Here is a 57,671-nt window from a genome sequence, read left to right as displayed (position 1 = left end):
GCCATGCCGTCGTGCCGTCGTCGCCGCTGATCCCGGCCAACGACCCCACCTTGCTGTTCACCAATGCGGGCATGGTCCAGTTCAAGGACGTTTTCACGGGCAAGGAGACGCGCCCCTATCAGCGCGCCGTCAGTTCGCAGCGCTGCGTGCGCGCCGGAGGCAAGCACAACGATCTCGAGAACGTGGGCTATACCGCAAGGCACCATACCTTCTTCGAGATGCTGGGCAACTTCAGCTTCGGCGACTACTGCAAGCGCGACGCCATCGCCTATGCCTGGGAGCTTCTCACCGGGGTCTATGGCCTGCCCGCCGAAAAGCTGTGGGTCACCGTCTATCACGAAGACGACGAGGCCCATGACATCTGGCTCAACGAGATCAAGGTGCCCGCCGACCGCATCATCCGCATCGGCGACAACAAGGGCGCGCGATACGCTTCCGACAACTTCTGGCAGATGGCCGACACCGGCCCTTGCGGGCCGTGTTCCGAAATTTTTTACGATCATGGTCCCGATGTCTGGGGCGGCCCGCCGGGCTCGCCCGAAGAAGACGGCGACCGCTACATCGAGATCTGGAATCTGGTGTTCATGCAGTTCGAGCGTGATGCGGCGGGCAATATGCTGCCCCTGCCCAAGCCCTGCGTCGACACCGGCATGGGCCTGGAGCGCATCGCCGCCGTGCTGCAGCATGTGCATTCTAACTACGAGATCGATCTCTTCCAGGCATTGATCGCCGCGGCGGCCCGCGAAACGGACGCCACCGATCTGGCCGACAATTCTCTCAAGGTCATCGCCGATCACATCCGCGCCTGCAGCTTCCTGGTGGTGGACGGCGTCATTCCCAGCAACGAGGGCCGCGGCTACGTGCTGCGGCGCATTGTGCGCCGGGCCCTGCGACACGGCCACAAGCTGGGCCAGCCCAAGCCGTTCTTCCATCGCCTGGTGGGCGACCTGGTGGCGCAGATGGGCGACGCCTACCCCGAGCTAGCGGCCAACCAGGCGCGGGTCGAGCAGGTGCTGCGCCAGGAAGAAGAGCGCTTCAGCGAAACGCTGGAAAACGGCATGAAGATACTCGAGTCCGCGCTGGGCGGACTGGGCAATGGCGGACGCCTGGACGGCCAGACGCTGTTCACGTTGTACGACACCTACGGCTTTCCGGTGGACCTGACCGCCGACATCTGCCGCGAGCGTGGCGTCGAGGTCGACCTCGACGGTTTCGAAGCGGCCATGGCGCGCCAGCGCGACCAGGCGCGCGCGGCCGGCAAGTTCAAGGCGGCCGAAGGGCTCAGCTACCAGGGCGTCGAAACCCGCTTCGAAGGCTACGAGCGCATGCAGGGCCAGGGCACGGTCACAGCCCTGTACGTAGACGGCGTGTCGGTCGATCGCATCGAGGCGGGCGCCCAGGCCGTGGTGGTGCTGGACGCCACGCCCTTCTATGCCGAGTCGGGCGGCCAGGTGGGCGACGCCGGCGTGCTGCAGGCCGGCGAGGCATGCTTCGAAGTGTCCGATACACAAAAAATCCAAAGCAACGTCTTTGGCCATCACGGCACGCTGCAGGCCGGCACACTGGCCGTGGGCCAGGCGGTGCAGGCCTCGGTCGATGCCGGGCGCCGCGCCCGCACGGTGCGCAACCATTCGGCCACCCACCTCATGCACAAGGCGCTGCGCCAGGTGCTGGGCGAGCATGTGCAGCAGCGCGGTTCGCTGGTCGACGCCGAAAAAACCCGTTTCGACTTTGCCCATGACGCGCCCCTCACCGTCGCGCAAATCAGGCAGGTCGAGCAGATCGTCAACGACGAAGTCCTGCAGAACCGCGAAGTCCAGGCGGCCCATATGTCGTACGACGAGGCCGTGGGCGGCGGCGCGGTGGCGCTGTTCGGCGAAAAGTACGGCGACGTCGTGCGCGTGCTCGATATCGGTTTTTCGCGCGAGCTCTGTGGCGGCACCCACGTGGCGCGCACCGGCGACATCGGCCTGTTCAAGATCGTCTCCGAAGGCGGCGTGGCCGCCGGCGTGCGCCGCATCGAGGCCGTCACCGGCGACAACGCCCTGCACTGGGTGCAGGATACCCAGGCAGTGCTGCAGCAGGCGGCAGCCCTGCTCAAGGCGCAGCCCGCCGATCTGGGCGACCGCATCCTGCAATTGCAAGGCCAGCTCAAGGCGCTGGAGCGCGACCTGGAGCAGGCCAAGAGTAAATTGGCCACCTCCGCCGGCAACGACCTGGCGGGCCAGGCAATTACCCTGGCCGGAGACGCCCGTCTTCTGGTGGCCAACATCGCCGGCGCCGACCCCAAAGCCTTGCGCGGCATGGCCGACCAGCTCAAGGCCAAGCTCAAATCGGCGGTGGTGCTGCTGGCCACCGAGGCCGAGGGCAAGATCAGCCTGGTGGCAGGCGTCACGTCCGACCTCACCGGCAAGGTCAAGGCCGGCGATCTGGTCGGCATGGTGGCCGGCCAGGTGGGAGGCAAGGGCGGCGGCCGCCCCGACATGGCCATGGGCGGCGGTTCGGATGCCCAGGCACTGCCGGGCGCCATAGCGCAGGTCCACGACTGGGTGCTTGCGCGCCTTCAGGGTTAGCGATATGTCCGATACGACCGAACGGCCTGAATTCGACCTGGAAGTGGATGCAACGGGCCTGAAATGCCCGCTGCCCATTCTGCGCGCCAAAAAGGCCCTGACGCAATTGCAAAGCGGCCAGGTGCTGAAGGTGATCACCACCGACCCCCACGCCGTGCGCGACTTCCAGGCGTTCTCCAAGCAGACCGGCAACGGCCTGCTGGCGCAGATCCACGGCGAGGGCACCGTCACGCATTTCATGTCGCGCCGCTAAGGGACCGATCGGACGCCGGTCACGAGAGGGCGCCGTATCGCCGGCGCCGCCTTTTACTTTTATTACGGGCCTAGGGGAATTAGATCCAGTTCCGCCAATGAGTCGTCTTCCTCGCGGCATTTTCTTAGAATCCATTCTCTGAACACGGCGATTCGCTGCGGCTCTTGACGGTTGGGCGAAATAAGAAAATAGGTCTTTTCCGCCGGCATGACGTAAGGAAACGGGATAACGAGATCCCCGTTTTGAAGTTCCTTCTGAACCAGGCCCGCCTGCGCAATCGCCACGCCGATTCCTTCTATGGCCGCCTGATACGCCAGGCTTGAATTCTCGAACTTCAGACCACGCGACGGATCCACGGAGCTCGCGCCCAGCGGGGAAAGCCACTTTCGCCAATCGTCGGGGCGCGCATAAGAATGCAAGAGCGTTACTTTAGCCAGATCATCCGGCGACGACAGCGTCTTTGCAACGTCTTTTGAACACACCGCAATAAGCTTGTTGCTTATAAGCCGGTCGGAGCGCATTCCCGGCCAGTCTCCAAAGCCGGTCCGTATGCAGGCATCGGTGAACTCATGCTCGAAATTTACCGGCTTCGACGGAGACAGCGTCATGAGTTGCACTTCAATCTCGGGATGTTCTTCCGCAAAATTACCCAGCCGGGGTATGAGCCAGCGCAGAGCAAAAGTGGAAAACACCTGTAGCTTCAATATGTCGGCGTTCTGGCGTTCTCTGACGCGGTTGGTGGCGTCCTCGAGCAGCGCAAAAGCGTCGGTGATGTCGTCCAGATATTGCTTCCCTTTGGGAGTGAGGGAGATGGATCGCGGTTTGCGCTCGAACAGGCTTACGCCAAGCTGATCCTCCAGCAGGCGCACTTGTCTGCTGATGGCCGATTGCGTTACGTGAAGCTCGTCTGCAGCACGCGAAAAACTCAGATGCCGTCCTGCTGATTCGAATGCGCGCATGGCATTGAGTGGGGCTAGTCTTCTCGTCATTGCGTGTCATACGCCAGTAGCATTGCGCCTCAAGGAGGCGAACGCACCCATCATACTTTATGGCGGCGCGTGGAATCTACGCACAATAAGCATGCAAAAAACTGGGCCTCAAGGCCGAAAAATGTCGTTTGTTAAGCGGCTTGAATGCGGGCAAAGTATCTCTGGCCAGAGCGAACAAGATGGCGTCGGCAGCCGGCGGTCAAGGCGAGCCAATGATAACGAGGAAACAGGATGAAGAGGATAGGCATTGATGTTGGCGGTACGTTCACTGATGTCGTTTTGATCGACGACGAAAGCGGAGACGTATGGTCGGCGAAGGTCCCGACCACGCCGGCAGAGCCGGTACGGGGCACTCTGAACGGCATAGCGAGAATACTGGAGCTCAGCGGCGCTGAGCGAAGCAGTGTCGGGCGCATCGGCCATGGCACCACGATCGCCACAAACCTGATCGTCGAAGGGAAAGGCGCGCGCACAGCCTTGCTAACCACAAAAGGCTTCAAGGATATTCTCGAAATTCGACGCGTGTCGCGCCATGATCGAGCTGATCTCTACGACCTTTTCTTCGATAGCCCAGCTCCTTTGGTTCCGCGAAGACTGCGCCGTGAAGTCGCAGAGCGCATACGTTTCGACGGGTCTGTGCTGCATCCTTTGTCCGACGAAGAAGTCGAGGCGGTCGTGGACAGCATCGCCACCGAAGACATAGAAGCCGTAGCGGTCTGCTTGATTCATGGCTATATCAATGCCGATCACGAAGATCGGCTGGTTCAGGCTCTATCCAAGAAGGCTCCCCATCTGTTTGTATCAGCTTCGTCCCGGGTCAACCCGGAGATGTACGAGTACGAGCGTACAAGCACGACTGTCATGAACGCAATGATCGGGCCGCGCTGCAAGCACTACGTCGAATCGTTCAAGAGCGAAGTCGAAGCAAGCGGCGTGACAGGTGAAGTGCTGTTCATGCAATCCAATGGCGGGTTAGCCGCACCCGCGCTCGTCGCCGAGCGCCCGGTTACTTTGCTGCAATCCGGTCCCGCCGGCGGCGTCACCGCCGCGGCGAAGCTGTGCGAACGTCTTGGTATCGCTAATGCGATCACCGGCGACATGGGCGGCACCTCGTTCGATGTTTCTCTTATTCGAGAAACACATCCGCAGGTGCGCACCAATACCATGCTGAATTCTTTTACCGTTCGTACGCCGACGATAGATATCGAGTCCATCGGAGCCGGAGGCGGGTCGATCGCGTGGATCGACGAGGGGGGCGGCGTGCATATTGGACCAGAAAGCGCCGCGGCGGATCCCGGGCCGGCCTGCTATGGGCGAGGGGGGCAACGTCCGACCGTTACCGACTGCAATCTGATTCTTGGCTATCTCGATCCGCAAAGCTTCATGGGGTCGGAGTTTCCGCTGGACACCGACGCCGCCTACCGCGCGGTTGAAAAACATCTGGCCCTGCCGCTTGGTATTTCGGTGATCGAGGCCGCCAGGGTGGTCCGCTCGGTGGCCAATGCACTCATGGCGCAAGCCATGAGGTTGCTCACGGTCGAGCGCGGTTTCGACCCTCGCGATTTTGCATATATATGCTTTGGCGGCGCGGGGCCTGTTCATGCGATCGATTTGGCCGCGGAGCTGGATATCGATCACGTTGTCGTACCGAACCTGCCTGGCTTGCTGAGCGCCTATGGAATGTTGATAGCGGACCAAGCCTACGACTTCCAAACGCCGGTTACGGTAAACCTCGATGAGCTATCCGAGACGCAACTGCACAAGACTCTCGCGAATCTAGAGCAACAGGCGACCGCATCTCTCGCCAAAGCCGGGCTGGATGCATCACACGTTGCGCTGCGCTACAGCGCCGACTGCCGATACGCGGGCCAGGCAGAAACATTGGCGGTGGAGATCACCAATCAAGATGACGTGCATCCCGATATGCTCGCAAGCGGGTTCGAGGCCGAACATCGCAGACATTGGCACTTCATTCAAGAAGGTACGCCGGTCACCCTGGTGAATGTGCGCTTGCAAATAACAGTCCCCAATTTGTTGCGGGTGCCGACTATGCCAGGCGGCAGGCCCGGCAAGCCTATTCCGTCGCGTCAGCGTACGGTTGTGCTCGGCGACAAGAAAGTGGAGATCCCCGCGTACAGACGTGATGAATTGCCGGTTGGTTGCTTGGTCGCCGGCCCGGCGGTAATGGAAGAGAAGAGTTCCAGCCTCGTATTTCCAGAAGGCTGGAATGCCGAGATGGACAGTGAAGGCAACGTGCATGTAAAGCGGGAGCGTTAAGAATGGACAAAATCACTTACGAGGTAATGCGCAGCGCACTGTATGCCGTGGCGCGGGAAATGAAAGTGGCGATGATGCGGACGGCGGCCAGCCCCATTATTCATGCAGGCGGAGACGCCTCGGCGGCGATCTTCGATGCGAACATGAGCCTTGTCGCCCAAGGCAACGACATCCCGACGATGCTGGGCTCCGCGGTCATCTCCACCAAACAGTCAGTGGAAGCCATTGGTAGAGAGACACTGCGGCCGGGCGATGTCATTCTAAGCAACGATGCCTACTTGGGCGGAGGCAACCACCAACCCGACGTCCAGTTGACGAGACCCGTATTTCTGGGCGATGAGATTATCGCCTTTGTCATGACGCGGGGACATTGGTCTGACATTGGCGGGCAAAGCCCTGGCAGCTTCACCCCCGATACATGGGACATCTTTGCCGAAGGGGTCCGTATACCGCCGGTGTTTGTGTACAGGAACGATGAGCCCGTCAGGGACGTAATCAAACTCATCGTGCACAACACACGCGATCCAGAGGCACGCACGCTCGACATCAATGCCCAGTATGCGGGGACCTATATAGGCGAGAAGCGCATTCTCGAGCTGGTGGCGAAGTATGGCAGCGAGGCGCTGCGCGACACCATGGCACAGTCGCTGACGTATTCAGAGCGTTTAATGCGAGCTCAGATCACGGAAATCCCCGACGGCACATATGTTGGAAGCGATTTTATTGAACCTGTCGGCGATGGGCCGCTGATTCCGCTGAAGGTCGCCATAACGGTAAAGGGAGACGAAATAACTTTCGACTACACCGGCACAGCGGCGCAGGTAACGGGCGGTATCAATTGTCCGCTGGCGGTGACGTGCAACAGTACCTGGTTTGCGGTCAAGGCGATCACCGATCTACGCATTCCAATCAATCAAGGGTGCTATCGGCCGGTCAATATCATTGCTCCCGAAGGCACGCTGGTTAACTGCAGCTATCCAGCTTCGGTGGTCAGCGGTAACACCGAGACGTCGCCGCGGATTATCGATCTCCTACTGCGCACTCTCTCGGACGCTCTGCCGAATCGGGTCATTGCTCAGAGCAATTGCGCGGCATGTTGCGGAATTTTCAGCGGCAATGACCCTGTCCCTGAACGTCGCAAGTCAATGCGTCGCACGTATGTCTCGACTATTGACGTGCACGCGGGGGGAATGGGCGCGCGCCCCGACAAGGACGGCGTGTCCGCGATTCGGGTACTGGTCGGCAATGCGGGTTCGCAACCTGTCGAATTGATAGAACACAACTCGCCGTTGACGATCGAAGAGTGGACTTTGGTCACCGATACGGGCGGCGCCGGCCGCTGGCGCGGTGGATGCGCGGCACGTCGAACCTACCGCATAGGTTTCGACGAGGCGACCTGCACGGTCATCGGCGAACGGGGGCGTGTTGCTCCGAAGGGGCTGTTTGGCGGTTTGCCCGGCTCTGTGTTTCGTGGCGTGATCGAGCGGGACGGAGTTGCGCCTGAAGTACTGGCGGCGAAGAGCAGGCAAGCGCTCGTGCATGCCGGCGATCGCGTCATGATCCAGCCGGCTGGCGGCGGGGGTTACGGAGATCCGTTGGCCAGGCCGGCCGAGTCGGTGCATGGCGACGTGCTGGATGGCTACGTCAGCGAGACGTCGGCGTATGAGCTATACGGCGTTGTCCTGGACGGCGGGGCGCTTGACGTCTCGTCTACTGAACAGCGGCGCCGCCAGTTGCGAGACGCTTCTGCGGCATTGGCCAGTGCCGAGCAGGCCTGAACGCCGCTCATCGAATCCATCGAACAAAAGAGGAATACATGTTATCTGTGCAGCCGCTGAAAGGCGTTACGGTGCTTGAAATGGGCCATAGTGTGGCCGGCCCATATGCCGGATTGATTCTTGCGGAAATGGGCGCCGAAGTAATCAAGCTGGAGAAACCCGGTGATGGTGATTACGCTCGAGGTTGGGGCCCCCCATTCTGGAAAGGCGACTCGGCCATCTTTCATGGCCTGAACCGCAATAAGTCTTCGATTTCGGCCGACCTGTCGGACCCCGAACAGGCGGACGCGATACGCAACCTTATCCATGCAAGAGTGGATGTCTTCGTGCACAACATGCGGTTCGGAGCGCTTGACCGCCTGGGCTTCGGCGCCAGAGACCTTACAGCGGCCAAGCCGGATCTCATTTATTGCAACATAGGCGCCTTTGGCAGCAAGGGCCCCCTGAAAGAGCGTCCCGGTTACGATCCGTTGATGCAGGCGTTCAGCGGCATGATGAGTATTCTCGGCGAGGACGGACGACCTCCGGTACGGGTGGGGGTGTCTATCATCGACATGGCGTCGGGCATGTGGGCCGCGATCGGCATCCTGGCCGCGTTGTATGAACGCCAGCAAACAGGGAAAGGCGGCGTTGTGGACTGCTCGCTGCTGGAAACAGCGTTGGCCTGGATGCTCAACCCCATTACCTCATATCAGTGTTCGGGCGAGCTTCCGAAACGGCGAGGTTCTTCGTCGCCGGACATCGTTCCGTATCAGGCGTTCCCCGTGCAGGACGGCTACATCATGGTCGCGGCAGGCAACGACAAGCTTTTTCGCAAGCTCTGCGAGGCGATCGACCTGCCTGACCTGGCTGATAACCCCAAGTATCGAATCAACAAAGATCGCGTTGTAAACCGTGTCGAGCTGATCGATGTCCTGACCGATGTGTTTCGGCGGGCGCCTTCGGCGCATTGGTTTGCGCGGCTGGACGCCGCGGGCATCCCGAACGGACCCATCCACACGGTCGATCAGGTCGTTACGCATCCCCAAGTAGACGCCCTGGGCATGCTTCAGCAGGTGTCGGGTGAAGACATGCGTTTGCTGGGCCTGCCGATTTCCTTCGATGGCGCTCGAGCACCCTTGACGCATGTCGCCCCGGGTATTGGCAAAGACAATGCTTCGATTCGCTTGCGGGCGGCCTCGGCCAATTAACGGAACTACGGAGAACTTTCATGATATCCAACGAATTTCACATGCTGAAAGTCGAGAGCATTGACGAGCATCTACTTCTCGTGATGTTCAATCGCCCCGAAGTGGCCAACGCGGTAAATACTGAAACAGGACAGGAATTGATTGCCTTGTTTTCCTCGCTGCAGCATGACCCCGGAAACTATCGCGCGGTCGTCCTTACGGGGGCGGGCAGGCGCCATTTTTGCGCCGGTGCCGATTTGAAGCAGCGGCAAGGGATGACAAACGTCGAATGGCGCACGCAACATGCTGTTTTTGAGCGCATGCGTCAATCGTTGCTGAATTGCCCCATTCCTTTGATCGGCGCCATCAACGGCGCGGCTTATGCCGGCGGATGCGAGATGGTGCTTTGCTGTGATTTTGCCTACGCGTCGACCAACGCAAGATTTGCCCTGACTGAAGTAAAGATCGGCATCATGCCGGGCGGCTCGGGCACACAGACGATGCCGCGCGCCGTCGGAGAGCGTCGGGCGAAAGAGTTCATTTTCAGCGCTCAACCCATCGATTCCGAACAGGCCTTGGCATGGGGGTTGGTCAACAAAGTGTTGCCCCCGGAAACTTTGCTGGACGAGACCCTTGCGCAGGCGAAGCGAATTTGCGCCAATGCGCCGTTGTCAGTGCTACAGGCCAAGAAGGCAATCCACTTCGGCATGCAGGCCGATCTTCGTACAGGAATGGCGTTTGAGATCGAGGCGTACAACCGCCTTGTGGACACGGAGGACCGCCTAGAGGGGGTGCGCGCCTTCAATGAAGGACGGGTCCCGGTATTTGCGGGGCGCTAAATGGATAAGTTCCGCGCGTGTCGGACGGCGCGGAGAAGAGGCAGAGGGATCATCGACGGCAATGGTGGATGATCAAAATAACTTATTAACGGAGAGAGACATGACTAAAAGCCTTTTTGCTCTGGTGCTTGCGATGATGGCACTGGTTGGTCCGGCGCACGCGGAGCAAGGCGTGTCCTCGGACACGATCAAAATTGGTGTATTTGCACCGTTGACCGGTAGCGCTTCTATTTTTGGGCGCGCCGCATACGGAGCTGAAGCGGTGTACCGCGAAGTGAACGAGCAGGGCGGTATTCACGGTCGAAAGATCGAAGTGATTCGCGAAGACGATGCTTGCGATCCCGCACGCGCTATCAGCGCGGTACGCAAGATGACCTCGCAGGAGCATGTCTTTCTGATTCACGGGGGCGTATGCAGTGGCACAGTGATGGCCGTTAGGGACGATCTCGAGCGCCAGAATGTACCGTTTGTGATTCTGGGGGCAGCAAGCGCAGGCATTGTCGATCCGTTCAAGAAGAACCTTTTTCAGCCTATCCCGAATTCTGATGTGGTGGCGGTACAGATGGCGGACTTCGCGATGTCCAAGCCAGGCGCAAAGAAGATCGCCATAATCAGTCACACCGACGAATGGGGAAAAACCAATTCAGAGGTGGCAACCAAGCATCTGAAGGAAAAGTACGGCATCGACCTCGTGGCCAACGTTGCAATAGAGCGCGGTTCCGCGGACGCTACACCGCAGGTTCTTCAGTTGCGTCAATCCAAGCCCGACGCGGTTCTGGCCATGTTGTATCCGGCCGAAACGGCGATTCTCGTCCGTGATGCGCACAAATATGCAATGAAGACGCCCATCATCGGCAACTTTGGCGTATCGCTCGAGGACACGCGCGATCGAGTACGAAATATGGACGCGATGAAGAATTTTTATACCTTCTACGCATACACACCCGCATTAGGCAGCCCGGAGATCGAGCCGTGGACGCGGATGATCACGAAGTACTTCCCAGACCATCGTGCTGATAATTTCAGTTATGAGGGCATGGGCGGTTCATTGGCGGTGATTGAAGCACTTCGTCGCGCCGGCCCCGACTTGACCCGCGACAAATTCATCGCGGCGATGGAGTCTATAGAGAACTTCGAGACTGAGATTCTTAATTCCCCCATCACCTTCAGCGCCACCGACCATGCCGGTGTGAAAGGCGGAGCGATGACGACGTACCGTGATGGCAAAGCAGTCGTACTTCGTACGTGGGACGAGAGGTAACACCATGATCGGCCAACTCATAATCAGTGGACTGGCTCAGGGTTCCATTTACGCACTTGTCGCGCTGGGAATGACGATCTTGTTCAGATCGACAGGCGTTGTGAACTTCGGCTATGGGGCGCTCTTCATGGCCGGAGCATTCACGCTGTACGTCTTTACGCAAGTGCTCGGCTTTGGTTTTGGCGCCGGCTTTCTCGCCACTGTCATCGTCATGGCTGTCTTCGGGATGGTCGTGGAACGCTGTCTGATCCGACCCATTATCAATCGCCCCCACGTAACTGTGGCGATGATGACGGTCGCCGTTTCGTATTTTTTAACCGGTGTCGCGCGCTTTTTCTGGGGGCAAGAGGTCCTGCCGATGCCGCCGGTGTTGGATGTTCCCCCGGTCGTCTTCGCCGACTTGGTAATTACCGGTCAGGACCTGATCATTGCGTCAGTCTGCTTGGTGCTCGTGACGGCATTTTTTATCTTCTTTGCAGCAACCCGCCAAGGGAAGCTGATGCAGGCCGCTTCCCAGGTTCCCCGCGGCGCGGCGCTGGTGGGCATCAACGTGCCTGGTTTTCAGTGCACCATGTGGGCCGCCGCGTCGATAGTGGCAGCTATCGCGGGAACTCTGGTTGCCCCGGTGACAATGCTGTATCCCGATATGGGCGCGCACCTTCTTATCAAGGCCTTTGCGGCGATGACGCTCGGTGGATTCGGACACTTTGGAGGCGCGGTGGTCGGTGGAATACTTATCGGCGTGGCCGAACAGCTGGCCGGGGGGTATATCTCGACGGCAATGATCGACATATTCGCCTATTTGGCCATTATTGCCACCTTGCTTATCGTGCCTAGCGGGCTGTTTGGGCGGAAGGAGGTGGTCCGTGTCTGAATTAACTACGACAGGCCGCTCCTCTGTATTTGAGGGCAAGAAAGGATTGGGGCCCCGAGGGATGTTGCTTGGAGCCGGTGTCGCGGCCGCCGTGCTTCCCGCATTCGCGAACGAGTATTGGCAGTTCGTCGCGAACATGGCCCTCGTGTACTGCCTCGTTACGCTGGGATTCAATATCGTTCTGGGTTATCTGGGCCAGCTTGCGTTTGCGAATGTCGCCTTTTTTGGCGTCGGCGCTTACGCAACGGCGATCGCAATGAATGCCGGCTTTCCGCTATTGCTTGCATTGCCGGCAGGCGCCGCGGTAACCGGTTTGGTGGGCTTTCTTTTCGGCTTGCCTGCATTGCGGATCAAAGGTTATCAGTTGGCCATCGTCACATTGGCTGCCGGAGAACTGTTTCGCTGGCTGTATATACACGGCGGCGACATTACCAAAGGCTCCAGCGGGCTGGGCATACCGATGCCTTCTGTATTCGGGATACCGCTAGATAGCGAGATCGCCAAGTACTGGACCTTCTTGGTCATCACTGTCTTGTGCTTCTGGCTGACCCGAAATCTGCTGCGCTCGAGCATAGGGCGAGCGATAGTGGCAGTGCGCAATAACGAATTGGCCGGGATAGGGCTGGGCATGCATGCGGCCGGTTTCAAGGTACTTGCATTTACCTGGAGTGCCCTGCTCGTAGGAATGGCGGGCGGTATGTATGCATGCCTCTTGGGCAGGGTGACGCCCGAAAGCTTTGGCCTGACGCAATTGCTTGTGCAGTTTGCGATGGTTATGGTCGGTGGCCTGGGCAGTTTTGTGGGTTCCGCCTTCGGGGCGCTGCTACTTACCGCGGTGCCTGAAGTGTTGCGCAACTTTCCCGGGCTCGAAGAGATCTTCTTTAGCGTTCTCTTAATGATCGTCCTGCGTTTCGCGCCTCAGGGCATAGGCGGAGTCATAAGCGCACGCGTGCCCGCGCTGCGTGACACTTTTGTGGGAGGCAAGTCATGACGCCTCTGCTGTCCGTGGATAACGTAAGCATCAAGTTCGGCGGGCTGGTGGCAGTTGCCGACGCTTCTTTCAGGCTTCACGCGGGCCAGATATGCGCATTGATTGGTCCGAACGGCGCGGGCAAATCTACGCTATTCAACGCGGTAAACGGCTTTGTCCCCACTGCGGGCGGCACGATCCAATTCGATGGACAGGACGTGGCCGGCATGCGCCCCGACGCCATTGCGCGCATGGGCATGAAACGCACCTTTCAAAACGGCGGCGTTTTCGGTTCGATGACTGTACTGGAGAACGTGTTGACGGGGCTTCATGTGGCGACCCGGCGGCGCATAGTGGGCAACGCGCTTGGCCTCAGAAGCGCGAAGGTCGAGGAGCGCGCGTCGATAGAACGGGCTCGCGAGATTCTTCGTGCCCTGGATATCGAAGAGCTCGCCGACGTCAAAGTAGACGACCTTGCCTCGGGTCAGCAGAGGCTTGTCGAGATAGGCCGGGCGTTGGCACAGAAGGCCAAATTGATTTTGCTCGATGAGCCGGCAGTGGGTTTGTCTGCAAGCGATCGCGTGAACCTCGGTGATTTATTGAGGCGCCTGGCCTTGGACGGCATCGGGATTCTATTGGTGGAGCATGTGCTTGACCTGGTCATGTCGGTATCGGACCGCATCATAGTACTGAATCATGGCGAGATCATCGCGGACGATACACCCGAGCGAATCAAGGCCAACCCTCTCGTGCTGGAGGCCTATCTTGGAAACGAATGATGTGATGCTCGACGTACGCGATCTGGTGGTCCACTACGGCAAGGCCCCTGCCTTGCGCGGCGTATCGCTCGATGTCGGCAAGGGCGAAGTGGTGGCGCTGTTAGGGGCGAATGGCAGCGGTAAGACCACCTTGCTCAATACGATCAGCGGATTTCTCGTCCCGCGAGCCGGACAAGTATCTATCAATGCCCGTGTACTGACCGGCCAGCCTCCGCATGTCGTTTTCCGTGAAGGCGTTGCGCACGTATCACAATACCGCGATCTATTCGGCCAGCTTTCTGTCCGGGACAACCTCATTCTGGGTGCGGCGGTAAAGGGAGATCGGTCCGACACGGCGCTCGAGCTTGTGTATGCCAAGTTTCCGCGCCTTAAAGAGCGTTCTGCCCAACGCACGATTACCTTGTCCGGCGGCGAACAACAAATGCTGGCCATTGGACGGGCTCTGATGTCTCAACCCGAGATCCTGCTCTTTGACGAGCCGTCCGCGGGGCTGGCTCCCAAGTTCGTCGATGAAATCGGACGGATCATGCAGGAATTGAAGGAGGAAAGCCGCACCATGCTTCTTGTCGAGCAGAACATGCGATTGGCCATGTGTGTGGCGGATCGTTTCTATGTCCTGCGCGACGGCCAGGTGGTGGCGCATGGGACGGGCGAAGAGCTTCGCAGCGATTTCAGCGAGCTCGCGAAAAGACACTATTTGTAGCAAGGCAATGTCAGAGGACGGAAAATGAGAGAAAGTTTGCTGTACATAGATGGCCAATGGACCGGAAGCTCCGACGGTCAGACGTTCGATATCGTCAATCCTTCGACCGAAGAAGTCATTGCAAAGGGTGCCTGGGCAAGCAAGAAAGACCTGGACAGCGCACTTGCGGCGGCTTTGAAAGGGTTTCATGCTTGGCGGTCTGTGTCTCCTTATGACCGCAGCCGGCTAATGCGCAAGGCCGTGGCCGTACTGGAATCTCGCCGGGAAGACATTGCGCGGATCATGACGCTCGAGCAAGGAAAGACACTGGCCGAAGCGAGCGGCGAGATGGGCGTTTGCATCGCCAACCTCGAGTGGATGGCAGAGGAAGCGACACGCGGTTATGGCCGAGTTCTACCCGAGCGAACCGCCAATTTGCGCCAACACATGATTAAGCAACCTATCGGGCCGGTCGCCGCGTTTTCACCATGGAACTTCCCGGCTCAGACTCCGGGGCGCAAGATAGGCGGTGCGCTTGCGGCGGGGTGCTCGATCATCCTGAAGCCGTCCGAAGAAACCCCGATGACGGCCGCTGAGATCGTTCGTGCCTTTCACGACGCGGGGCTTCCACCGGGAGTGCTCAATCTGGTACATGGGCACCCGGCGGAAATATCCGAGCATCTGATTAAGTCGCCGATCATTAGAAAGATTTCATTCACCGGGTCTACCGCGGTTGGAAAGGGATTGCTCCATCTTGCCGCCGATGGCGTCAAACGGGCCACGATGGAACTCGGGGGGCATTCTCCGGTCGTGGTCTTCGACGATGTGGATCCAGTGAGCGCCGCAAAGCAAGCCGTAGCAGCCAAGATGCGTAACGCAGGCCAAGTATGTACCAGTCCGACACGATTTTATGTGCAGGATGGCATTTATAAAGAGTTTCGCGATGCTTTCGTGGAGGAAGCCCGCGCCATACGAATCGGCGATGGCATGGACCCCTCGACACAAATGGGGCCATTGGCCAACGCGCGCAGAGTCGCGGCCATGCAAGCAATGGTCGAAGACGCGCTGGATCGGCATGCCAAATTGCTATGCGGCGGCAAACGGATCGACCGCCCCGGCTATTACTTCGAGTTTACAGTGCTTGAGGACGTTCCCCGCAATGCGAAGATGAAAGCCGAGGAGCCGTTCGGCCCCATGGCTTCCATTGAGCGGTTCAACGATTTCGAACAGGTTTGCCGCAATGCAAACGACACGCCGTACGGCTTGGCCGCTTATGCGCTGACAGATTCGGCAAGCCGCGCTGCCGCCATCAGCGAGGCGTTCGAGGCAGGCGTCGTAGCCATTAATAACTATTCGGTGTCCACGCCGGCGTCTCCGCTCGGGGGGGTCAAAGACAGCGGGTACGGCTTCGAAGGGGGCATGGAAGGGCTGGACGCCTACCTGATCTCCAAATCAGTCATGCACAAGTTGGCCGGTCCGCTTTAATCCGAGGAGAATTTGGATGAATATGAATGTAGTGCGCGATGTCGAGGACGAACCTGTAGACAAGATGGCGATGTGGTGGCGTTCTTCCATCACGGAGATTGCGCCGGACGTAATACGTCTAAGGGGTTATCCCATACAGGACCTGATCGGCAATATCACTTTTCCGGCCGTGGTATGGTTGATGACTCGTGGCGAGCTTCCCACTGCCGCGCAGGCAAGGTTGCTGGAGGCGGTCCTCGTGGCTGGTGTCGATCATGGGCCATTGGCGCCTTCCCTGTCGATTGCGCGCATGGCGGCTACCTGCGGCGTGGGTCTCAATAATGCGATTGCGTCGGGAGTCAACGTATTGGGCGACGTGCATGGCGGGGCGGGGGAGCAGTGCATGGAGTTTCTCGCGGGAATTGAACAGGCCCTGGACACCGACTCGGCGCTTCAGCCCGCTGTTTCGCAAGCCCTGTTGGAATTTCAGAAAAAGCGAGGGCGCTACATTCCTGGATTCGGCCATCGTTTTCATCGTGTAGACCCCAGGGCGGTCCGCATTGGAAAGCTGCTGGACGCAGCGATACAAGAGGGCGTTATATCTGGAGATATTGTCCGGATAGCGCGCGCTGTGGAGCGATATTTCGAGGACAGCGGCCGGAATGTGCCGATGAATATCGATGGGATCACGGCGGTGGTGCTGCTCGAGCTGGGATTTCCTCCCCCCCTGGGCAGAGGCATTTTCATTCTTTCGCGCAGCGTCGGCATCTGCGCGCACGCGTGGGAGCAAACTCAGCAGGGCGGGCGCATCAAGGGGCCGGTGCCGAAGGACTGCGGATTCAAATACGAAGGGCCGCCTAAGCGTGTAATTCCTGGCGAGTGGCTGGCCTGAACGGTATGCTCGCTGTTGGTTTGCCCGCACGCCCTAAAAGATGCTAGAATCTATTGTTTTTCACATCATTTTCAAAGGATTACCTATGGTGGTGATTCGTTTAGCCCGCGGTGGCTCGAAGAAGCGTCCCTTTTACAATGTAGTGGCAGCCGATTCACGCAATCGTCGTGACGGCCGTTTTATCGAGCGCCTGGGTTTTTACAACCCGGTAGCCAACGAAGGCCAGGAAAACCTGCGCCTGGCCCTGGACCGCGTCGAGTACTGGGCCAACAACGGCGCCCAGCTTTCGCCCGCCGTTACGCGACTCGTTAAAGAATACTCCGCCAAAGCGGCTGCCTGATCGCAGCCGGCCTGATCGGACGAAGTCGGCATGACCGACACGCAATCCGTTGATTCGCCGCACAATCTGATCGAGTTGGGGCGTATCGTCTCGGCTTATGGCGTTCAGGGCTGGGTCAAGATCCAGCCGCATTCGTCCCAGGCCGAGGTCTTGCTGCAGTCCAAAGACTGGTGGTTGAAAGCGCCCGTTCCGCCTGCCGGCGGGGCGGGCGCTTTTGCGCCTTTCCGGCGCGCCGCTGTACAGGCTGCGCGTCCCCAAGGCTCGACCGTGGTGGCCCGGCTCGATCTTTCCCCCGATCGAAACGCGGCCGAGGCGCTCAAAGGCCATACCGTCTGGGCATCGCGCTCGCAGTTTCCGCCCGAAGAAGAAGACGAATACTACTGGGTCGATCTGATCGGCTGCCGGCTGTATGGGCAAAAAGACGGCCAGCCCGAACTCATCGGCCAGGTCGTCGACGTTTCCGATAACGGCGCCCATGCCGTGCTGCACGTGGCCCGCGGACGCCTCGACGGCAACGGCGAGATCGCTCTGCTGCAAAACGAGAAGGGCCGCCGCATCGAGGTGCTGGTGCCTTTCGTCAGCGCCCACGTCCATACCGTCGACATTGCCGCCAAGCGGCTGGAAAGCGACTGGCCGGTCGACTTCTAGCCGCCGCCATGCGCTTCGACGTCATCTCCCTGTTTCCCGAGCTGTTTTCCGCCGTGCGCGATCACGGGGTGACCGGCCGCGCGCATAGGCAGGGGCTGTGGTCGCTGCGGGTCTGGAACCCGCGCGATTTCACCCACGACGTCCACCGCACGGTCGACGACAGGCCCTACGGCGGCGGGCCGGGCATGGTGATGATGGCCCAGCCGCTTGAAGAGGCGGTTCATGCGGCGCAGGCCGATCGCGCCGATGCGCCGGTATGGCTCATGAGCCCCACGGGCCGACGCTTCGACCAGCGCATGGCGCAGGAGCTGTCCGAAGGGCGGGGCGCCATCCTGGTCTGCGGCCGCTACGAGGGCGTCGACCAGCGTTTCATCCGGCGCTGCGTCACCCACGAGGTGTCGATGGGAGACTTCGTGCTGTCCGGTGGCGAGATTCCCGCGCTGGCCATCATGGACAGCGCCGTGCGGCTCCTGCCCGGCGCGCTCAACGACCGCGAATCGGCCCACCAGGATTCTTTTCACGAGACCTTGACGGGTCTGCTGGACAGCCCTCACTACACGCGGCCCGAGGTCTATCAAGGCGAATCGGTGCCGCCCGAGCTGCTGTCGGGCCATCATGCCAACATCGCCTTATGGCGCCGCCGCCAGTCGCTGGCCCTGACCCTGGCCCGCAGGCCGGATCTCATCGAAGCTGCCCGCGCGGCAGGGCGGCTCAGCAAGGCCGACGAAGCGTTTCTGGCCTCTCTCAAGCATTAGTCCTTTAGCGCTGTCGACTGAGAGTGCTTCATCTGAATCGGATTGGGTCGCCAATTCGAGAGTGAAGTCTTGTGAGTACGGTCTAGGCAAGTCGCTTAAGCAAGCCAACGGTGGCGGGGATATGTAAAGCGGGCGTCGGAGGGCGCTGCGTTCGGCGCATTGGCGTGGGGGGTGTCGGCGAGAGCCTGTTCGAGTCCCGAAGCGCGCAGCGCTGAGGTCGAGTTCTCCCGCCGCCCACGCCAATGCGCTGAACGCGGGAAGTTCGGCAAAGCCGAACCGCCTGACCGCCCGCTTTACATATCCCCGCCACCGTTGGCGTTTTAGTACTCAAAACAGCCTTAAATAGCAAGGCAATTTTTGACTGGTAACTTGCTTTTTGTGTCCTTAAGCGCCGGCTGTGGCAGGAAAGTCTTCAAGCGGGCGGTCGGGCGGTCCGGCTGCGCCGGACTACCCGCGTCTGCCTCGTACGCGTGGGCGGCGAAAGAACTCGCCCTCAGCGCTACGCGCTTCGGAACTCGGACAGCTTTCGTCGACTGCCCCCAACGCTCCCTTCGTCAGCCCGCGGCGCCCTCCGACGCCCGCTTGAAGACTTTCCTGCCACAGCCGGCTTGCGGCAGTGACGTATTGCGGGTTCAGCGCGCTAGCCCAGTCGCTCCATCTGCTCGCGCACCTTCTGCAAGGTTTCCCCAAACTGCGCGACCCGCGCCTTTTCCTGCTCGACCACTTGTGCAGGCGCCCGCTGCAGAAAGCTCTCGTTCGACAGCTTGGCCTGTGCCTTGGCGATTTCTTTTTCGAGACGCTCGATCTCCTTGCCCAGGCGGGCGCGTTCGGCTTCGACGTCGATCTCGACGTGCAGCATGAGTTGGGTCGTGCCCACCACCTGCACCGGCGCGCCGACGTCGGGCAGCGCCGATACGATTTCCACGCTTTCCAGCTTGGCCAGCGCCGCCAGGTAGGGACTGTTGGCCGCCAGCACTTGCGGATCGCCCAGGGCGATGAGCGGCACCCGCTGGGCCGGCGAAAGATTCATTTCGCCGCGCAGCGCGCGCACAGCCTCGACCTGCGCCTTGAGCTCGGCCACCTGGGCCTCGGCCTGCGCATCGAGCCGCTCCGGATCGGACACCGGATAAAGCTGCACGCAGATGCTGGTTTCATCGTCCGCGGCGCGCTTGCCCGCCACCACCGACACCTTCTGCCAGAGCTCTTCGGTTATGAAGGGCATGATCGGGTGGATCAGCCGCAGCACCGTCTCGAGCACGCGGATGAGGGTGCGTCGCGTGCCCAGCTGCTGCGCCGGCGAACCCTGCTGGATCTGCACCTTGGCGAGTTCCACATACCAGTCGCAGTACTCGTCCCACACGAAGTGGTACAGGGCATTGGCGACGTTGTCGAAGCGGTATTCGTGGAAGCCGCGCTCGACCTCGGCCTCGAGCTGCTGCAGCAGGCTGACGATCCAGCGGTCGGCGAAGGACAGCTCTTGCGATTCGCCGCCCGAGAGATCATGGCCCTCGGTATTCATCAGCACGAAGCGCGTGGCGTTCCAGAGCTTGTTGCAGAAGTTGCGATAGCCCTCGCAGCGCTTGAGGTCGAAATTGATGTTGCGGCCCAGCGTGGCGTAGGCCGCCATGGTGAAGCGCAGGGCGTCGGTGCCGTAGGCCGGAAAGCCCTGGGGGAAATCCTTGCGGGTGCGCTTTTCGATGCCGGCCGCCTGGCGCGGATTCATCAGCCCCGTGGTGCGCTTGGCGACGAGCTGGTCGAGCTGCACGCCGTCGATGAGGTCGACCGGGTCGATGGTATTGCCCTTGGACTTGCTCATCTTCTTGCCTTCGAGGTCGCAGATGAGGCCGTGCACGTAGACGTCGCGGAAGGGCACCTGGCCGGTCATGTGCATGCTCATCATGACCATGCGGGCGACCCAGAAGAAGATAATGTCGAAGCCCGTGACCAGCACGCTCGAAGGCAGATAGCGGGACAGGTCGGGCGACTCTTGCGGCCAGCCCAGGTCGGTGAAGGGGACCAGGGCGGACGAGAACCAGGTGTCCAGCACGTCGGGGTCGCGCGTCAGGGGTTCGGTGACGCCGGCCTGGCGCGCCTGGTCGAGCGCCTCTTGTTCGGAGCGGGCCACGAAGATGCGGCCGTCGGGCGCATACCAGGCGGGAATCTGATGACCCCACCAGAGCTGGCGCGAAATGCACCAGTCCTGGATTTTTTCCAGCCACTGATTGTAGGTGGTGGTCCAGTTCTCGGGGTAGAAGCGGATGCGGCCGTCGGCCACCACTTCGAGGGCGACTTCGGTGATGCTTTTGCCGGGATGCAGCGTGCCCCCGGGCGCGGGCTTGCTCATGGCGACGAACCACTGGTCGGTCAGCATCGGTTCGATGACCGTATTGGTGCGATCGCCGCGCGGCACCATCAGCTTGTGCGGCTTGACGGCCTGCAGCAGGCCTTGCGATTCGAGATCGGCCACGATCTGCTTGCGGGCCTCGAAGCGGTCCAGCCCCCGATAGGCGGCCGGACTGTTTTCGTTGATGCGGGCGTCCAGGCTGAGGATGCTGATCTGGGGCAGGCCGTGGCGCTGGCCGACGGCATAGTCGTTGAAGTCGTGCGCGGGGGTCACCTTGACGACGCCCGTGCCGAATTCGCGATCGACATAGTCGTCGGCAATGATGGGGATTTCGCGGTCGCACAGCGGCAATTGCACATTCTTGCCGATGAGGTGGGCGTAGCGCTCGTCCTCGGGGTGCACCATGACGGCGACGTCGCCCAGCATGGTCTCGGGGCGGGTGGTGGCCACCACGAGATGGGCGAGGCCGCCCTCGGGCTGGACGAGGGGGTAGCGAATCTCCCACATCGAGCCGTCTTCTTCCTCGCTGACGACCTCCAGGTCGGACACCGCCGTGCCCAGCACCGGGTCCCAGTTGACCAGGCGCTTGCCGCGGTAGATGAGCCCTTGTTCATGCAGGCGCACAAAGGTTTCGACCACGCCGCGGGACAGGTTTTCGTCCATGGTGAAGTATTCGCGCGCCCAGTCGGCCGAAGACCCCAGCCGCCGGAATTGCTCGGTGATGGCGCTGCCGGATTTTTGCTTCCATTCCCAGACCCTTTCGACGAATTTTTCGCGGCCCAGGTCGTGGCGCGAGACGTTTTGCGCATCGAGCTGGCGCTCGACCACGATCTGGGTGGCGATGCCCGCATGGTCGGTGCCCGGGATGAAGACCGTGTCGTCGCCCTTCATGCGGTGGTAGCGCACCAGGCCGTCCATGATGGTCTGGTTGAAGGCGTGTCCCATGTGCAGGGTGCCGGTGACGTTGGGCGGCGGGAACTGAATGGCATAAGGGACGCTCTGATAGCCTGGAGCCGGTTCGACGTGGCGGCCGCCCTTGAAATAGCCTTGCGTTTCCCAGCGGGAATACCAGCGCGATTCGATTTCCTGGGGTTCGAAGCTTTTTGAAAGCTGGGCGGAGACGTTCGTTGCAGAATCAGAGGTCATAGCGGAAAAAACCTGAAGTAACGCGGCCAGGGCGCGCGCCGGGCGGTTCGACGCGGTCGAGCGTGTATCGAACAGGCGGGTGGCGGGCGCGCTATTGGGCGGATAAAGAGGGCGCCCATGCCCGATGGGTAATCCGCCATTTTATGATGGAGTGGCGTTTCATGGGCATGTTAAAATGTGCGGTTAGCGAAAACTTCGCAGAAGTCATTGTTTTGTCTTGGAAAATTCGTTTTCCACAACCTCGCGGTTTCCGACTTGCCGGGCCGGCAGGAATGCAGGCGCATTCTTGTGCGGCCAGTGGGCGGAAATCTTCGTCTATTCCTTGGATATTTTATGGCTATTGAACGCACTCTTTCCATCATCAAGCCCGATGCCGTCGCTAAGAACGTCATCGGACAGATCGTCGCACGTTTCGAACAGGCCGGCCTGAAAGTCGTCGCGGCCCGTCTGCAGCAATTGTCGCGCGGCGAAGCCGAGCGTTTCTATGCCGTGCACAAAGAGCGTCCTTTCTTCAAGGATCTGGTCGACTTCATGGTTTCGGGTCCCGTCTTCGTCCAAGTGCTCGAAGGCGACAACGCCATCCAGAAGAACCGCGACCTGATGGGCGCCACCGATCCCAAGAAGGCCGAGCCGGGCACCATCCGCGCCGACTTCGCCGACAGCATCGATGCCAACGCCGTCCATGGTTCCGACGCGGCCGAGACGGCGGCGGTCGAAATCGCCTTCTTCTTCCCCGAAAGCAACGTTTATAGCCGTTAATCTCCGGCCCGCGTAACGCGGGCCCTTGTCTTGCCCATGTCGTCTGTCGAACCTGTAAATCTTCTTGGCCTTGGCGGCCCCGAACTGCGCGATCTCGTGGCGCAGTGGGGCGGCAAGCCGTTTCGCGCCAAGCAGCTGCAGCGCTGGATGCACCAGCGCGGCGAGGATTCGTTCGACCACATGACCGACCTGGCGCGCGATTTTCGCCGCCAGCTCGGCGAGCGGTGCGCCATCGTCGCGCCGCGCGTGGCGACGGAGCAGCGCTCGACCGACGGCACGCGCAAGTGGCTGTTCGACGTCGGGCGCGACAATGCCGTCGAAACCGTCTTCATTCCCGAGGACGACCGCGGCACCTTGTGCATTTCCAGCCAAGCGGGCTGCACGGTGGCCTGCCCGTTTTGCTCCACCGGTTACCAGGGCTTCAACCGCAATCTCACCACGGCCGAGATCATCGGCCAGCTATGGCATGCCAAGCGGGTGCTCGAGGCCGATCTGGCCAGCGCGCGCATCCCGGGGGCCGCTGGCGCCAGCGCGTCCGAACCCGTCCGCGTGATCAGCAACGTGGTGATGATGGGCATGGGCGAACCCCTGCTCAACTACGACCAGGTGCTTGGAGCCTTGCGTCTCATGCTCGACGACAATGCCTACGGCCTGTCGCGGCGCCGGGTCACGGTATCGACCTCGGGCGTGGTGCCCATGATGGACCGTCTCGCGCGCGACTGCCCCGTGGCGCTCGCTGTGTCGCTGCATGCGCCCAACGACGCGCTGCGCGACAAGCTCGTGCCGCTCAATCGCAAGCACCCGCTGTCCGAACTGCTGGACGCCTGCAATCGCTATCTCGAGCATGCGCCCCGCGATTTCATCACCTTTGAATACATCATGCTCGACGGAGTCAACGATTCCGACGAGCATGCGGCGGAATTGATCGCTATTGCAAAACGCGTGCGATGCAAGTTTAATTTGATTCCGTTCAATCCCTTTCCGCAGTCGGGCCTGAAACGTTCGCCTGCGGCTCGTGTGCGACTGTTCGCACAGCGTCTCATGGATGGTGGCGTCGTCACTACGGTGCGCAAGACCCGCGGCGACGATATCGCAGCCGCGTGCGGGCAGCTCGCCGGCGACGTCAAGGACCGCACTCGCATCGATCAGCGGTTGCCCAATCGTGCGACCATAGCCATCAAAGAGGAACGCGAATGAACAAACCGCTGCTCCGAGCTGTCAGCTCCACACCCGAACCCATCGCCGAGCCCGACGAGGCAAAAGGCCTGGGCGCATCGCTGCGCGCGATGCGCACGTCCAAGGGCTGCAGTCTTTCCGACGTCTCTGCGCGCCTGAAGTACTCTGTGCGCCAGCTCGACGCGCTCGAGAACGAGCAATGGGACCGGCTGCCCAACGGCGTCCTGCTTCGGGGGCTGGTCAAGAACTACGGCCGTTTTCTCGAAACGGACGTGGACGCCTTGCTGGCCATGCTGGATACCCAGGTAGGCACTCAGTCGGCCGCGTCGGTGTCGGTGCCTGTTCCGGCGGCCTCGCTCAGCGGCGCCGACCTGCCCCTGCATCCCGAAGGCGGTTCGCGCTCCTGGGGCTGGCTGCTGGTCATCGTGGTGCTGCTGGTCGTGGCCGGCGTCTATGCCATCGATCGCGGCTGGGTGCCCGACTCCTGGCTGATCTTCGATTGGCTCAAAGCCCTCAAGCAATGACAGATTTCTCCCAGCCCGACCTGTGCGCGGCCAACCCCGTACCGGTGGGCCCCGCGGCAAGACGTTCCACCCGAGGCGTGGCAGTGCGCTGGCGGGACAATGCCGTGCGTGTGGGCGGCGGGGCGCCGGTGGTCGTACAGTCCATGACCAACACCGATACGGCGGATGCCGTGGCCACCGCCATACAGGTCAAAGAGCTCGCCTTGGCCGGGTCCGAACTGGTTCGCATCACGGTCAATACCCCAGAAGCGGCGCGGGAAGTACCCGCCATCCGCGAGCAGCTCGACCGCATGGGCATGTCCGTGCCGCTGGTGGGCGACTTTCACTACAACGGCCACAAGCTGCTCAGCCAGTTTCCGGAATGCGCCCAGGCCTTGTCCAAATACCGCATCAACCCCGGCAATATGGGCGGCGGGAAAAAGCGCGACGACAACTTCGCGCAAATGATCGAGATCGCCGCTCGCTATCAGAAGCCGGTGCGCATCGGCGTCAACTGGGGCAGCCTCGACCACGAGCTGATGGCGCGCATGATGGACGAAAACAGCAGACGGCCGCAGCCGTGGACGGCCCAGGCCGTCATGCGCGACGCCCTGGTCGTATCGGCCATCAGCAACGCCCGCCGGGCTGAAGAACTGGGCCTGCCGGGCGACGCCATCGTGCTGTCGTGCAAAGTCAGCCACGTGCAGGACCTGATCGCCGTCTATCGCGATCTGGCCTCGCGTTGCGACTATCCCGTGCATCTGGGCCTTACCGAAGCCGGCATGGGCAGCAAGGGCATCGTCGCCTCCACCGCGGCGCTGGCCGTGCTGCTGCAAGAGGGCATCGGCGATACGATCCGCATTTCTCTCACTCCCGAGCCCGGCGGCGATCGCACGCGCGAAGTGGTGGTGGCCCAGGAGATCCTGCAAACCATGGGCCTGCGCGCCTTCACCCCCATGGTCGTGGCCTGCCCGGGCTGCGGGCGCACCAGCAGCACCGTGTTTCAGGAACTGGCCGACAGCATACAGTCGTATCTGCGGCGCCAGATGCCCATCTGGAAAACCCGTTATCCCGGCGTCGAGACCATGAACGTGGCGGTCATGGGCTGCGTGGTGAACGGGCCCGGCGAAAGCCGCCATGCGGACATCGGCATCAGCCTGCCCGGCACGGGCGAGGTGCCCTCGGCCCCGGTCTATATCGATGGCGAGCGTACGGTCACGCTCAAGGGCGACCATATCGCCAGCGAGTTCCAGGCCATCGTCGAGAATTACGTCGAGCGGCGCTACGGGGTGCCGGGCGCGCAACGACCTTAACCGATCCTATAAAAAAAGCAGCTATGTCGCAGTCGTTCAAGAAGGTCCATGCCATCACCGGCATGAAGGACATCCTACCCGATGGCAGCGCCCACTGGGAACATCTGGAAGAAACCGTGCGCCAGTGGCTTGCCGCCTATGGCTACCGCAATATGCGCACGCCCGTGCTCGAGCAGACCCGGCTCTTTACGCGCGGCATCGGCGAGGTGACGGACATCGTCGAAAAAGAAATGTATTCGTTCACCGACGCGCTCAACGGCGAGCAACTGACCATGCGTCCCGAGTTCACCGCCGGCATCGTGCGCGCGACCATAGAGCACAATCTGCTCTACGAGCGGCCGCAGCGCGTGTATGCGCTGGGTCCGGTCTTTCGCCATGAAAAGCCCCAGCGCGGCCGCTACAGGCAGTTTCACCAGATCGACGTCGAAGCGCTGGGCATGGCCGGCCCCGACATCGATGCCGAAATGATCATCATGCTGGCCCGGCTCTGGAAGACGCTGGGCCTGGCCGACATCCGCCTGGAGCTCAACTCGCTGGGCCAGGCGGACGAGCGCAGGGCGCACCGCGAGGCCCTGGTGCGCCATCTCGAGCAGCATATCGACGTCCTCGACGAAGAAGCGCGCCGGCGCATGCACACCAATCCCCTCAGGGTGCTGGACACCAAGAACCCGGCCATGCAAGAGATGGCCAACAGCGCGCCGCGCCTGTTCGATTTTCTGGGCGAGGCTTCGCGGGCCCATTTCGACGGCGTATGCAAGCGGCTGGACGATGCGGGCATCGGCTACAGCCTCAATCCGCGCCTGGTACGAGGGCTGGACTACTACAACTCGACGGTCTTCGAATGGGTCACCGACCGGCTCGGCGCTCAGGGCACGGTATGCGGCGGCGGGCGCTACGACGGGCTGATCGAATTGCTGGGCGGCAAGCCGGCTCCCGCGGTGGGCTTTGCCATAGGCATGGAGCGGCTGCTCGACCTGTGCGAGCAGTCCGGCGCATTCCAGGCCGCGGCCGAATGCCAGATATACCTGGTGCACCAGTCGGACGAAGCCCAGCGCGCGGCGGCCGTCCTGGCCGAAAAGCTGCGCGATGGCGGTTTTAAGGTTATCGTTCATCCCGGTTCAGCGAGCTTCAAGTCGCAATTCAAGCGCGCCGACGCAAGCGGGGCGCAGGTGGCCGTCATCCTCGGAGAAGACGAACTGCGCAACCGGCAAGCCAGCATCAAGTGGCTGCGCCGGACGGACGACGCCCAAGCTCAGCAAGAGACCATCCCCATGGATAGTCTGGTCGAAGAATTGAAACAAAAGGTCTAAGGCATGGCATACGATTTAGAAGAACAGGAGAAACTCGACGCGTTGCGGGCATGGTGGGACCGCTACGGCACCTTGATCGCCGTGGTGGTGATCGGTGCGGTGCTGATCTTCGCCGGCTGGCGGGCCTGGCAGTGGTACCAGGGCCATCAGGCCGCACAGGCCATGGGCTATTTCGAGGCGCTCGAGAACGCCGCCATGCAACAGACCGAAGATTCCACGCCGCGCATCAAGGCGGCCAGCGCCACCCTGCGCAAGGACTTTCCCGATTCGGGCTATACCTCGCGCGGCATTCTCATTGCGGCGGCCGCTCTCAAGACGCAGGGCGATCTCGATGGCGCGCGCGAACAGCTCGAATGGCTCATCTCGAAGGGCGGCGATCCGGCGCTGGTGCCCCTGGCCCGATTGCGCCTTGCGGGCATCCTGCTCGAACAGAAGCAATACGACGAAGCGCTGGCCCGCCTCGAGCCGGCCGCGCCCGCCTTCGAAGGGCTTTACGCCGACCGCCGGGGCGACATCCTGGTGGCCCAGGGCAAGAAGGACGAAGCGATCGAGGCCTGGCAGACCGCCATCGCCCAACTTGGCGACGATCCGCTGGTGCAGGTCATTCAACTCAAAATCGATGCAAACGGTGGAGCCTAAGCCATGAAATCAACCCCCATCCGTCGTATTCTGGCCGCAACCGCTCTAGCGCTGGGCGCCTCCGTCCTGGCGGGCTGCTCGATGTTTTCGGCGAGCAATCCGCGCTACGAGCCCGTGCCCCTCACCGAGTATCCGGCCGGCGTATCGGCCAATATCGCCTGGAACGTCTCCATCGGGCGCGACGGCGGCGCCGGCTTCATGCCGCAGGTCGTGGGCGATTCCGTCTACGCGGCCGCGCCGAACGGTTCCGTCGTCAAGGTGGCCCTGGGCACCGGGGCGGTCCAGTGGCGAGGCGACGCCGGCAAAGCGCTGTCGGCGGGCGTCGGTTCCGACGGCAACATCACCGCCGTCGCCGCCCGTGACGGCAGCGTCATAGCGTTCGACGAGCAGGGCCGCGAAAAATGGCAGGTGCGCGCCTCGAGCCAGGTCGACATTCCGCCCGCGGTGGGAGCGGGCATCGTCGCCGTGCGCAGCAGCGACTACCGCATCCAGGCCTTCGACGCGGAAACCGGCGAAACGCTGTGGAATGTGCAGCGCCCGGGCCCCGCGCTGGCGCTCAAGACCAATATGCAGATGCTCATCATGGAGGACATGCTGATCTCGGGCCTGCCCAACGGCCGGCTCATCGCCATCGACGCCGCCAGCGGGGCGGTGCAGTGGGAGGGCACGGTCACGGTATCGCGCGGCGCCACCGACCTGGAGCGCATCAGCGACATCGTGGGCGCGCCGCAGGTGCAGGGTCCTTTGCTGTGCGGCGTGGCGTATCAAGGCCATATCGTCTGCTTCGACATCACGCAGGGCGGGCGCCCGGTCTGGGAACAACCCTTCTCCAGCACGACCGGCATGACCACCGATCCGCATCAGGCCTACGCCGTCAATCAGCGCGACGTCGTGTTCGCCTACAGCCTGGCCAACGGGCAGGAAGCCTGGAAGCAGGAAGGCCTGCGCAACCGCCGCCTGTCGGGTCCGGCCGTGGTGCCGCAGGCGCTTGCCGTGGGCGACTACGAGGGCTATGTGCACTTCCTGTCGCGCAGCGACGGCAGCCTGCTCGGAAGAGTGCAGGTTGGCGGCGGCGCCGTGGTGTCCCCCTTGGTGGGCAGCGATCGCGGCGTGCTCGTGCAGACGGGCAACGGCAATCTGGTTCTGGTTGGCATCAATTGAAAAACACTTTGTTCAAGCCGGTCGTCGCCCTGGTGGGGCGGGCCAACGTCGGCAAGTCCACCTTGTTCAACCGCCTGACACGTTCCAGGGCGGCGCTGGTGGCCGATTTTTCGGGCCTGACCCGCGACCGCCACTACGGCGAAGGCCGCATGGGCGACCGGCCCTTTCTGGTGGTGGACACCGGCGGGTTCGAACCCGTGGCCAAGGACGGCATTTTGCGCGAAATGGCGCGCCAGACGCAGCAGGCCATCGCCGAAGCCGACGTGGTGATCTTCCTGGTGGATGCCAGGGCGGGCGTCAACGCCCACGACCACGAGATTGCGCGCCTGTTGCGCCGTTCGGGCCAGAAAGTAGTGCTGGCCGTCAACAAGGCCGAAGGCATGCGCCATGGCGGCGCGGTCGCCGAGTTCCACGAGCTGGGCCTGGGCGAGCCCTGGCCCATTTCCGCCTCGCATGGCGATGGGGTGGCCGACCTGCTGGACAGGGCGCTGTCGCATCTGGACGAGGCGGAAGACGCGGCAAGCACGCCTGCATCGTCCATCGACGCGGATGCCGATGCCCATGCCGCCCATGAAGGCGCCGACGACGATACGGCGCCGCACGAGGACGCTGCTGCGCAGAATGAGGGCGACTCGATCGGCGACCCCGTCGATCACCGCATCAAGCTGGCCATCGTCGGACGCCCCAATGTGGGCAAATCGACGCTCATCAATACGCTGCTGGGCGAAGAGCGGGTCATTGCCTTCGACATGCCCGGCACCACCCGCGACGCGATCGAGATCGAGTTCAAGCGCGGCAACAAGTCGTACACGCTGATCGACACCGCCGGCCTGCGCAAGCGGGGCAAGGTGTTCGAGGCCATCGAAAAGTTTTCCGTCATCAAGACGCTGCAGGCCATCGAGGCCAGCAACGTCGTGGTGCTGATGCTGGATGCCAGCGCCGAAATCTCCGACCAGGATGCGCACATCGCCGGATTCATCGTCGAGACCGGACGCGCGCTGGTCGTCGCCATCAACAAATGGGACGGGCTGGACGACGAACAGCGCGATCGCATCCGGCGCGAATTCGACCGCAAGCTGCGCTTTCTGTCCTTCGCCAAGATGCATACGGTTTCGGCCCTGAAGGGGCAGGGCGTGAACGCGCTGCTGCGCTCGGTCAATGCGGCGCATGCGGCGGCCTTCGCCAAGCTTTCCACGCCCCGCCTGACGCGCGAGCTGATTGCCGCCGTCGAACAGCAGCCGCCGCCGCGCAAGGGCATTTTCCGGCCCAAGATGCGTTATGCTCACCAGGGAGGGCAGAACCCCCCGCGCATCATCGTGCACGGCAACGCGCTCGATGCCGTGCCCGACTCCTATCGCCGCTACCTCGAAACGCGCTTCCGCACGGCGTTCAATCTGGACGGCACCCCCCTGCGCATAGAGTTCAAGTCATCCCAGAATCCTTACATACAGGAGTCCAAGTGAGCCGTTTCTGGAGCGACCACGTCGCCGGTCTGGTTCCCTACACCCCGGGCGAGCAGCCCAAGGTCGCCGACCTGCTCAAGCTCAACACCAACGAGAACCCCTACGGGCCGTCGCCCCTGGCCCTGAAGGCCATCAAAGAGGCCGCCGACTCCCGCCTGCGTCTGTATCCCGACCCCGAGTCGAGGGCTTTGCGCGAGGCGATCGCCGCGCGCCATGGGCTGGCTGCCGAACAGGTCTTCGTGGGCAACGGCTCGGACGAAGTGCTGGCTCATGCATTCCATGGGTTGTTCATGCGGGCGGAAAGGCCGCTGTTGATGCCGGACATCACCTACAGCTTCTATCCGACCTACTGCCGCCTGTACGGCATTCCCTGTGAAACCGTGGCGCTGAGCGACGATTTCGCACTCGATCCCCAGGACTACATCGGCGAGCGGGCGCAGCGGGCCGCGGGCATCATTTTCGCCAACCCCAACGCGCCGACCGGCATGGCGCTGGGGCTGGATGCCATTGCCCGCATTGCCCGCGCCAATCCCGACACCGCCGTGGTGGTGGACGAGGCCTACGTCGATTTCGGCGCGGAGTCGGCGGTGGCGCTGGTGGCCGAACTCGACAACCTGCTGGTGGTTCACACCCTTTCCAAGTCGCGCTCGCTGGCGGGGCTGCGGGTGGGCTATGCCATGGGTTCGGCCGGCCTGATCGAAGGCCTGCGCCGGGTGAAGGACAGCTTCAATTCTTACCCGCTCGATATGCTGGCTCAAGCCGGCGCGCTGGCCGCCTTGCGCGACGAAGCCTATTTCGAGAAGACGCGGCAAGCCATCATGCGATCGCGCGACCAACTGGCGGTCGATCTGGCGCAGATGGGATTCGACGTACTGCCCAGCATGACCAACTTCGTTTTTGCGCGCCACCGCTCGAGCGATGCCGTCAAGCTGGCGGCGGCATTGCGCGAGCGCCGCATTCTGGTGCGCCATTTTGCCCTGCCGCGCATCGACCAATATTTGCGCATCACCATAGGCACGGATGCCGAGTGCGAGCGCCTGTGCAAAGCGCTGGCCGAAATATTGGGAAAAGCGCAGTAAAAAAGTCGCGCAAAAATATACACTAAGTCAATAGTCTGTCGTGGCGCATTGCGGGAAAACCCTGTAAAGTATCTCTTTGAGCGTCATCTCATATAACAACACAATTGGAGCTAAGCCAATGAGCAATAAAGGGCAAACACTACAAGATCCATTTCTGAACGCTTTACGTAAGGATCACGTGCCCGTTTCCATCTACCTCGTCAACGGAATCAAACTGCAGGGTCAGGTCGAATCGTTCGATCAGTACGTCGTTCTACTGCGCAACACAGTCACGCAAATGGTCTACAAGCACGCCATCTCCACCGTCGTACCGGCCCGTCCGGTTGCGTTCCAGGTGGATGATCAATCTGCAGCGTAGTCCGCTTGGCTTCAGTCAGCATGAAAAACCCGCCGAGTGCAGCGCGCCGGCGGGTATTTCGTTTATAGGACGCCAATGAGGGCATTGATAGTCAGCGTCGATCTGGGCAGTCCGGATTACCAGGCGCATGCCGATGAATTCGTCATGCTGGCCGAGGGGGCGGGCGCAGAGATCGTCGGAACCGTGGTCGCCCGCCGGGCGCGGCCGGACGCCGCGCATTTCATCGGCAAGGGCAAGCTCGAAGAGGCCCAGCTGATGGCCGAGCACGGCGAGGCCGAGATCATTCTGTTCGACCAGGCTTTGAGTCCGGCCCAGCAGCGCAACCTCGAAAGGGCGTTGAACCTGCGGGTGGTCGACCGCGTCGCGCTCATCCTCGACATTTTCGCCCTGCGCGCCAAAAGCCACGAAGGCAAGCTGCAGGTCGAGCTGGCCCAGTTGCAGCATCTGTCGACCCGGCTCACGCGCTTGTGGACCCACCTGGAGCGGCAGCGGGGCGGCATAGGCATGCGGGGCCCGGGTGAATCGCAGCTTGAAATGGACCGGCGCATGATCGGCGCCAAGGTAAGGCTGCTCAGAGAACGGCTGGACAGGGCCCAGCGCCAGCGGGCCACTCAAAGGCGTGCGCGCGCCCGGGGCAATACCCTGTCGGTGTCCCTGGTGGGTTATACCAACGCCGGCAAGTCGACACTGTTCAACGCGCTGACCCGCGCCGATGCCTACGCCGCCGACCAGCTGTTCGCCACGTTGGACACCACCACGCGCAAGCTCTGGATAGAGGGAACCGGCCAGGTGGTGCTGTCCGACACGGTAGGCTTCATACGCGACCTGCCCCCGACGCTGATCGCGGCCTTCAGGGCCACGCTCGAAGAGACCGTACATGCCGATCTGCTGCTGCATGTGGTCGATGCGTCCAGCCACCAGCGCGAAGAGCAGATCGCCGAGGTGCGCAAGGTGCTCGAGGACATCGGCGCGGGCGCGATTCCCACCATTCTGGTCTATAACAAAATAGACGAGGCAGGCTATGTGCCCCGGGTCGAGCGCGACGAACATGGTACCATTGCGCGAGTATTTGTAAGCGCCCTGAGGCGTGCCGGCTTGGACGGTTTGCGTGGGGCAATTGTCGAGGCAGGTCAGACTACGAGACACAATGCGTTCAATATCGAAAATTTTCAACCTGAATGACCCGGGTTGGGGGCGTGGCGGCAACAACAGCAACGACTCCGAACCGCCTCGCCGGCCCAACCAGGGCGGCGGCCCTCCAGATCTCGACGAAGTCTGGCGCGATTTCAACAACCGGCTGGGCGCGCTGTTCGGCCGCAAGCCCCGCCGCGGCGGCAGCGGCAATGGCGGGGGGGCCGGTCCCGGCGCCTCGCTGCCCAAGGGGTCGCCCAAGACCATCGCCGTCATCTTCATCATCATCGTCGCGCTGTGGCTGGCCAGCGGCTTCACCATCGTCCAGGAGGGACAGGTGGCGGTGGTGACGCGCTTCGGCGCCTATACCAAGACGCTGACGCCGGGCCTGCAGTGGCGCCTGCCTTATCCCATCGAAGACTCCCAGACCGTCAACATCGCCCAGCTGCGTACCTTCGAAGTGGGCTTCCGGGGCAACGCGCGCAACAAGGTGCTGTCCGAATCGCTGATGCTGACCACCGACGAAAACATCGTCGACGTGCAGTTCGTCGTCCAATATAGGCTCAACCCCGAAGGCGCGCCCGACTATCTCTTCAAGACCAGCCAGCCCGACGAGTCGGTGCGCCAGGCGGTCGAGACGGCCATGCGCGAGGTGGTCGGCCAGCAGCCCATGGACTCCGTCCTGTATTCGGGCCGTACCGAAATCGCCACGCGGGTGCAGCGCTTTGCGCAGGACATCCTCGATCGCTACCAGACCGGCATCCAGGTCAGCACCGTGGCCATCCAGAACGTGCAGCCGCCCGAGCAGGTGCAGGCGGCGTTCGACGATGCCGTCAAGGCCGGCCAGGACCGCGAACGCCTCATCAACGAAGGCAACGCCTATGCGAGCCAGGTGCTGCCCGAGGCCCAGGGCCAGGTGGCGCGCATGGTGCAGCAGGCCGAAGGCTACCGCGCCCGCGTCATCGGCGACGCCCAGGGCGATACGGCGCGTTTCGCCAGTGTCGAAGGCGAGTACGCCAAGGCGCCGGACGTCACGCGCGAACGCATGTATCTCACCACCATGCAGGACATTCTTGAAAATACGGCCAAGATCGTCGTCGACGCCGGCGGCAGCAACAATATGCTGTATCTGCCGCTGGACAAGATCGCCGGCCAGGCGGCGCGCAAGCCCGCCCCAGAGTCCGGTTCGAATTCCGCCGGTTCGGCCGCGGCGGCCGCCGCGGGCGGGGCGGCATCGCAGGGCGGCTCGACCCCCTCGTCGCCGCGAGGCACTCCGTATGGCAACGGCGCCGCGGGCGCGCTCGCCAATCCTTATTCGCGCTAATCGGGGGCCCTCATGCAACGTTTCTTTCCCTATTTGATCGGCCTCGTCATTATTCTGGCCGTTTTATCGTCCTGCGTCTTCGTCGTGCGCGAGCGCGATTCGGCTCTTGTATTCGCCCTGGGCGAGGTGCGCGAAACCATCACCGAGCCGGGCCTGTACTTCAAGCTGCCGCCGCCGTTCCAGAACGTCGTGCTGCTCGACAGGCGGCTGCAGACCATTGAAACCAAAGATCCCGAGCGTATCCAGACGGCCGAGAAAAAGAACCTGCTGATCGACTCCTTCGTGAAGTGGCGCATTATCGACCCCCGCCAGTTCTACGTGACCTTCGGCGCCAACACGCGTGCCGCCGAAGAGCGTCTCAGCGCCCAGATCCGCGACGCGCTCAACGCCTCGGTCAACGTGCGCACCGTGAAAGAGGTCGTCTCCAGCCAGCGCGGCGACATCATGAAAGAAATGCTTTCCACGGTCGACAACCGGGCCCGCCCGCTGGGGGTCGAGGTGGTCGATGTGCGCCTGCGCCGCATCGATTTCGCGCCCGAGATTTCCGAATCCGTCTACCGGCGCATGGAGGCCGAGCGCAAAGAAGAAGCCAACCGCCTGCGCGCCACCGGCGCAGCCGATAGCGAACGCATCCGCGCCCAGGCCGACCGCCAGCGCGAAGAGCTGCTCGCCACCGCATACGCCGAAGCCGAGAAGATCCGGGGCACGGGCGATGCCGAGGCCGCTTCCATCTTTGCCCAGGCCTACAGCAAGAACCCCGAGTTCTACAGTTTCTACAAGAGCCTCGAGGCTTACCGCTCGTCTTTCTCCAGCAAGGACGACCTGCTCGTGATCAGCCCCGATTCGGAGTTCTTCCGCTTCTGGGACAACGGGCAGGGAACGGCGCCCGCCCGGCCCTAGGCGGCGCCGGCGCCGTTCCCGGCCGTATTTGGGAATGGCGCCACAACACGGTACAATACGCCGTAAGTTGAAATACCTTCCGCAAGCGACTTGGCGGGCTTACGCCCCAAGTCGCTTTTTGTTTGTGTACGACCTTTTCCTGGTATTGAACGGAAACGCATGATGTCCACCTGGTTGTTGCCCGAAAGCCTGGCCGATGTTCTACCGGCCGAAGCGCGCCGCATCGAAGAACTGCGCCGAGAGCTTTTGGACCTGTACCGTGCCTATGGATTCGAGCTCGTCGCGCCGCCGCTGGTCGAATATCTGGATTCGCTGCTGTCCGACAAGGGCAGCGACCTGGCCTTGCGCACCTGCAAGCTCGTGGATCAATTGTCCGGCCGCACGCTGGGCCTGCGCGCCGACACCACTCCGCAGATCGCCCGCATCGACGCCCACCTGCTCAACCGGGAGGGGGTGACGCGCTTGTGCTATTGCGGGTCGGTTCTGCATGCGCGTCCTGCCGGGCTGTTGTCCGACCGCGAACTGCTCCAGGTCGGAGCCGAGCTCTTCGGCCATGCCGGCGTCGAGGCCGACATCGAGATCATCCAGCTTGCCCTCGAAAGCGTGCAGCGCGCCGGCGTCGCGGGCGCCCGGCTCGACCTCAATCATCTGGGCGTCGTACGCGCCATCATCGATTCCGATCTCGCATTGACCGAGGTGGCGGACGAAGTCATCGAACTGCTCAGCACCAAAGACGTGCCGGGCATTCGAAACCTGGGCCAGCGCCTGCCCGAGCTGCGGCCTGAAACGCTCCAGGCCCTTACCGTCCTGCCGTCGCTGTACGGCGGCGTCGAGGTCCTGGCCGAGGCGCCCAAGGCGCTGCCGGCGCTGCCGCGCATTCAGCAGGCCATGACCGACCTGCAGGCCCTGGTCCAGGCCATGCCCGAGTACGAGTTCAGCATCGACCTGGCCGATGCGGGCAGCGGCTATGGCTATCACTCGGGCGTCATGTTCTCCATCTATGCCCAGGGCTGGCACGATGCGCTGGTCAAGGGCGGGCGGTACGACGGCATCGGCAGGGTGTTCGGGCGCGAGCGTCCCGCCACCGGGTTCAGCATGGATTTACGCAAGCTGTCGTCGGGCTTGCCGCCCGCCAAGCTGACCAAGGCCATCCGGGCTCCGTGGGGCACCGATCCGGCCCTTATGGAGGCTCTGCGCGGCCTGCGTGGTTCGGGCGAGATCGTGGTGCAGTCGCTGCCGGGCGAAACCCACGACCTGGACGAGTTCACCGTGGATCGCGAACTGGTTTTCGTCGATGGAGCATGGCGGGTTAGGGCGATAAACTAACTTTTTTTCGTCGCGCGGCCGCATGGCGGCCCGTGGCTCAACTCCTTTTTCGGGCCCCCGGGGGGCCGGACTCTTTGATACGTTATGAGCAAGAACATCGTGGTGATAGGCACCCAATGGGGTGACGAAGGCAAGGGCAAGATCGTCGACTGGCTGGCCGAATCGGCCCAGGGCGTGGTGCGTTTCCAAGGGGGTCACAACGCGGGCCATACCTTGTGGATCAACGGCCAGAAAACCATTCTGCGCCTCATCCCCTCGGGCATCATGCACCCCGGTCTTACCTGCTACATCGGCAACGGCGTGGTGCTGGCGCCCGACGCCCTGCTCAAGGAAATCGGCGAGCTCGAGCAGGCCGGCCTGGACGTGCGTTCGCGCCTGCAGATATCGCCCGCCTGCCCCTTGATCCTTCCTTACCACGTGGCCCTGGATCAGGCCCGCGAGCTGCGCAAGGGCGAGGGCAAGATCGGCACCACCGGCCGGGGCATCGGCCCCGCCTACGAAGATAAAGTGGCACGGCGCGCGCTGCGTGTGCAAGACCTGTACGATCCGGCCATTTTCGAAGAGAAGCTCAACGAAGCGCTCGATTATCACAATTTCGTGCTTACCCAGTACCTGGGCGCCCAGGCCGTGTCGGCCGGCCAAGTGCTCGACCAGGCCATGGAACTGGCCGGCCAGATCGAGCCCATGGTGGCCGATGTGTCCAACAACCTGCATCTGGCCCAGAAGGCCGGCCATAATCTTCTGTTCGAGGGCGCGCAAGGCTCTTTGCTCGACATCGATCACGGCACCTATCCGTTCGTCACCAGCAGCAACTGCGTCGCCGGCGCAGCGGCGGCGGGCGCCGGCGTCGGTCCGCAAAGCCTGAACTACGTGCTGGGCATCGCCAAGGCCTACACCACCCGGGTCGGTTCCGGGCCTTTCCCCACCGAACTCCTGGACGATACCGGGGTGCGTCTGGCCACCGTGGGCAAGGAATTCGGCTCGGTCACGGGCCGTCCGCGCCGCTGCGGCTGGTTCGACGGCGCCGCCATGAAGCGGGCCGTCATGATCAACGGCATCTCGGGCCTGTGCGTCACCAAGCTCGACGTGCTCGACGGCGTCGAGACGATCAAGATCGGGGTGGGCTATCGCTACAAAGGCGAGTTCCTCGACGTGCTGCCTTATGGCGCGCACGCCACGGCCCAAGCCGAGCCCGTGCTCGAAGAAATGCCCGGCTGGCAAGAGTCGACCATCGGCATCACCGAATACGACGCCTTGCCCGCCAATGCGCGCCGCTACCTGCAGCGTATCGCCGAGGTCTGCGATGTGCCCATCGACATGGTGTCCACCGGCCCCGACCGCCTCGAAACCATCGTGCTGCGCCATCCCTTTATAAACTGAGCCCGACGGGGGTATGATGACGCACCTTGCTTCGAGTAAAAAGGGAGAACACCATGAGCCTGCCGCCCAGCACGGACCGTGATCTTTGGATCACTTGGGACCAATACCATGCGCTGATCGAACGTCTTGCGCTGATCATCCATGATTCAGGCTGGAAGTTCGACAAGATCATCTGCCTGGCGCGCGGCGGCGTACGCGTCGGAGACGTGCTTTCCCGCATCTACGACGTGCCGCTGGGCATTCTTGCCACCAGCAGCTATCGCGAAGCCGCCGGCACACAGCAGGGCACGCTCGACATCGCCCAGTTCATCACCATCACCCGCGGCACGCTGGACGGCCGGGTGTTGCTGGTGGACGACATGGTCGATACGGGCATGACCTTCAACCGGGTGGGCGAGCATCTGCGCAACCAGTTCCCGGACATCACCGAGATGAAAAGCGCGGTGCTCTGGTGGAAAGGCCATTCCCACGCCACGCCCGACTACCATGTCGAGAAGCTGCCCACCAATCCCTGGATCCACCAGCCCTTCGAAGACTACGACAGCTTGCGGCCTCACCAGCTCGAGGCCTGGATGCGCAAGGGCAAGCGCAACGGCGAATAGTTCGTGAAATTTCGGGTTTCGTGGTAGAATCTAATGCTTTACGAAATTTTGCATACCTTTTTGCGAGGCTTACCCGTACATGCCTACCGTTCGTCTTAAAGAAAACGAGCCTTTTGAAGCTGCTTTGCGCCGTTTTAAGCGCACCATTGAAAAAATCGGCCTTTTGACCGAACTGCGTTCGCGCGAGTTCTACGAAAAGCCCACCGCCGAGCGCAAGCGCAAGCATGCCGCCGCGGTCAAGCGTCACTACAAGCGCATCCGCAGCCAACAATTGCCCCCGCGCCTCTATTGATACCAGACTCTTTTGTCCAAGAGCTTCTTGCCCGGGTAGATGTAGTCGACGTCGTCGGGCGATATGTGCAGTTGCGCAAGGGCGGGGCCAACTTGCTTGGCCTGTGTCCGTTTCATAACGAAAAAAGTCCCTCCTTCACTGTCAGTCCCACCAAGCAGTTTTACCACTGCTTCGGCTGCGGAGCGCATGGCAGCGCCATTTCGTTTCTGATGGAGCACACCGGGGCCAGCTTCCCCGAGGCGGTGCGCAGCCTGGCCGCGTCCGTCGGCATGGCGGTGCCCGAAGAAAGCCGCAGCCCCGCCCAGCGCGCCGCCTCGCAGCGCCGCAAGGAAGAGGTCTCGCGGCACCAGCAGATTCTCGATGCGGCGCATGCGCATTACCAGGCCGGCCTCAAGGCCTCTCCGGCCGCCATCTCCTACCTCAAGCAGCGGGGCCTGAGCGGATCGATCGCGGCACGCTTCGGCTTGGGCTGGACGGGCTCCGACCGGCGCGGTCTGGCGTCGATCTTCCCTCATTACGAAGACCCGCTGCTGGTGGAGTCCGGCCTCGTCATCGAGTCCGAGGACGGCCGCCGCTACGATCGTTTCCGCGAACGCATCATGTTCCCGATCCGCAACACGCGCGGAAACATCATCGGCTTCGGCGGCCGCCTGATCGCCAAGGGCGAGCCCAAGTACCTGAACTCGCCCGAGACCGCGGTGTTTTCCAAGGGCCGCGAACTGTACGGGCTGTGGGAGGCCCGAGCGGCCGTACGCACCGAGGCGTGCGTGCTGGTGGTCGAAGGCTATATGGACGTGGTCGGTCTGGCCCAGCAGGGCATCGAGAACGCCGTGGCCACGCTGGGCACCTCCACCACCCCCGAGCACGTGCAGAAGCTCCTGCGCCTGAGCAATAAGGTGGTTTTCAGTTTCGATGGCGACAAGGCGGGCCGGCGAGCCGCCTGGCGGGCGTTGCAGGTGTGCCTGCCGCTGCTGCGCGACGACGCCTCGATACGCTTTCTTTTCCTGCCCCAAGAGCACGATCCCGACTCTTACGTCCGTGAATACGGCGCCGAGGCATTTCGCGCCTCGCTGGCCGAAGCGGACCCCTTGTCGCGCTTCATGCTCGACGAACTGGCCTCCCACCATGCGATGGACGAGGCCGAGGGGCGGGCGGCCTGCGTGCACGAAGCCAAGCCCTTGCTGGCGCTGATGCCGCCGGGTACGCTGCGCATGCAGATCGAGCGGGAATTCGCCCGCCTCGTCAGGCTTACCCCGGAAGAACTGGCCGGTATGCTCGAGGCCGCGCCCGAGGCCCCGCCGCCCGCGGCGCATGATCCCCGCCACGGCGAGCCGGCGCACGCCGAGCCGCCCGGCTTCATGGACATCCCTTCCGAGGGTTTCGTGCCGGTCGAGCCCTGGGAAGACACGCCCGGCGAGCCGCCTCGCGCGGGCAAGCGGCCGCAACAACGCTCGCGCGCGGTCACGCCCATGGCCAAGCGCCTGCTGCGGCTGCTGCTGGCTCATACGGAACTGGTGGACCGGCTGGGCGACCAGCAGCTTGAAATCCTCGAGCAGGGCCCCCATCTGGTACTTGTAAGAGACCTGATTGCGCTGGCGCATACCAGCGGAGCCCGCCATGTGGGGGCATTGCTGCAGGCGGCCGACCCCGCCCAGGAACTGACCCAGGTCCTCAACAGTCTAAGTACAGAGCTGCTGGAGCAGGACGACCTGCCTGACCCCTGGGCCGAATGGAACGATGCTATGCATCGTATCGAACTGGACGCCATCAAGGCGGAGCAGTCCGAATTGATCGCCGGCGGCCTCAGAGACGAAGCGTCGCGCCGGCGCTACCAGGAATTGACGCGTCGGCTGGCCCTTTTGAATAGTGCCGCGGCGCGCTGACTGTTGTAAAATAAAGAGTTTCGCATCGACATCAGCACCACTAGCACAAAAGTAGCGGTTTTACGTCGGCTGCCCATTTTGGCCTTGCATAGAAAAGACAAGGATATACATGGATTGGGGCACCGGGCAAGAAATCGGCTTTTCGCGCGCGGGCCCGATTCTTTGCGAGAGTAGTTTTGCCATGCAATGCCGGCGCGAAGCCTGTCGCGCACGAATTGCACTTACGGAAGCGACTATGACCCAAGCCACTGGTAAGACCCCGTTGACAGCTGAGCAAGAAGCTGCAAAAAAAGCCCAATCGGCCGCTGCGACAAAAAGCGCCGCCAAGACCACTGTAAAGGTTGCGGCCGAGGCGGGCGCGGATGCCAAGGTGGCAGCCAAGAAGGCACCCGCCAAAAAGGCTGCAGTCAAGAAGGCGGCCGTCAAGAAGGCGGCTGCCAAGAAAACGACCGAGGGCGCTGAAGCCAAGAAAGCGGCCAAGCCCGGCCGTCCGGCTTCCACGGGCCGCCGTCCCGGCCGTCCGGCCAAGTCGGCCAACAACGACGCGGCCAACTTCACCGACGACGATGTCGATGTCGAAGCCGAGGTCATCCCCGATTTCAAACCCATGCCCAAGCGCGGCGGCAAGCGCGGCAAGGGTGACAAGGACACGCCCGCCCGCGGCCAGATGACGCCCGAAGAACAGGAGGCGCGCCGCAATCGCCTGAAGGTGCTGATCAAGCTGGGCAAAGAGCGCGGCTACCTCACCTATGGCGAGATCAACGACCATCTTCCCGACGATCTGGTCGACGCCGAAGCCATCGACGGCATCATCAGCACGTTCAGCGACATGGGCATCTCGGTCTACGACCAGGCGCCCGATGCCGAATCGCTGCTCTTGAACGACAATGCGCCGGTCGCGTCCAACGACGACGATGTCGAGGACGAAGCCGAGGCCGCCCTCACCACCGTGGACTCCGATTTCGGCCGCACCACCGATCCCGTGCGCATGTACATGCGCGAAATGGGCACGGTCGAGCTGCTGACCCGCGAAGGCGAGATCGAAATCGCCAAGCGCATCGAAGACGGCCTCAAGCATATGGTCATGGCGATCGCCGCGTGCCCCACCACGGTCAACGAGATCCTCGCCCACGTGCAGCGGGTGCGCGACGGCCATGCTCAAATCGACGAAGTCGTCGACGGCCTGGTCGACGAAGAGGGCGAAGAATACGCCGGTGCCGGCGTCTCGGTCGACAACGACGAGAACGAGGACGGCCCGGCGGGCGGCATGAGCAGCAAACAGCTCGAATACCTGCGCACCAAGTCGCTCAAGAAGTTCGAGAGCGTTTCGCATTGGTTCGAGAAAATGCGCAAGGCTTTCGAGACCAAGGGCTACGATGCGCCCGAGTACACGCAGGCGCAGCAGGCCATTCTCGATGAGCTCATGGGCATCCGCTTTACCGCCAAGATGGTCGAGCGCCTGGCCGACACACTGCGCGACCAGGTGGCCCAGGTGCGCCAGCTCGAGCGCGAGGTGCTGCACATCTGCGTCGACCGCGCCGGCATGCCGCGTGCGTACTTCATCAAGGTGTTTCCCGGCAACGAGACCAATCTCGACTGGGTGCTTCAAGAAGTCGCCGCCGGCCATCCTTACTCCGAGACGCTCGAGCGCCATGTTCCGGCCGTGCAAGAGCTGCAGCAAAAGCTCATCGACCTGCAGTCCAGTGTCGTGCTGCCGCTCAAAGACCTCAAGGACGTCAACAAGCGCATGGCCACGGGCGAAGCCAAGGCGCGCAAGGCCAAGCGTGAAATGACCGAGGCCAACCTGCGCCTGGTCATTTCCATCGCCAAGAAGTACACCAACCGCGGCCTGCAGTTCCTCGATCTCATCCAAGAGGGCAACATCGGCCTCATGAAGGCGGTGGACAAGTTCGAGTACCGTCGAGGCTACAAGTTCTCGACCTACGCCACCTGGTGGATTCGCCAGGCCATCACGCGCTCGATCGCCGACCAGGCGCGCACCATCCGCATTCCGGTGCACATGATCGAAACCATCAACAAGATGAACCGTATCAATCGCCAGATTCTGCAGGAAACCGGCGCCGAGCCGGATCCGGCCACGCTGGCGCAAAAGATGGACATGCCCGAGGACAAGGTGCGCAAGATCCTCAAGATCGCCAAAGAGCCCATCTCCATGGAGACGCCCATCGGCGACGACGACGATTCCCACCTGGGCGACTTCATCGAGGACACCGGTACGCTGTCGCCGTCGGAATGGGCCTTGCACGGCTCGATGCGCGACGTGGTCAAAGAGGTGCTCGATTCGCTTACCCCGCGCGAAGCCAAGGTGCTGCGCATGCGTTTCGGCATCGAAATGAGCACCGACCAGACGCTCGAAGAAGTCGGCAAGCAGTTCGACGTCACGCGCGAGCGCATACGCCAGATCGAGGCCAAGGCCTTGCGCAAGCTGCGCCACCCGAGCCGGGCCGACAAGCTCAAGAGCTTCCTCGAAGGGCAGTAGTGGTCCGGTGGGGCGGCCGGCCGCCTCCATCCTTGTGCAAACGGGCCCGTCGGGCCCGTTTTGCCGTCTTGATTATCATATGAAGCGAACAGGGCCTGTTGACGCTAAAAGGGAAGGAGGGGTTTCCATGAGCACTCGTATCGTCAATATCGTTGTGGCGGGAGTCGGCGCCTTCGGCATCAAGCATCTCGAGGGCCTTGCGCATATCGAAGGGGCGAGGGTGGTGTCGGTGGTGGACCCCGAACAAGAAAAGGCGCGCAGCGCGGCGGCCCGCTTCGGTGCGCCCCACGCCACCGCAGACTTGTCCGAAGCGCTGGCGCTGCCCGGCGTGGACGCTGTCATCCTGTGTACGCCCACGCCCATGCATGCACGTCAGGCGATAGCGTGCCTGAAGGCGGGCAAGCATGTCCAGGTGGAAATTCCCCTGGCCGACCGGCTGGATGACGCTCGCGAAGTGGTCGAAGAGGCGGGGCGCCGAAGCCTGGTCGCCATGTGCGGCCATACGCGCCGCTTCAACCCCAGCCATCAATACGTGCGCCAACGCATCGGCGCGGGCCGGTTCCGCTTGCAGCATCTCGTCGCCCAAACTTTCTTTTTTCGGCGCAGCAATCTGAATGCCCTGGGCGAGCCGCGCAGCTGGACCGATCACCTGCTATGGCATCACGCCGCGCACACGGTCGATCTATTCCTGTACCAGGATGGCGGCGAGATCGTGCAGGCCCATGCCGTGCAAGGGCCCATGCATCCCGAACTGGGCATTGCCATGGACATGTCGATACAGCTGAAAAGCAGTACGGGCGCCTTATGCACCCTTGCGCTCAGCTTCAACAACGAGGGCCCTTTAGGCACCACTTTTCGCTACATCGGCGATACGGCCACCTATATCGCCTCGTATGACGACCTGTACACCGGCGCCGGCGACAAAATCGACGTTAGCCAGGTCGACGTTTCGATCAATGGCATAGAACTGCAAGACCGAGAGTTCATCGCCGCCATACGCGAGGGGCGCGAGCCCAACGCCAGCGCAGCCGGCGTGCTGCCTTGCTATGAGGTATTGGATCGCTTGTCGCGGCAACTGGCCGGCTGACGCAGCGGGTCGAGAAGATGGCGCAACCCGTTATGGTCCACTTCGTGCATCAGGGCCAGCAGGCGGCCTGTCTCCCCGGGCGGAAAGCCCTTGCGGGCGAACCACGCCAGGTAATAGCCGGGAAGGTCCGCGATGAGCCTGCCCTGGTATTTGCCAAAAGGCACGCTTCGAGTGACCAGCCGCTGCAGATCGTCGGCATCCATCGTATTTAGAACAGGTTGCCGGCCATTTTCTTGAGCAGCCGGCGCAGGGCCTCGCGCTCGCGCCCCTTGAAGCCCTTCAGCGCGGTTTCCTGCAGTTCGTGCGCCGGCGGCCAGGCCTCTTGATAGCGGCTGCGGCCGTGGTCCGTCAGGTAGACGCGCATGCGGCGGCTGTCCTGGGGGTCGGCGCTGCGGCGTACCAGGGCGCGCTCTTCCATCTGGTCGATCACGCGGCTGAGGACGGGCTGGCGCACCACGATGGCGGCCGCGATCTCGCCGATCTGCCGGCCGTCTTCCTCGTACAGATACTGAAGCACCCGAAAGTGGATGTAGGTGAGATCCAGTTTGCGCAATATCGTATCGCGCAGGATCTGATCCAGGCGATAGATGATGGACGCCATCTGGGACGCAACATTGGTGTCCCGGGACGATTCCGGCATGGAGGGCTCATCGTTCGGCATGCCGCATTATATCTACTGGCCGGCGCCGGTGGGCTGGTGATTGGCCGCACGGAAGACCTGCCCGGCCACCCAGGGGTGGGCCATGGCGTTGCGTATCACCGTGGTGCGGACCTCGTCGGGCAGGAAGGTGACTTCGCCGTACAGGCAAGACCATTTCTGGCAGTGCTCGACGATGTCGCGTTCACGTTGCTCCCATTGTTCGAGCGCATCGGGAATCTCTTGAGGCGTCGACACGTCCTTGAGCGCCGTGGCCAGGGCCAGCCCGTTCTGCATGGCCATGCCGCCGCCCTGGCCCAGGTTGGGCGGCTGTGCGTGCGCGGCGTCGCCCAGGATCACGCTGCGCCCCGACGACCAGGCCTTGCACTTGATGGTGCTGTATACGCCCCACGACACTTCGTCGCCGATCCGGTCGATGAGGTGGGACCATTCGGGGAAGGACTCTTTCCACAGCGACTTGTCGACCCTGGTATTGCGGGCGGTCGTGTCGGTGGAGGGGCAGGTCAGCGCAAGATAGGTGTGCTGCTGGGTTACCGGGGTGATCAGCAGGCGGCGCGTGCCGTTCCAGTTTTCGATGTACTTGCCGGTGTCCTCGGCCGCGAAATCGCCCGGCTCGGCCGGTATCATGGTGCGCAAGGCGCCCTCCAGGGTCTGCTCGTGCAGCAGTTCCAGTCCCAGCGTTTCGCGGACTTTCGACCAGATGCCGTCGGCGCCCACGGCCAGGTCGGCGCGTTGCGTCTCGCCGTTGGCAAACCGCAGTTCGCCGCGCGGCGTCGCGCCGATCACTTCGGCCCGGGTGACGATTTCGACGCCGGCCCGCAGACAGGCATCGCGCAGCGCGCCCAGAAGCTGGCTGCGCCAGGTCGTCATCAGGCGTCGGTCGGGCGGGATGGCGGCCGACTCGATGATGGCGTTGTGGTTGTCGCGCTGCTCGAAATGCGTGCCGCGGAAGGCGTCGCGGACCGCGTCCTCGTAGGCGCCCAGCGCCTCCAGCACCCTGAGGCCGTTTTCCCAGATGTAGATGCCCGAACCGTTGGCGCGCAGTTCGTTCTGCCGCTCGTACACCGTGACGCGCCAGCCCGTCTGGGCCAGGGCGGCCGCCGTGGCCAGTCCGCCCAGGCCGCCGCCGGCGATGATTGCTGTCAATGCTTTAGCCATTTCAATCTGCTTATGTGTTGTCTCGAATAAAGAAGCCGTGGCTCAGACGGCCCAGGCAAGCGGCGTGTCGCCGCGCAGGGACAGATCGACGGGCGCCGGGCGTCGAACATACCATTCGCTGAGCAGGCCGTCCACGTCCTTCATGAAGAACGAGCGCTTCCAGGGCAGGTCGGTCTCTCCCACGACATTGCGTCCCGCCGCCTCCAGGCGCTTCAGGGCGGCCTGCAGCTCCTGTTCGTCCTTGAGCTCGAACGAGGCATGATGGTAGGCGGGGGCGTCGCCCCGCACCAGCACCAGTGCATGCTCGTAGTTCTCGAGAGAAGGGCGCAGATAGACGACGTCCTCGTCCTGGCGAACGACGTGCAGGCCGCCGATGCGGGTGTAGAAGTCGGCCATGGCGTCCATCTGCGCCGTCTGCAGCACGGCATGGGTGATGCGGTACGGATGGATGGGCGCCGATTCGACGAAGCGCAGCGTCGGAGCGGTATCGTAGCGGCCTTCGGTGAAGGGTTCGGCCGAGGCCGGGTCCCATTGGCTGGTGATCAGCTCCATTTCGCCCTTGAGCACATTGCGCCAGTCTTTGACCGTATCGCAATAGAACTCGTTGTAGTTGTGGTCCGGGTCGAAAATGTAGACGCTGTGCGCCACTTGATGGTCCACCGTCATGTCCATGTCCACGCCGTCATCGCGCATGCGCTTCCAGGCCGAGACGAGGTCGGCCTCGTTCTCCAGTTCCCAGGCCAGGTGGTTCAGGCCGGGGGCGAGGCCGATGCTGCCGGGAAGCTGCAGCAGGCCGTTGCGTCCATAGCGGTCCACGCCTTTGGTGGTCTGCATCATGCCCAGGTCGTGGGGCGTGTGGCCCGTGCCCAGAAAGGTTGCGATCAGGTCGGGTTCGGTGAACTCGACGTTCAGGCCGCATACCTCGTTATAGAACCTTTCGGATGCATCCAGGTCATCGACCCAAAGATTGACGTGGCCAAGGCGGCGGGGGCGAAAGTAGCTGGCGGCCGCTTGCCGCGGATCGTTAAGCGTGGAGGTGCCGGACATATCGTGTCTCCTGCGTTGAAGCGTGGTAGGACGGCCGCCGATGGGCGGCCGGCCAGGGTGAACGGCCGGGCGGCGTGGCCGCCCGGCTTTGCGTCAGGGGTTGGCTTTCGCCGAGGCGGTGCCGCGCAGCATGACCAGCAGCGCGATCAGTACGGCGGCTTCCACCACCACGAAGGACCAGAAGGCAATGGTGAACGACTGGGTCATGGTCAGCAGTGCGCCCATCAGCGCGGGCGCCACGAAGGTGGCCAGCACGCCGCCCATTTCGGCATAGCCGGCCGCCGAGGGGCCAAGGCTGGTGCCGTATTTTTCGCCCACCAGGCTGAAGATGGCTCCGCCGCTGAACACGCCCACGCCGCACAGCGCCGCGACTGCAACGAGCATGGTGAACGAGAGCGGCCAGATCGTGGTGGCCACGCACAGCAGCGCGGCAACGAGCGTCATGGCGACCCCGGCCAGCAGCATGCGGATATTGGTCAGCTTGTCGCTGAGATAGCCGCCGATCAGCAGGAAAGCCACCTGCGACAGACCCATCAGCGTGCCGACCATGGGCGCCAGGCTGGGATCCATGCCTTGGGAGCGGATGTAGTTGGGGATCATCCACGTGGCGCTGGCGGCGACCGAGAACAGGGCGCCGAAGATGCCCAGCAGGCCCACCCACACCCATCGCGAGCGGAATATTTCCGAGAAGACCTTGACGTCGTGCCGGGCGTTGTCGTGCGGATCGACATAGGGGCCGGGGCGCAGCACGAACTGCGCCAGTAGTCCGGCGCCAATGGTCAGCACGCCCAGGACGAAGAAGAACTCTCGCCAGCCATGCACCATGGCGTAGGGCAGGCCCAAAGCGAAGTCCAGCGTGATGGCCAGCGAATAGGCCCCCAGGATGATGCCCATGACCAGGCCCTGGCGCCGCTGTGGAAACCACTGCATCACGATCTTCATCGAACCGACCCAGACCGCCGAGTCGAAGAAGCCGATGATGAGGCGGAGCACGACGAGCTGTTCGAAGGATTGGGCATGCATCTGCACCAGCATCAGCACGCCGCTGCCGATGAGACCGATGAGATACAGGCGCTTGGACGACATCTTGCGTCCGCGCGGCGCCCAGTAGAGCATGCCCAGGGCAAAGGATACGCCGAAGGCGCCCTGTACCAGGCCGGCCTGGCTTTCCGTCAGGGCCAGGTCTTTCGACACCAGCATCAGGACCGCGGCGAAGCCGTAGAAATCGGCGGCTAGGCACATTTCTCCGATGACGGCCATACAGAGCATGAGTATGGCGATGTGTTTGCCGCTGCCGGCCCGGGCGCTGGCGGCGGCGTTCAATTCGACTGAGTTGGACATGCTGACTCCCTAATGAGGCGAGCTGAGTTTTGTGATGACCTTCGCTTCGGGGCTCCGCTCCATCCTCCTCGATGGGCTGGCCGAATGCGATGGGCCTGTGTGTCTTGAGACGTTCGGGACTTCCAAAGCGAGCTTCCGGCTCCGGTTTGCGGCGCGGGTTGCATTCCGATTCTTGGGTTTGCTGCCAGATCGACGTGACCGCGATCTCCCCGCTCAAACTCTTTTGGATCGGTTTGATGAATGATAGAAATCGCCAATTTCTATGTCAATACATATTTATTGGTATATACCCTAGCCGCCAAGTAAGGCTTCTTTACAAGGGGTTGGTGTAAATATTCTTGTAAATGGCGGCTCTTTATGGGGCTTATAAATCGCGACATTTGGGCGTGCGCGCGGCCTCCGGCAAGGCGGTCGACGCTGGGTGACTAGCGCTGGAGTCAGGCGTTGGACGCGTCCGCGTGGGCGAGCGCCAAGCGCTCGACGGCATCGAGATCGAGGCGGCCGATGGCATCCTGAACGGTATGGAAATAGGCCCGGCAGTCGGGGTAGTGGGACAGCATGGCGCCCAGCCAGCCCTCGATGTCGGTCAGTTGACCGTTCTTGGCCATGATGGCCAGCTCGCTGCGGACGTGCGGAGGCGGCAGCGGGGCGGGGTGATCCGAGCCGGTGACGGACGAAGCGGTCTGGAAAGCCGCCGCCGCTTCGGGGGCGGTCTCCTGTGCCGGAAGAAGGGAGGGCGCGGCCCAGGTCGCGACTTCCTTGCTCATCGATTGCACTTCGATTTCAAAGCTGAATGCCGAGCCGTCGCCCGTCGAGCTGTCCAGCGTCAACTGGGCGCCCATTGTCTGCACTATGCTTTGCGCAATGTAAAGCCCAAGGCCCGCGCCGGCGGAATTCGGATCGAGCTGACGGAACTCCTTGAATATCTGCTCTTGTCCGCTCGCATCGATGCCGACCCCCGAGTCGCGGACGGTGAAGCGCAGCTTCCATGTCGAGTCGCCACGCGTGGCGCGCAAGTCCAGACGGACGACTCCCCCGTGTGTGAACTTTGCCGCGTTTGACAGCAGGTTCAGCAGCACCTGGCGCAGTCGCCGGCCGTCCATGCAAACTGTACGCGGGATCGGGTCGGGCGCATGGACGATGAAGCGGTTGTGCTGTTGGCGGCTGAGGGCCACGGCGTGCTGGACGACTTCATCGAGATAGTCGGGCAGATCGACGGGATGGGGCTTCAAGGACAAGGGCTTCAGTTCGGCGGTGGCATATCCCAGAATGTCGTCGATCAACGCCATTTGATAATCGACGCTGCGCGTGATGGCGTCGAGCAGTGTTTTTTGCCGCGCGTCCGAGGTCTGTTCGACGAGCTTGGTATAGCCCGCGATGGTGGCCAGCGGGGCGCGCAGATCATGGCTTATGTAGCTGACGATGCGGGTCTGCTGCCGGTTCTTTTCACCGGCATATTCCAGGGCCTGGTTCAGCGCCCGCGTCTGGCGGTCCACTTCCCGCGTCAGGCGTTCGTTCTCTTCGCGCTGCAGCCGAGCAATTTCCTCCAGTGCTTTTCTGCGTTGTATGCCTACATGCGCCACCCAGCCGGCGAGCAGGGTCAGGTTCAGAAACAAACCGGCCAGTGCAACGACCGGGTTCATTCGCAACGTGCCCATGGACAGGCTGGATATGTATTCGGGCAGCGCACCGTTGATCTCAAGCGCATGCAGACCGGCGCGCGCCAGGGAAAAGGCGGCGACGGCCAGCATGAGTTTGCGGGTGGGCGCGTTGCGCTTGACGAACAGGATGGCGATGAACAACAAGGTCAGGCTGAAGAAGGACCGGCCGTACTCGGTTATGCGGTACACGTGGTAGACGTTTCCAAAGGCCGATAACGCCATGATCCCGACATAGTAGGCGGCCCAGCCCACCAGTAGCCTGCGCAAGGGCAGCTCCACCTTTTCGGCACGCGCGATTTCCAGGACGAAAACGATGAACAGCAGGATGATCAACTGACCCACTATCAGAGGACTTCGATAAGCCCATTCACCCATATCGGCCGGGAAATAGGCCTGGACGTAGCCGCGCCGCTGTGCTTCGATCAGCAAAGTGGCGAAAGAGAGCGCCCCAAGCAGCAGAAAACTTCTGCTGCGGCTGAACAGGGCCAGCATCGAAGCGCTCCAGGCCAAAGCCAGCAGGCCGCCGAAAAGCAGGCCGTCCCAGATCGCGCTGCGTTCCAGATAGTCGTCGAATTTCGCGTCGGAATACAGGTAGGGGGCCAATTGGGCGGGCGCCACGCCCGTTGTTCTGATCAGCACGGTCCGGTTCTGGCCGGGAGCCAGGGCAATGGCGGCCGCATGAAGGCGCGCGGCCGCCCGTTCACGTGCGGATGAAGCGTGTTGCAGCACGGGCGCCCATTGGCCATCGGCCTGTACGTAAAAGTCCGCCGAATGAAAAAACGAGCCCGGATTCAGAATCAGATGCAGCGATTGGGATGTTTCGCCGGTATTGGACAATTGGATCTTGATCCACCACGGCAGCGGAGTAGGCTCGCCCGGATCGTCCAGCTCGTCGATGGCGACGAAACCTTCGGGCCCATCCGGAATCGCCGCCACCCGCGCGGCATCGAGGGTACCGGTCTGATCCTTGAACAGCCTGGCCTGGTCGGTGAGCTGAGAACTCCATGGCGTCTGTCCGACCTCGACCATCGCCGCCCGGGCGGGAATCAGGCCGCAACAAACGCACAGCCATGCGGCCACCAGCAGGCGCGTGATCACCATAATATTTCAGCCCCGGCAAAAATCGAGCGGCGCATACCCGGATAGAATGCTGCGGCGTCGGCCCCCGCGCGGGCCATCGATTCGACAGACGTCGCATAGCGTTTGTCGGCGAGGTTGCGCGCGTTCACGAAAACCCTGTAGCGTCCGGAAGCATGAGCGTAGCCGACGGTGAAGTTCAGGACGCCGTAGCCGGGCGCGCGCAATGTGTTGGCCTGGTCGACGTAGGACGACGAGGCGAATTCGAGGTCGGGGCCGAAATACACGCCCGAAGGATGGCGATAGGTGACGCCGGCCCGTCCGTAGTGTTGGGGAATCACCGGCAGGCGGTTGTGGCCGAAAGCCGTGTCGCCCGCATGGCGGAAGCGGTTCCAGGTGTAGCTCAGTTCCCAGCGCATTGTGCCGGCCAGCCTTTCGGCCGATATGTCGCCGTGCAGGCGCAGCTCCAGTCCAAGGCGCTTTGTGTCCGGAATATTTCCGCCTTGATAGCCGATTGTTTCACCGGTGGGCCCCGGCTTGGGCACGTTGAGCAACTCGTCTTTGACGCGGCTGTAGAAGAAAGCGGCCTCCCAGTCGAAGAGCCGGCTGGACCCGCGTGAGCCCGCCTCGAGTGTGATGGCTTTCTGGGCTTCGGTGGTGCCCTGCGAATTGTAGAACTGCAGGGCCGTGGGCGGTTCGAAGCTGCGGCTCAGGTTGGCATAGATCTGCGCATCGGCGGACGCCTGCCACAGCAGGCCGAGCTTCGGACTGAAGCCGTTGTACCGGCGCCCGTGGTCGAGGTCTTTGAAATAGGAAGGCAAGCCCTGCGGATTGCGCAGCGCCGTGATGCCGCGCCGCCTCAGCGCGGTGACCGCCTGCATGGCGGCCGTGAGCGACAGGGTCGGAGTCAGCGAGTAGGTGTTTTCCAGATAGAACTGGGCGGTCTGGGCCGAGGAGGTGATGGCTTCGTATTGCTGTGGCGACGGATCCAGTATCGATCCGCCCGGCAGGACGAAGGGGCCGTAAGTCTGGCTGTTGCTGTGTCCCTGGGCCAGGCTGGCTCCCCATGTCAGCCGGTTGGCGTGGCCTCCGAGGTCGCGCAGCAGCTCGCCGCGCAGCGCCACGCCATAGTCGCGCGTGCGATAGTAGATGGGCACGACGGTGCCCAGCAGGTCGAGAGTGGTGTCGATATAGTAGGCGCCCAGGTTTGCGGTGTCGCCGGACCAGAGGTCCAGGGTGTGCTGGTACGCCAGCCGGACATGGGGATGAGTGCGCGCCCGGCGGTCGGGCCAGGACGGGGGAGGGGTGTCCGGCCCGGCTTCGCCCCGCAACTGGGCCAAGGTGAGGGGAAAGGTGACATCCTGCTCCATGTCCATGATGTCCACATGGAAACGGCCCTGAGAACCGCCGCCGAAGCGGTAGCCCAGGTTGCCGTAGAAGCGTGACGCGTCCTGGCCCGAATTCGCCGCCGACCCATCGGCATGGAAGCGGCTGATCGAGGCGAAGGCATCAAGGCCATTGTCGAATACCTGGCCCGCGCGCGCCTGCGCCTGCACATATCCGTAAGAGCCGCCCTGCAGGCGGGTCTCGAGACCCGGGTGCGAATGGCCCGTGGGCGACACGATGTTGATCGCGCCCCCCAACGTGGCGGCGCCGTATCGCAGTGCATTCGATCCGCGGTAAATTTCGAGATAACGGGCGTTGAAGGGGTCGGCGTACGCCAGGTCGACCGTGCCGTCGGCCTGGTTCAGGGGCAGGCCATCGCGCAGCAGCGCGATTCCGCGCACGCCCAGGGGCGAGGTCAGCCCGGAGCCGCGTATGGAAAGCTTTGCCGACTGGGGACCCGCCGCGGACTGGGTGAAGACTCCCGGCGTGCCGGCCAGCGCGTCTCCCAATCCCAGGGCCGGCCGGTCGGCGTACTCGTCTTCGGTGATCAAACCGACATTGCCCGGCCACAGGCGCAGTTCTTGCTTGGCGGTTTCAGAGGGCGGCGACAGCGGGTCGGCGCTGAATACAATGATGGGACTCAGCAAAGCGGGCGTCGCTGAGCCGGCATCGGAAACCACCTGCCCGCTTTCGTCGGCATACAAGGGCGTCGAGACCAAAAGCCCGCATAATGCGAGCCTCGGCGTTGCATGCTGAAGGTGATACCGTAACGGGAACAGCGGCATTGCACTACTTGCTTATGAGGCTTTACTAGTCATATGGTTTTTTCCAGGGCTCGGTGTCGCCACCCATGATAACCGTTGATCTGCATGCACATTCTTGATTCGACGCCTGCGACGGATGCGGAACAGCCGCAGCTTCTGCTGGTCGATGACGACCCGGATCAGTTGCGCCTGCTGGTGGAAGCGCTGCGCATCATGCCTTGGCGCCTGAGCCTGGCATTCGATGGCATGCGGGGTTACGAAAGGGCTGTGGCCATTATGCCCGATCTCATCATCCTGGACGTGCGCATGCCAAAGCTGGACGGGTTTGCGCTTTGCCGAAACCTGAAGGCCAATCCGTCCACCGCCCACATTCCCATCCTGTTCTTGAGCTCGGCGACCGACATCGACGAGCGGCTGACGGGCTTGCGCGGAGGCGCCGTCGACTACATCCTGAAGCCCTATATCCCTGAAGAGGTCATTGCGCGGGTGCAGATCCACCTGGATCTGGCCGGCAAGGCCGCCGGGCGCGAGGCCGCCGCCCGCGCACCGGCAAGCATCCGGAGCGGATCCCGGGCATCGGCCGCCAAACCCCTGGGCCATGACGCGGTTCTGGTGCGGGCGGCCCAAAGAGAGTTGCTGTCGCTGCACAATGCGCATCTGGGCGACATCGCAGCGAGTCTCGGAGTGAGCGAACGGCGATTGTCCCGCGCGTTCCAGAAAGTACTGGGCATGTCGCTTTTCGAATATCTGCGCCAAGAGCGCATGGAGCAGGCCAAGCGGCTTTTGATGCAGACCGCGCTCAGCATCCTGGCCATTTCTCAAGAAGTGGGCTTTACCAGCGCGGCCAATTTTTCGACCGCCTTTCGCGAACACACGGGCCTGACGCCCTCGGAATATCGGCGCAAGAGCGGCCAAGCATAGGCGCAGAGCTTTGCGGGCCGAAAGGCGGGGCGAGGGCCGCGTTCGATCTTAATTCACAGGGAGGTTTCGCTTGCGCGGACGACCCGGTTGCGGCCCATCTTCTTGGCTCTGTAAAGAGCCTGGTCGGCCTGCTTCAATACTTCTTCGATTGCCTCGGGTTCGCCCGGCCAATGGCTGACGCCCAGCGAGATGGTGATCGTGTCGCCGTGAGGCATGTCGGCGGTTTCCACTTTCCGGCGCAATCGTTCCGCGATGCCCGCCGCCGTGTCCTCGCGCGTATCCGGAAGCAGCACGATGAACTCCTCGCCGCCATTGCGGCACAGGAAATCGCCGGGCCTGGATTCACTGCGCAGCAAGCCCGCCAGTTTTTGAAGCACCACGTCGCCGATGTCGTGGCCATGGGTGTCGTTGGCCCGCTTGAAGTGGTCGATGTCGAGGGCGAGAATGGAAAACGGCCGTTGCAGCGCTGTGAGGCTGTCCAGCGCGCGTGCGAGGCCGCGCCGGTTCTGCAGTCCGGTCAGCGGGTCGGTCTGGGCGTCAAGATGCGCGGCGCCCAGCTTCTGCTGCAACAGGGCGATGCCGATCAACATGGCCCGCTTGAGCTCGGCCGCCTCGAAATACCATGAACGTATCCTCTGTATGCGCGCGGCGGCGGGCGACGCGTCCATCTGCCGCGCCTGCCGCGCCAGAAGGGAAAGAGGCCGAGCGATGAAGTAGGCCAAGGCCCAGAAGGCGAGCAGCGTCAGCAGCGCTATGGGCGCGGTGCGTCCCAGCACATTCATCATGAGGCTGTCGAGCGGCGCGAGCGTCGATTGCAGGGGGCGTTGGGCCACGATGCCCCAGCCGGCCAAGGGGACGGGCGCATAGCCCGCCAGCATGTCGATGCCTTGGCTGTTGCGCACCGATCCGCTGCCCGAACCGCCCTGCAATACATTGTCGATGATGGTGTTGGCGCCCACCATCGTTCCCAGGCGCGCGGGGTCGGGATGGTAGAGCAGGCGCCGGGTCTGGTCCACCACATAGATATACGAGCCGTCCCGATAATAATGGTTGCCCAACAGCGAGTTCAGAATGTTTTTGTGCTTCAGATAGATGGCGCCGCCCACATAACCCAGGTATTTTCCTTTGGGCGTGAAGATGGGATGGGACAGAAACACGATAAGGTTGCCCGCCGGCGACAAGTAGGGCGGGCTGATCAGGGGGCGGCGCGCTTCGAGCGCCTGCTGGCCGCCGGTGCTCTGGTTCATCTGGCCCGCCAGTTGCAGGTGCCGGGGGGCCGTGGCGCGTATGACGCCTTGCGCATCGGTGATGCCGACGGCATTGAAGCTGTCGGTTTGCAGCCAGAGGCGCTCGCTTTCTTTCAAGAGTACGGATTCATCGTCGAAACCCTCGCCCAATACCTCGGCGCTGTGGGCCAGCTGCTGTTGCGCCGCGTCCAGAAACCCTTCGGCGCTTTCAGCCAGCTTGGCCGCATACGCATGGCTGCTCTCCAGAGCATTGTCCACCAGCATTTGCCGCTGCACGCGGTAAGAAGCATGAAAAGCGGTGGCCAGCATGATCAAGGCCGTCAGTATTACCACGGACAGGACGAGGCGCCGCAGATTCAGCCTGAGGGGAGGAGGGATGCGCATGTCGCTGCCGGAGGGTGGAAAGTCGAAGTTTGTGAGCGTAACCAGGTTGCGGGAGTATCGGCGTTACGGAATAAGCAGGCAAGTGGAAGTTTCAACTACTTTTATGTAATAATCGCAGGCTTGCCCCTCTAGCTCATGCTTGGTTAGAGCAGCGGACTCATAATCCGTTGGTGCCGTGTTCGACTCACGGGGGGGGCACCAGTCATATCGGGCATTTGGGCCAGCTCTTCGGGGTTGGCCTTTTTGTCGTCTGCTGCAGACACTCTTTATCTGATGCGACGGCATACCCGCAGGTAAGGCAGTCTGTCATCGTCATGTGCTACGGTATGGGCATCAATATAAGGAGAATCCGATTTGAGACGACTGCTTTTTCATGCACAGCAGCTGCATCAGCGGCGCATGAGCGTTTTTTGGCTGCTGCCCCAGCCCTTGAGCGAGGATGACGAATCCGCCTTGGGCCAATTGCGCCTGACGTCGCTGCCCGAGCACGAGGACAGGCCCCGCACGCTGCGCGAGATGTTCAGCGATACCGAGTACGACGAGGGCGAACGGCCCTGAGGCGGCGGTCAGGCTTCGAGGCCTTTTTGATACTCCTCCAGATACGGTTCGACCAGGGCTTTCTTTTGTTTTTCGCTCAGGATCTTGCCGGCCATCTGGAAAAAACGCTGTTCTTCCTCGTCCAGATGATGATGCACCTTGTCGGCCAGTTTCTTGGCCAGCGACAGCCATGACGGACTGGAAGGCTCGGTCTCTTCCAGCTGCTCTATCAGTTCGTCTATCTCGTGGTGTTCGGCGATGCCGTGGCGGGCGACCTCCACGCCGGAGTCGTCGTCCATGATGGGAATGTAGAAGTGGCGCTCTTCGGCGGTGGCGTGCGCGGTCAGCACGGTCTTGTAGTTGTCGAAGAGGTTGGAGCGCTCGGGAGATTCGCCACTGGTCTTCAGCAATTGCGCCGCAAGATCGCGTTGAAGTTCGTGGCTTTGGCGAAGGGCTTCGAAAATGTTCATGGCTCTTTCCTTATTATCCCCTGCGGCGGCGGGATGCCGGCCGCACTTCTTTTTACGGTACAACGCCGCCAACCGATGAAATGTTACCTTGGGTAAGGATTGGAGGCGGCTTGCTTCCATGCCGCGTTCCGCTGGGTGCCGACCCTTCTTCCCGGGAACTGCTTTGAGTACACTGCGATGTGTCCATTGCTCACTACCAAAGGAAGATCATGAAGGGACGTGGCGTGATAGCGTTGTGGCTGTTGTCGATGGCGGTGCCGGTCCATGCGGCGCACATCTCGCATTTTTCTCCTCAGGGCACGGTTGCAACGATAGAAAGCGTCAAGGCCACGTTCGATCAGGACGTGGTCGCCTTCGGAGACGCCGCCGCGCCGGCGCCGCTGCGCGTCGCATGCGACGACGAGTCCCTGGTCGGCGACGGACGATGGACCGACGCCAAGAACTGGACCTATGTATTCAGGACGGCGCCGGGGCCGGGAGTCACATGCACCGCCAGCGTCGATGCGGGCTTTCGCACGCTGGGCGGCCAAGCCGTCACGGGCAAGACTTCCTTCACTTTTGCAACCGGCGGGCCGCATGTCGTGTCCAGGCGGCCCTATGGCGACACCGTCGACGAGGACCAGGTCTTTCTGCTGCAATTCAACGGGGCGGTCGACACGCAAACATTGCAGGCCAATGCGCACTGCACGGTCGAAGGCCTGGGCGAGGCCGTTCCCGTGCGCCTGGTGGATGACCCGGCGCAACGCAAGGCCATCCTCGAGGCGGCCTACATGGGCGATTCGATGGACGATCAGGCGGTTC

The 57,671-nt window shown here is 62.4% G+C and carries 50 protein-coding genes and 1 tRNA gene (2 of these 51 running past the window's edge); 40 read left to right on the top strand and 11 right to left on the bottom strand.

Annotated features, from left to right (window positions below):
- Both alaS and CSC67_RS17825 read left to right on the top strand, forming a co-directional pair.
- Nucleotides 1–2,573, top strand: the 3' portion of a protein-coding gene (gene alaS / locus CSC67_RS17830) for an alanine--tRNA ligase (protein WP_118995804.1). Its footprint begins 52 nt before the window's first position; only the last 2,573 of its 2,625 coding nucleotides appear in the window; the start codon falls outside the window, past its left edge; the stop codon is at nt 2,571–2,573.
- Between the two features lie 4 nt (nt 2,574–2,577).
- Nucleotides 2,578–2,826 carry a sulfurtransferase TusA family protein gene (locus CSC67_RS17825; protein ID WP_118995803.1) on the top strand — a complete coding sequence of 83 codons (249 nt, stop codon included), beginning with the start codon at nt 2,578–2,580 and terminating at the stop codon, nt 2,824–2,826.
- Between the two features lie 62 nt (nt 2,827–2,888).
- Here the strand turns inward: CSC67_RS17825 and gcvA are convergent, their stop codons facing one another.
- Nucleotides 2,889–3,815 (bottom strand): transcriptional regulator GcvA, encoded by a 927-nt coding sequence (gcvA, locus tag CSC67_RS17820; protein WP_118995802.1) that lies wholly within the window; start codon nt 3,813–3,815, stop codon nt 2,889–2,891.
- A 231-nt stretch (nt 3,816–4,046) separates the two neighbouring features.
- Here gcvA and CSC67_RS17815 point away from each other — a divergent pair, with 231 nt between their 5' ends.
- From CSC67_RS17815 to trmD, 14 genes are all read left to right on the top strand, one after another.
- Nucleotides 4,047–6,092: a hydantoinase/oxoprolinase family protein gene (locus CSC67_RS17815; RefSeq protein ID WP_118995801.1), complete on the top strand. Its 2,046-nt coding sequence runs from the start codon at nt 4,047–4,049 to the stop codon at nt 6,090–6,092.
- Between the two features lie 2 nt (nt 6,093–6,094).
- On the top strand, nt 6,095–7,870 hold the full coding sequence (locus CSC67_RS17810) for a hydantoinase B/oxoprolinase family protein (RefSeq protein WP_118995800.1): 1,776 nt from the start codon (nt 6,095–6,097) through the stop codon (nt 7,868–7,870).
- Nucleotides 7,871–7,908: 38 nt separating this feature from the next.
- A complete protein-coding gene (locus CSC67_RS17805; protein ID WP_118995799.1) occupies nt 7,909–9,060 on the top strand; it encodes a CaiB/BaiF CoA transferase family protein in 1,152 nt (383 codons plus the stop codon).
- Between the two features lie 20 nt (nt 9,061–9,080).
- A complete protein-coding gene (locus CSC67_RS17800) occupies nt 9,081–9,878 on the top strand; it encodes an enoyl-CoA hydratase/isomerase family protein (RefSeq protein ID WP_118995798.1) in 798 nt (265 codons plus the stop codon).
- Between the two features lie 100 nt (nt 9,879–9,978).
- Nucleotides 9,979–11,139 (top strand): ABC transporter substrate-binding protein, encoded by a 1,161-nt coding sequence (locus CSC67_RS17795; RefSeq protein WP_167752949.1) that lies wholly within the window; start codon nt 9,979–9,981, stop codon nt 11,137–11,139.
- A gap of 4 nt (nt 11,140–11,143) precedes the next feature.
- Nucleotides 11,144–12,013: a branched-chain amino acid ABC transporter permease gene (locus CSC67_RS17790; RefSeq protein ID WP_118995796.1), complete on the top strand. Its 870-nt coding sequence runs from the start codon at nt 11,144–11,146 to the stop codon at nt 12,011–12,013.
- Entirely contained in the window at nt 12,006–13,004 is a 999-nt protein-coding gene (locus tag CSC67_RS17785; RefSeq protein ID WP_135227478.1) for a branched-chain amino acid ABC transporter permease, read from the top strand. The genes CSC67_RS17790 and CSC67_RS17785 overlap by 8 nt, the downstream gene beginning before the upstream one ends.
- A complete protein-coding gene (locus CSC67_RS17780) occupies nt 13,001–13,762 on the top strand; it encodes an ABC transporter ATP-binding protein (RefSeq protein WP_118995868.1) in 762 nt (253 codons plus the stop codon). The genes CSC67_RS17785 and CSC67_RS17780 overlap by 4 nt, the downstream gene beginning before the upstream one ends.
- On the top strand, nt 13,749–14,465 hold the full coding sequence (locus CSC67_RS17775; protein WP_245220280.1) for an ABC transporter ATP-binding protein: 717 nt from the start codon (nt 13,749–13,751) through the stop codon (nt 14,463–14,465). The genes CSC67_RS17780 and CSC67_RS17775 overlap by 14 nt, the downstream gene beginning before the upstream one ends.
- 24 nt (nt 14,466–14,489) lie before the next feature.
- Nucleotides 14,490–15,929 (top strand): NAD-dependent succinate-semialdehyde dehydrogenase, encoded by a 1,440-nt coding sequence (locus tag CSC67_RS17770; protein WP_118995793.1) that lies wholly within the window; start codon nt 14,490–14,492, stop codon nt 15,927–15,929.
- A 16-nt stretch (nt 15,930–15,945) separates the two neighbouring features.
- A complete protein-coding gene (locus CSC67_RS17765) occupies nt 15,946–16,800 on the top strand; it encodes a citryl-CoA lyase (protein ID WP_118995792.1) in 855 nt (284 codons plus the stop codon).
- Nucleotides 16,801–16,885: 85 nt separating this feature from the next.
- On the top strand, nt 16,886–17,140 hold the full coding sequence (gene rpsP, locus CSC67_RS17760) for a 30S ribosomal protein S16 (RefSeq protein ID WP_118995791.1): 255 nt from the start codon (nt 16,886–16,888) through the stop codon (nt 17,138–17,140).
- A 30-nt stretch (nt 17,141–17,170) separates the two neighbouring features.
- Entirely contained in the window at nt 17,171–17,788 is a 618-nt protein-coding gene (rimM, locus tag CSC67_RS17755; RefSeq protein WP_118995790.1) for a ribosome maturation factor RimM, read from the top strand.
- Nucleotides 17,789–17,796: 8 nt separating this feature from the next.
- The gene (gene trmD, locus CSC67_RS17750) at nt 17,797–18,543 is read left to right on the top strand and encodes a tRNA (guanosine(37)-N1)-methyltransferase TrmD (protein ID WP_118995789.1); all 747 of its coding nucleotides are present in this window, start codon (nt 17,797–17,799) and stop codon (nt 18,541–18,543) included.
- A gap of 640 nt (nt 18,544–19,183) precedes the next feature.
- Here trmD and CSC67_RS17745 read toward each other — a convergent pair.
- Nucleotides 19,184–22,033: a valine--tRNA ligase gene (locus CSC67_RS17745; RefSeq protein ID WP_118995788.1), complete on the bottom strand. Its 2,850-nt coding sequence runs from the start codon at nt 22,031–22,033 to the stop codon at nt 19,184–19,186.
- A gap of 333 nt (nt 22,034–22,366) precedes the next feature.
- Between CSC67_RS17745 and ndk the strand changes: the two genes are divergently transcribed.
- From ndk to CSC67_RS17645, 20 genes are all read left to right on the top strand, one after another.
- Nucleotides 22,367–22,792, top strand: coding sequence for a nucleoside-diphosphate kinase (ndk, locus tag CSC67_RS17740; RefSeq protein WP_118995787.1), 426 nt, complete (start codon nt 22,367–22,369; stop codon nt 22,790–22,792).
- Nucleotides 22,793–22,828: 36 nt separating this feature from the next.
- Nucleotides 22,829–23,989, top strand: a complete 1,161-nt coding sequence (gene rlmN / locus CSC67_RS17735) for a dual-specificity RNA methyltransferase RlmN (protein WP_118995786.1) — start codon at nt 22,829–22,831, stop codon at nt 23,987–23,989.
- Nucleotides 23,986–24,492, top strand: coding sequence for a helix-turn-helix domain-containing protein (locus CSC67_RS17730; RefSeq protein WP_118995785.1), 507 nt, complete (start codon nt 23,986–23,988; stop codon nt 24,490–24,492). The genes rlmN and CSC67_RS17730 overlap by 4 nt, the downstream gene beginning before the upstream one ends.
- Nucleotides 24,489–25,784, top strand: a complete 1,296-nt coding sequence (gene ispG / locus CSC67_RS17725; RefSeq protein ID WP_118995784.1) for a flavodoxin-dependent (E)-4-hydroxy-3-methylbut-2-enyl-diphosphate synthase — start codon at nt 24,489–24,491, stop codon at nt 25,782–25,784. Before CSC67_RS17730 ends, ispG begins: the two co-directional genes overlap by 4 nt.
- 23 nt (nt 25,785–25,807) lie before the next feature.
- The gene (hisS, locus tag CSC67_RS17720; protein ID WP_118995783.1) at nt 25,808–27,094 is read left to right on the top strand and encodes a histidine--tRNA ligase; all 1,287 of its coding nucleotides are present in this window, start codon (nt 25,808–25,810) and stop codon (nt 27,092–27,094) included.
- Between the two features lie 3 nt (nt 27,095–27,097).
- Complete coding sequence (locus CSC67_RS17715; protein WP_118995782.1) at nt 27,098–27,733, top strand: YfgM family protein; 636 nt, start codon at nt 27,098–27,100, stop codon at nt 27,731–27,733.
- Between the two features lie 3 nt (nt 27,734–27,736).
- On the top strand, nt 27,737–28,894 hold the full coding sequence (gene bamB, locus CSC67_RS17710) for an outer membrane protein assembly factor BamB (protein WP_118995781.1): 1,158 nt from the start codon (nt 27,737–27,739) through the stop codon (nt 28,892–28,894).
- The gene (der, locus tag CSC67_RS17705) at nt 28,891–30,357 is read left to right on the top strand and encodes a ribosome biogenesis GTPase Der (RefSeq protein WP_209304350.1); all 1,467 of its coding nucleotides are present in this window, start codon (nt 28,891–28,893) and stop codon (nt 30,355–30,357) included. Before bamB ends, der begins: the two co-directional genes overlap by 4 nt.
- Nucleotides 30,354–31,436, top strand: a complete 1,083-nt coding sequence (gene hisC, locus CSC67_RS17700) for a histidinol-phosphate transaminase (protein ID WP_118995779.1) — start codon at nt 30,354–30,356, stop codon at nt 31,434–31,436. The genes der and hisC overlap by 4 nt, the downstream gene beginning before the upstream one ends.
- A 118-nt stretch (nt 31,437–31,554) precedes the next feature.
- Complete coding sequence (gene hfq / locus CSC67_RS17695) at nt 31,555–31,794, top strand: RNA chaperone Hfq (RefSeq protein WP_026067862.1); 240 nt, start codon at nt 31,555–31,557, stop codon at nt 31,792–31,794.
- A gap of 75 nt (nt 31,795–31,869) precedes the next feature.
- A complete protein-coding gene (gene hflX, locus CSC67_RS17690) occupies nt 31,870–32,976 on the top strand; it encodes a GTPase HflX (protein WP_118995778.1) in 1,107 nt (368 codons plus the stop codon).
- A complete protein-coding gene (hflK, locus tag CSC67_RS17685) occupies nt 32,942–34,249 on the top strand; it encodes an FtsH protease activity modulator HflK (RefSeq protein ID WP_118995777.1) in 1,308 nt (435 codons plus the stop codon). Before hflX ends, hflK begins: the two co-directional genes overlap by 35 nt.
- A gap of 12 nt (nt 34,250–34,261) precedes the next feature.
- The gene (gene hflC, locus CSC67_RS17680; protein ID WP_118995776.1) at nt 34,262–35,149 is read left to right on the top strand and encodes a protease modulator HflC; all 888 of its coding nucleotides are present in this window, start codon (nt 34,262–34,264) and stop codon (nt 35,147–35,149) included.
- A 162-nt stretch (nt 35,150–35,311) separates the two neighbouring features.
- Nucleotides 35,312–36,475 carry an ATP phosphoribosyltransferase regulatory subunit gene (locus CSC67_RS17675; protein ID WP_118995867.1) on the top strand — a complete coding sequence of 388 codons (1,164 nt, stop codon included), beginning with the start codon at nt 35,312–35,314 and terminating at the stop codon, nt 36,473–36,475.
- Nucleotides 36,476–36,559: 84 nt separating this feature from the next.
- Nucleotides 36,560–37,855, top strand: a complete 1,296-nt coding sequence (locus CSC67_RS17670; protein ID WP_118995775.1) for an adenylosuccinate synthase — start codon at nt 36,560–36,562, stop codon at nt 37,853–37,855.
- Between the two features lie 53 nt (nt 37,856–37,908).
- A complete protein-coding gene (locus tag CSC67_RS17665) occupies nt 37,909–38,457 on the top strand; it encodes a phosphoribosyltransferase (protein WP_118995774.1) in 549 nt (182 codons plus the stop codon).
- Between the two features lie 79 nt (nt 38,458–38,536).
- Nucleotides 38,537–38,749, top strand: coding sequence for a 30S ribosomal protein S21 (rpsU, locus tag CSC67_RS17660; RefSeq protein ID WP_017524081.1), 213 nt, complete (start codon nt 38,537–38,539; stop codon nt 38,747–38,749).
- Nucleotides 38,746–40,632, top strand: a complete 1,887-nt coding sequence (gene dnaG, locus CSC67_RS17655; RefSeq protein WP_118995773.1) for a DNA primase — start codon at nt 38,746–38,748, stop codon at nt 40,630–40,632. The genes rpsU and dnaG overlap by 4 nt, the downstream gene beginning before the upstream one ends.
- A gap of 235 nt (nt 40,633–40,867) precedes the next feature.
- On the top strand, nt 40,868–43,132 hold the full coding sequence (gene rpoD / locus CSC67_RS17650; protein WP_118995772.1) for an RNA polymerase sigma factor RpoD: 2,265 nt from the start codon (nt 40,868–40,870) through the stop codon (nt 43,130–43,132).
- 127 nt (nt 43,133–43,259) lie between these two features.
- Nucleotides 43,260–44,219, top strand: a complete 960-nt coding sequence (locus tag CSC67_RS17645; RefSeq protein WP_118995771.1) for a Gfo/Idh/MocA family oxidoreductase — start codon at nt 43,260–43,262, stop codon at nt 44,217–44,219.
- Here CSC67_RS17645 and CSC67_RS17640 read toward each other — a convergent pair.
- From CSC67_RS17640 to CSC67_RS17605, 7 genes are all read right to left on the bottom strand, one after another.
- Nucleotides 44,177–44,422 carry a DUF3820 family protein gene (locus CSC67_RS17640; protein WP_118995770.1) on the bottom strand — a complete coding sequence of 82 codons (246 nt, stop codon included), beginning with the start codon at nt 44,420–44,422 and terminating at the stop codon, nt 44,177–44,179. The two genes, CSC67_RS17645 and CSC67_RS17640, sit on opposite strands and share 43 nt — an antisense overlap.
- 5 nt (nt 44,423–44,427) lie before the next feature.
- On the bottom strand, nt 44,428–44,859 hold the full coding sequence (locus CSC67_RS17635; RefSeq protein WP_245220279.1) for a MarR family winged helix-turn-helix transcriptional regulator: 432 nt from the start codon (nt 44,857–44,859) through the stop codon (nt 44,428–44,430).
- A 33-nt stretch (nt 44,860–44,892) separates the two neighbouring features.
- Nucleotides 44,893–46,035: an FAD-dependent oxidoreductase gene (locus CSC67_RS17630; RefSeq protein WP_167752948.1), complete on the bottom strand. Its 1,143-nt coding sequence runs from the start codon at nt 46,033–46,035 to the stop codon at nt 44,893–44,895.
- Between the two features lie 42 nt (nt 46,036–46,077).
- On the bottom strand, nt 46,078–47,082 hold the full coding sequence (locus CSC67_RS17625) for a VOC family protein (RefSeq protein ID WP_118995767.1): 1,005 nt from the start codon (nt 47,080–47,082) through the stop codon (nt 46,078–46,080).
- A 93-nt stretch (nt 47,083–47,175) separates the two neighbouring features.
- A complete protein-coding gene (locus CSC67_RS17620; protein ID WP_118995766.1) occupies nt 47,176–48,423 on the bottom strand; it encodes an MFS transporter in 1,248 nt (415 codons plus the stop codon).
- Between the two features lie 437 nt (nt 48,424–48,860).
- Nucleotides 48,861–51,185 carry a sensor histidine kinase gene (locus tag CSC67_RS17610; RefSeq protein ID WP_118995764.1) on the bottom strand — a complete coding sequence of 775 codons (2,325 nt, stop codon included), beginning with the start codon at nt 51,183–51,185 and terminating at the stop codon, nt 48,861–48,863.
- The gene (locus CSC67_RS17605; RefSeq protein WP_167752947.1) at nt 51,179–53,266 is read right to left on the bottom strand and encodes a TonB-dependent receptor family protein; all 2,088 of its coding nucleotides are present in this window, start codon (nt 53,264–53,266) and stop codon (nt 51,179–51,181) included. The genes CSC67_RS17610 and CSC67_RS17605 overlap by 7 nt, the downstream gene beginning before the upstream one ends.
- 150 nt (nt 53,267–53,416) lie before the next feature.
- Here CSC67_RS17605 and CSC67_RS17600 point away from each other — a divergent pair, with 150 nt between their 5' ends.
- Nucleotides 53,417–54,232: a response regulator transcription factor gene (locus CSC67_RS17600; RefSeq protein ID WP_118995866.1), complete on the top strand. Its 816-nt coding sequence runs from the start codon at nt 53,417–53,419 to the stop codon at nt 54,230–54,232.
- A 53-nt stretch (nt 54,233–54,285) separates the two neighbouring features.
- On the opposite strand, the gene CSC67_RS17595 is transcribed toward CSC67_RS17600, so the two are convergent.
- On the bottom strand, nt 54,286–55,863 hold the full coding sequence (locus tag CSC67_RS17595) for a sensor domain-containing diguanylate cyclase (protein ID WP_118995762.1): 1,578 nt from the start codon (nt 55,861–55,863) through the stop codon (nt 54,286–54,288).
- 122 nt (nt 55,864–55,985) lie between these two features.
- On the opposite strand from CSC67_RS17595, the gene CSC67_RS17590 reads away from it, so the two are divergent.
- Nucleotides 55,986–56,064, top strand: a tRNA-Ile gene (locus CSC67_RS17590).
- A 153-nt stretch (nt 56,065–56,217) separates the two neighbouring features.
- On the top strand, nt 56,218–56,421 hold the full coding sequence (locus CSC67_RS17585; RefSeq protein WP_118995761.1) for a hypothetical protein: 204 nt from the start codon (nt 56,218–56,220) through the stop codon (nt 56,419–56,421).
- A gap of 8 nt (nt 56,422–56,429) precedes the next feature.
- Here CSC67_RS17585 and CSC67_RS17580 read toward each other — a convergent pair whose 3' ends face one another.
- The gene (locus CSC67_RS17580; protein ID WP_118995760.1) at nt 56,430–56,870 is read right to left on the bottom strand and encodes a hemerythrin domain-containing protein; all 441 of its coding nucleotides are present in this window, start codon (nt 56,868–56,870) and stop codon (nt 56,430–56,432) included.
- Between the two features lie 209 nt (nt 56,871–57,079).
- On the opposite strand from CSC67_RS17580, the gene CSC67_RS17575 reads away from it, so the two are divergent.
- Nucleotides 57,080–57,671, top strand: the beginning of a protein-coding gene (locus CSC67_RS17575) for an alpha-2-macroglobulin family protein (protein ID WP_245220278.1). It continues 5,333 nt past the right edge of the window; only the first 592 of its 5,925 coding nucleotides appear in the window; the start codon lies at nt 57,080–57,082; its stop codon lies off the right edge, out of view.

Source organism: Pusillimonas caeni, assembly GCF_003545815.1.
GTDB lineage: Bacteria > Pseudomonadota > Gammaproteobacteria > Burkholderiales > Burkholderiaceae_B > Pusillimonas > Pusillimonas caeni.
The sequence above is the reverse complement of the archived record's forward strand: the minus strand, read 5'-3'. Positions and strand labels throughout refer to the sequence as shown.

Bases quoted from the DNA above. Each gene is read 5' to 3' on its own strand.
- CSC67_RS17630 (WP_167752948.1), bottom strand. From the start codon at position 46,035: ATGGCTAAAGCATTGACAGCAATCATCGCCGGCGGCGGCCTGGGCGGA.
- CSC67_RS17635 (WP_245220279.1), bottom strand. From the start codon at position 44,859: ATGCCGGAATCGTCCCGGGACACCAATGTTGCGTCCCAGATGGCGTCC.
- trmD (WP_118995789.1), top strand. From the start codon at position 17,797: ATGCGCTTCGACGTCATCTCCCTGTTTCCCGAGCTGTTTTCCGCCGTG.
- CSC67_RS17580 (WP_118995760.1), bottom strand. From the start codon at position 56,870: ATGAACATTTTCGAAGCCCTTCGCCAAAGCCACGAACTTCAACGCGAT.
- hfq (WP_026067862.1), top strand. From the start codon at position 31,555: ATGAGCAATAAAGGGCAAACACTACAAGATCCATTTCTGAACGCTTTA.
- CSC67_RS17600 (WP_118995866.1), top strand. From the start codon at position 53,417: ATGCACATTCTTGATTCGACGCCTGCGACGGATGCGGAACAGCCGCAG.
- rpsU (WP_017524081.1), top strand. From the start codon at position 38,537: ATGCCTACCGTTCGTCTTAAAGAAAACGAGCCTTTTGAAGCTGCTTTG.
- CSC67_RS17730 (WP_118995785.1), top strand. From the start codon at position 23,986: ATGAACAAACCGCTGCTCCGAGCTGTCAGCTCCACACCCGAACCCATC.
- hflC (WP_118995776.1), top strand. From the start codon at position 34,262: ATGCAACGTTTCTTTCCCTATTTGATCGGCCTCGTCATTATTCTGGCC.
- CSC67_RS17640 (WP_118995770.1), bottom strand. From the start codon at position 44,422: ATGGATGCCGACGATCTGCAGCGGCTGGTCACTCGAAGCGTGCCTTTT.
- CSC67_RS17800 (WP_118995798.1), top strand. From the start codon at position 9,081: ATGATATCCAACGAATTTCACATGCTGAAAGTCGAGAGCATTGACGAG.
- CSC67_RS17780 (WP_118995868.1), top strand. From the start codon at position 13,001: ATGACGCCTCTGCTGTCCGTGGATAACGTAAGCATCAAGTTCGGCGGG.
- hflX (WP_118995778.1), top strand. From the start codon at position 31,870: ATGAGGGCATTGATAGTCAGCGTCGATCTGGGCAGTCCGGATTACCAG.
- CSC67_RS17825 (WP_118995803.1), top strand. From the start codon at position 2,578: ATGTCCGATACGACCGAACGGCCTGAATTCGACCTGGAAGTGGATGCA.
- rlmN (WP_118995786.1), top strand. From the start codon at position 22,829: ATGTCGTCTGTCGAACCTGTAAATCTTCTTGGCCTTGGCGGCCCCGAA.
- CSC67_RS17770 (WP_118995793.1), top strand. From the start codon at position 14,490: ATGAGAGAAAGTTTGCTGTACATAGATGGCCAATGGACCGGAAGCTCC.
- gcvA (WP_118995802.1), bottom strand. From the start codon at position 3,815: ATGACGAGAAGACTAGCCCCACTCAATGCCATGCGCGCATTCGAATCA.
- CSC67_RS17665 (WP_118995774.1), top strand. From the start codon at position 37,909: ATGAGCCTGCCGCCCAGCACGGACCGTGATCTTTGGATCACTTGGGAC.
- hisS (WP_118995783.1), top strand. From the start codon at position 25,808: ATGTCGCAGTCGTTCAAGAAGGTCCATGCCATCACCGGCATGAAGGAC.
- CSC67_RS17715 (WP_118995782.1), top strand. From the start codon at position 27,098: ATGGCATACGATTTAGAAGAACAGGAGAAACTCGACGCGTTGCGGGCA.
- CSC67_RS17625 (WP_118995767.1), bottom strand. From the start codon at position 47,082: ATGTCCGGCACCTCCACGCTTAACGATCCGCGGCAAGCGGCCGCCAGC.
- hflK (WP_118995777.1), top strand. From the start codon at position 32,942: ATGCGTTCAATATCGAAAATTTTCAACCTGAATGACCCGGGTTGGGGG.
- bamB (WP_118995781.1), top strand. From the start codon at position 27,737: ATGAAATCAACCCCCATCCGTCGTATTCTGGCCGCAACCGCTCTAGCG.
- CSC67_RS17810 (WP_118995800.1), top strand. From the start codon at position 6,095: ATGGACAAAATCACTTACGAGGTAATGCGCAGCGCACTGTATGCCGTG.
- CSC67_RS17790 (WP_118995796.1), top strand. From the start codon at position 11,144: ATGATCGGCCAACTCATAATCAGTGGACTGGCTCAGGGTTCCATTTAC.
- CSC67_RS17805 (WP_118995799.1), top strand. From the start codon at position 7,909: ATGTTATCTGTGCAGCCGCTGAAAGGCGTTACGGTGCTTGAAATGGGC.
- CSC67_RS17795 (WP_167752949.1), top strand. From the start codon at position 9,979: ATGACTAAAAGCCTTTTTGCTCTGGTGCTTGCGATGATGGCACTGGTT.
- CSC67_RS17765 (WP_118995792.1), top strand. From the start codon at position 15,946: ATGAATATGAATGTAGTGCGCGATGTCGAGGACGAACCTGTAGACAAG.
- CSC67_RS17610 (WP_118995764.1), bottom strand. From the start codon at position 51,185: ATGGTGATCACGCGCCTGCTGGTGGCCGCATGGCTGTGCGTTTGTTGC.
- ispG (WP_118995784.1), top strand. From the start codon at position 24,489: ATGACAGATTTCTCCCAGCCCGACCTGTGCGCGGCCAACCCCGTACCG.
- CSC67_RS17620 (WP_118995766.1), bottom strand. From the start codon at position 48,423: ATGTCCAACTCAGTCGAATTGAACGCCGCCGCCAGCGCCCGGGCCGGC.
- CSC67_RS17815 (WP_118995801.1), top strand. From the start codon at position 4,047: ATGAAGAGGATAGGCATTGATGTTGGCGGTACGTTCACTGATGTCGTT.
- rpoD (WP_118995772.1), top strand. From the start codon at position 40,868: ATGACCCAAGCCACTGGTAAGACCCCGTTGACAGCTGAGCAAGAAGCT.
- CSC67_RS17745 (WP_118995788.1), bottom strand. From the start codon at position 22,033: ATGACCTCTGATTCTGCAACGAACGTCTCCGCCCAGCTTTCAAAAAGC.
- rpsP (WP_118995791.1), top strand. From the start codon at position 16,886: ATGGTGGTGATTCGTTTAGCCCGCGGTGGCTCGAAGAAGCGTCCCTTT.
- CSC67_RS17595 (WP_118995762.1), bottom strand. From the start codon at position 55,863: ATGCGCATCCCTCCTCCCCTCAGGCTGAATCTGCGGCGCCTCGTCCTG.
- CSC67_RS17675 (WP_118995867.1), top strand. From the start codon at position 35,312: ATGTCCACCTGGTTGTTGCCCGAAAGCCTGGCCGATGTTCTACCGGCC.
- ndk (WP_118995787.1), top strand. From the start codon at position 22,367: ATGGCTATTGAACGCACTCTTTCCATCATCAAGCCCGATGCCGTCGCT.
- CSC67_RS17670 (WP_118995775.1), top strand. From the start codon at position 36,560: ATGAGCAAGAACATCGTGGTGATAGGCACCCAATGGGGTGACGAAGGC.
- CSC67_RS17645 (WP_118995771.1), top strand. From the start codon at position 43,260: ATGAGCACTCGTATCGTCAATATCGTTGTGGCGGGAGTCGGCGCCTTC.
- rimM (WP_118995790.1), top strand. From the start codon at position 17,171: ATGACCGACACGCAATCCGTTGATTCGCCGCACAATCTGATCGAGTTG.